We start from the raw sequence: 57,671 nt of genomic DNA, 5'->3' as shown, positions 1-57,671 counted from the left end.
CTTGGTTTAATACCGGTAAATGAGTTAAATCCGCTATATAAAATTCATCTTCTTCTAGTTCCGGTAAACTTGCTCTTAAGCAAAATATTTTATAACCTTTTAAATTTTCAGCTTCATTTCGAGTAGCTATATCATTAAATGTACAAATTAATTCTCCTTTGGCATTTTGGCTAATTAGCTTAATATGTATATTTGCTCCTGACTCATTTACTAAATTTTTTTCAAGTATTTTTGTAGCAGGGTCGGTAAAAGATTTTAACATTACATGACCTTTAATTCCGTGACATGATTTTATTACACCGACTAAAATTAAATTTTCTAAAGAATTCATTAATTTGCCTTTAAATTTTGATAATTATATATAATAATACATTAAAAACTTTTTTACAGACATGATAAAAAAAATAGCTGCCGGCGTCATAATTTGTTTCTCATTATTGTTATTTATAATGTTTGGTGCATTATCGTTTGTTAACTATAATTCGGTTACTAATAATTTTACCAGTCATTTAGGAATTGCGAAAGAAAATATCGGAAAAATAAAGATGAATAAATTTCCTGTGTCCTATTTAGTTATTGAGACGATAAGAGAAGAAGGAAAATTAGATTTAGAGCAGATTAAAATTCATTTTTCGTTGTGGTCGCTTATAAAATTTAATCCTAAAATTAATAAAATAGATATATTAGATGCTAAATTTTATTCACATTCTAATGTACTAAATATTTATAATCATGAAGAGTTAATAAAGAATTTCTTTAAATATAAATTACAAAATATAAATCTAAATGTTACTAATCTAAGTATTATTAATAAACAAGATTATTCTATTTTAAATTTTAATAATTGTATATTAAAAAAAGAAAATGCTTTATCGTCTAATTACATATTTAAAACTACAAGTAACTATATAGGTAAAATTTCAGGTTCAATTAATAAACGTGACGATATAGTAGATTTTAGTCTTAATATTGATAATAATGATTATGGCTTTAAGTTATCGCAAATTTACAAAGATTCTAAGCTTACTAGCGGTAGTGGTGAATATCAGATTAAAAATTTAGCATCGGTAATGTGTAATATATTACCAGATTTAAACCATCTTTTTAATAAATTTAATCACCATGAGGCAGTAAACATTAAATTTAATATTTCAAATAATGAAGATAAAATAGAGCTAAAAGACATAGTAATAGCATCGTCTTTTATTATTGGTAATGGATTTGTTAACATTGCTAAAAATGATAATATTACTACTAATGTAAAACTAGATTTTCCTAAAATAGATTTAAGTCCGTTAATTTCTCCAAATGCAGAGGTAACATTTAATACTTCTTCTTCAAATATTAGATTTATTTTTGCCGATAAATTACTTAAAGCAGACGTGGCAATTAACGAAATAATTTTAAGTAATAATGAAGAACTAGAAAAAATAGTCTTTTCTTCTAACTTATCAAATGGTACTTTAAAGATAAATGAATTTTCAGGTAATATTAAATCAGGTGGAGAATTTAGGCTTACAGGTAATGTAACACAGAATGCCGTTAGAAGTATGTTTGATGGACAGCTATATTTAAAGCACAACGATATAAATTCGTTACTGAATATTTTAGGATTTAACGACATTACTATTAAAGAAGCTATTCCTTTTAGCTTGTCATCGGATTTAAAACTCACTTTAATAGATTTATTTTTTAAAAATTTATTACTCAAAACAGATAATTTAAATTTATCAGGAAATTTTTCTAGTAAATTTATTGCTCAAACACCTCGTTTAGACGCTACGCTTAATATATCTTCGCTTGACTTAAGCAGTAGAACGTATCCAATAATTTCGCCGCTTATCGAATTTACAAAAAATTTAACTAAAGATATGAAAGCTCTAGATTATCCAAGTAAATTCATCCCTATTAGAACAATAGGATATTTAGCTAATTTAGATATTCTGATAGATAGCGTTAAGTATAACGATCATGTATTTGACAAAATGAATTTGCTTGCTAAAATCGTACCGGCTACTATAAAAATTAGTAATTTAGATTTTAAAACTGCTAACAGCTATTTATCAACTAGCTGGAACTTAGATGCATCGAGTGTATTACCGTCTTTGACCGTAGAAATTAAGGACGGTAATCTTACTACTGATTTATTATCACCGGCAGGAATGCTTAATTTAAGAAATAAATTAATAAATGATTATAGTTTAGATAAAGCTACCTTACAAGTTTCCGGTACATTGTCGACATTATTACAAAATGATTTAATATTGAAAAATGTTAAATTTTATGTAGCAAATAATAATAATTTATTACAATTCAATAATATTGAAGCAGAATTATTAGGTGGTAAGCTTCAAGGTAACGGCAATATTTTATTAGAACCTTATGCTATAAATTTCGTATATGCTTTAAATACAATAGATTTAAACAAAGTTTCGGCTCTTATGCCTAAAATATTTACTGTAAGTGGCGGAAAAATAAGTATAAGCGGTAGTTTAGGAACTAACGGTAACACTCTTCAAAGCCAGCTATATAACCTTACTACAAAATCACAATTTGCTATAAACAATATAGATGTTAATAATTTTGCAATTGATTCTTTTATAGAAAAAATTGATACAGTTGATTATAAGGTACAAAATTTAGATAAAGATATAAATAGTGCTATAACCACAGGACAAGAAAATATTAGAGGTATAAGCGGTGATATTGAACTACAAAAAGGTATTGCCCTTTTAAAGAAAGTAAAATTTGCAACACAATATAGTAGCGGTGCTGCCTCTTTTGCAGTGAATATATATAATTTTGATATGGATGTATCTAGTATTTTATCATTTTACGTGCCGGCAAGGCTTGTTAAGTTAAATACCTCAAATACAAGTTCTGATAAAGATAGTTTGGCACATCTTAATATAAAAATGCAAGGGAGTATTTTGGCTCCTAAGAAAACTTTTGATAGTAGTGAGCTAAAAAAATTACTTATACCCCAAACAACTGAAGACACAACTACTACAGATAACCATTAAAAAATAAAAATAAATGACTAATACTAAAACTTTAGAAGCAAATATTAGCTTTGAAGAAGCTTTAAAAGAGCTTGAGGAAATTGTTAAAAAAATAGATAACGGACAAGAGAGTCTAGAGACGGCAGTTAATAGCTTTGAAAGAGGTATTTTACTTAAGAAGCATTGTGAGAAAAAACTAAAAGAAGCTCGGTTAAAAATTGAAAAAATTACTAAACTTGCTGATTCTACAGTGGTCTTAGAAGAGACGGAAGTGTAGTGTTGACATAAAGCATACATTATACTTATATCATAAGATGACAAAGAAATGTAATTATAGCTTTTCTGCTGAAAAAAATTATAACTTAATAAGTGAGCGCAAGGTAAGTTTTGAAGAAATAATATATTTAGTGCCTTTTATTATTGAAGTTGATGGAACAGTTCTTTTAAAGACTATTATTCCACGTCGCAAAGCTACTCAGAAATATCTAAAAATAGGAAAAAGTAATGAGAAATAAAGAGAATATATCAAATATAATACTAGATGCTGAAGAAAACGCATTGCTGGAGTCTTTTGAAAATGATGAATGGCAAAGAATTAAAAATTTTGAACAAGAGAACATATAGCACAAGTGGCAGCAGCTAATTATTTAAAAAAAGATACTCGAATAAATATTCATATTTCTAGTAGTGATTTAATGAGAATAAAACAAAAAGCTGCTTATGAGGGATTACCTTATCAAGCTCTTATTTCTAGTATATTACATAAATATTCAGCAGGGCATGGTTAATAATACCTATAATAAATATTGTTTTGATGAGTTTTTGTGCGGGATGTTTATATTTAACAAAATACATTATTCCTAATAATTTTTAAAAAGGAGAGCTTGGAAGTCTTGGCGGGTTTTTATCGGGTGTGGTCGGTAGTATGTATGCGGTATCAACCGGTTTTGTATTAATTTATTTACTCGGTAATTTTAATAAAGCACAAGAAGGGGTGGCAGCAGAATCTATAGTGTTGATGAGGCTTGCAGATAGTGTAGGTTGGCGTCCCCATGAAATGAGACCTACAATTTATCTAGATATTAAAAATTATACCAAAGATGTAATGCAGCGTGAATGGCAATTAATGAAAGACGGCAAGCAAATCGGTCATGAAGCTCTTAGTTTCCTCCAAGATATTAATGAGACTACAAGCTTATAAAGCAAGCAAATGCAGCTATTGACTAAGCAGGAAATCATTGAGGAGATAAAAGAGCTTTATACAGTAAGGTATAACAGGATTAAAATGTCCTATTTTTCCTTAAATATTCAATATTGGATAGTTGTATGTATAATGACTGCTATTAATTTAATTTTTGTCTGTATGCTTGGCACCAAGCTTTATTTACATAAGATTTCGGTTGGTTTAGTTTGTATCACTTCATCATCAATGCTTTTGTTATTATTTATATTAGACAAACCTTTTCGAGGTCCTTTCGCCGTAAATCAATATGACCTTATTAAGGCTATACATTATATTGAGAGATTAAATTAGTGATATCTGTAACAACATAACGCCATAATTTATCCGTGCCTTTAGTAATACCTATACGAGCAGTAGTAGAGTAGGGTAGCTTTAAGCCAATATCGCCGACAAAAAATTCGTTGTTATTTATAAGATCGCATTTATTATGAGAAATATTAATTCCTAAATATTTGCATAATTTACCCGGACCGTTGAGGTATAGATTTTCAGGCGAAATAACATGTACGCCTCTTATTAAGGTCGCAGCAGGGAAGCCTTTAGCTTCGGTTACGAAATTTAAACAATAATACATTCCGTAAATTAAATAGACATAGCTAAAGCCTGCAAGACCAAACATTATATCCGTTCTTTTTGTCCGTCCTCTTGCTGCATGGCAAGCAGGATCATTCTGTCCTATATAGCTTTCAGTTTCAGTAATGATAGCTGTTTTACCTTGGAAATAAAGAGCTTTACCGATTAACTCAGTGCTTACTACATTAGTATCTCTTGCAAAAAATGCACGAGGTAAAGGGATTAGTTTATTCATGTTTTTGAAAAAAAATATTTAAATTCTTATGTCATTTTGTAGGAGTAAAGTTAGTAATTTCATATTCAGCTATATTATTTATATAAAAAGGATCTTCTCTTAATATATCTTTAAGCTGACTTAGTTTTTCTATATTAGCTAAAATAATACCGCCAATTCTTGGATGTATAGGACCTAATAAAATATCCTTTATCATAACATGTATCTAAAAATTTTCTATGTTCCGTAATAAATTTTTCAACAGAAGGTCTAAGCCTAAGGTATATTTAAGGTTTACAATAAATATAATTTATATTTTTTTATTAAGTGGTTTAGAATTTTTTATAGAGATTGGAACGGTATCATATCCGCCGTCGCAAAATGGTTGGCATTTGATGATTCTTTTAAAGGTAAGCCACAAGCCTTTTATGCTGCCGTGCATTGATATAGCTTCTTTGGCATATTCAGAACAAGTAGGGTGAAACCGGCAATTATTGCCAAGTAGTGGAGAAATGAAATATTGATAAAATCTAAGTAATAATAATAAGATTCTAGTCATTTTGAAGCTTGTCTATTATTTTTTCCATTTTTTCTTGAGTTAGATCTTCATAATAATCGTCATTAATCTGTACGACCGGAGCGTTAACGCATGCTCCCAAACATTCTATCTCGCTTAAAGTAAATTTTTGATCTTCAGTAGTTTCTTTGAGTTTTACACCTAATTTCTTTTCGCAAATTTTCATTATATCATCACTACCACGCAGCCAGCAAGGAGTAGTAGTACATACTTGGATATGATATTTCCCAACTCGCTTTAAGTTAAACATAGTATAAAATGTTGCAACCTCATAAGCCCGTATATAAGGCATTTCTAACATATTTGCGACATATTCGATAGCAGGAACAGGTAGCCAGCCGCCGTTTTGACGTTGTGCTAGATCAAGCAGCGGAAGTATTGCACTTCTTTTTCCATGCGGTGGATATTTTTTTATAATCTCTTCTGCTAGATTTAAATTTTTCTTATCAAATGTAAAATTTGTAATTTTTGTATTCATATATTTTTAGTACGGTATAGTTTTATGTCATTCCTGCGAAAGCAGGAATCCATAGAACTATTCAATTAAATCTTTCCATGCAGGATTAGTTTTTTCTATCAGTTCTATTTTCCAACTACGTTGCCATTTTTTCAAGTTTTTTTACTCTTGTAAGTGCTTCTTGAATATCAGTAAATTCTTCTGTATAAACAAGCTTTATAATATTATTTTTTGTTTATGTTCATAAGCACGACGTATTATATTATTAGTAATACCAATATATAAAGTACCATGCTTATTAGAGCATAATATATATACCCACTACATTTTTTGTTTTTTAGTTTTATTTTATGGGTTCCTGCTTTCGTAGGAATAACAGAGCAACGCAAGTACAAGCCCACGGCATGACAAATATATTACCTATCTATCTCACCAAATACTATATCAAGCGTTGCAATAATAGTAATAACATCTGCCATTAAATGACCTTTAGACATAAAATCTAGTCCTTGCAAATGAGCAAAACCGGGTGCTTTAATACGACATCTATAAGGTCTATTACCTCCTTGCGAGTATAAATATACACCAAATTCGCCTTTAGGGGCTTCTACGGCTTTATAGGTCTCGCCGGCTGGGACGTCATATCCTTCCGTATAGAGCTTAAAATGATGAATCATTGCTTCCATAGATTCTTTCATTTTGGCTCTTGTCGGTGGTGTTAATTTAGGATCATCGGTTTTAACTGCACCTTTCGGCATTTTTTCTATACATTGCTTGATTATCTTGATTGATTCGTACATTTCAAGCATACGAACGAAATATCTGTCGTAACAATCACCGTTTTTGCCGATTGGTACTTTAAAGTCCATTTCATCGTAAACGTCATAAGGGTTTGACTTGCGTAAATCCCAAGCTATACCCGAACCTCTAAGCATTGGTCCTGAAAACCCCCAGTCCATTGCCTCTTTTTGAGACGCAACGCCAATATCTACTAAACGTTGTTTCCATAATCTATTTTCATTTAGTAGATTTTCAATATCGTGAAGTTTAGGAGGAAACTGTTCTATAAACTTATCTATATCCTCAAGTAAACCTTCGGGTAAATCTGCTGCAACCCCGCCCGGTCTAAAGTAGTTTGAATGCATACGAGAGCCGGAAACATGCTCGTAAAATTCCATGATCTTTTCTCGCTCTTCAAAGAGCCATAATAAAGGAGTAGTAGCACCGATATCTAAAGCTTGGCTGCCAATATTCAAAGTATGGTTCAAAATTCTTGTTAGCTCTGAGAATAGTACCCTGATAAACTGAGCTCTTCGTGGGACTTCGCATTCTAATAACGACTCGACAGTTAAAGCAAATGCATGTTCCTGACACATCGGCGAAACATAATCAAGACGATCAAAATATGGTATAGCCTGCAAATATGTTTTATGCTCAATAAGCTTTTCCGTACCACGATGAAGTAACCCAATATGAGGGTCGGCATTATTTACTATTTCCCCGTCCATCTCAAGGATTAACCTTAAAACTCCGTGAGTTGCCGGATGCTGTGGACCAAGGTTTAGAGTTATAGTTTTGGTGTTGTTAGTCATAGTATTTTTCCTACTGTCACCTAGTTCACTTGACCACGGGGTCCAGTCTTTTTTATTTTTTCTGGATCCCGCGATCAAGTCACAGGATGACATTCATTTTATTTCTGGATTCCTGCTTTCGCAGGAATGACATCGGTTGCCTTCTCATCACCTGGCAATACATAACTCGGGCTATGCCAGTGCGAGCTAAAATCAAACTCACGATATTCTATGTCTAAATCGACCGGTTCATAAGCTACTTTCTTTAGCTTCTCATCATATTTAACTTGTGTATAGCCTGTTAACGGGAAATCTTTACGTAATGGATGCCCCTCAAATTCGTAATCGGTTAGTATGCGTCTTTTATCGTCATTGCCCTCGAAATTTACCCCGTACATATCATAAACTTCACGCTCATACCAACAAGCGGCACTAAATATATTCATTGCTGAAGGTATAGTTTCTTTTTCAGATATATATACTTTTATTATAAGACGCTTATTTAATTTTAAGCTTAATAAATTATATACTACTTCAAACCTTTTATAGTCAATTGATTTGGACTCGCCTACATTGTCGTTCATCGCTCTCCTATTAGTTATAGGCTTCGCGCCTTGCCCCTTGTAGCCAAGCCCAACTGAATTGACTACGTTATTCTGAGGAAAATCAGCCCCAAATAAATCAGTAAGTAAAGTGAAGCGTAATTCTTCCGATTCTTTTAAAGCTTTTAAAAACGGCAATAAAAAATTCGGCTCGATTTTATAAGCTAGGTAATCTTTAACCGTGATCGGAGTTATTAAAATGCTAGATTTAGCTGCAAGTCTTTCAATGAGTTTGTCTAGCGTCATACTTAAAACCTGTAGTGCGTTTAATTTTTTTCTGTAACTGCATAAGTCCGTAAATTAATGCTTCGGCGGTAGGAGGGCAGCCAGGGACATATACGTCAACCGGTACGATTCTATCACAGCCACGCACTACCGAATAGGAAAAGTGGTAATAGCCGCCGCCATTGGCACAGCTACCCATTGAAAGCACCCATTTAGGTTCAGCCATCTGATCGTATACTTTACGTAGAGCCGGTGCCATTTTGTTAGTAAGCGTTCCTGCAACTATCATAAGGTCGGACTGTCTTGGACTTGGTCTAAATAACATACCGAAGCGATCCATATCATATCTACTTGCTGCTGCCTGCATCATCTCAATAGCACAACAAGCAAGCCCAAAAGTCATAGGCCATAAGGAATTAGCTCTCGCCCAGCCTATAACGTCATCAACTTTAGTGAGTAAGAATCCTCTATTAGAAAGCTCATTACTTAATAATTCGTCTTCTTGATAAAAATTATTTTTCATATTACTACCAGTCTAAAGCTCCTTTCTTCCATTCATATATGAACCCGATAATAAGTACGAATAAGAAAAATATCATTGAGAAAAAGCCTATTTTACCTATCGTATTAAGACTAATAGCCCAAGGCACTAAAAATGCAATTTCAAGATCAAAGATAATAAATAAAATAGCAACTAAGTAAAAACGTATGTCAAATTTTGATCTTGCATCGCTAAAAGGCTCAAAACCGCACTCATAAGGTTCTAGCTTATCTTTATTATATTTTTTTGTCGATAATAGGTTAGGTAGAATCATTATTAAACCGGAAACCAATACCGCAATACCGAAAAATATAGCAATCGGTAGATATTCGTGTAAAAGTTCTGAGTTTTGTAGCATATGTTTTGTATTATATTTTTCCGTCATTGCGAGAAGAATTGCACAGTAATTCGACGAAGCAATCTCAGGATATTTGATGAGATTGCCACGCAGCCTACGGCGGCTGCTTGCAATGACGTAGATTTAATGACATTTAACTCTATATTTACCTCAAATAGCATCAATTATCAATGACAATATCAGGTTTAACTAGTAGCTTCATTAAAACTAGTACCCAAATACCGCTTGATATCCACCATATTTGCCAAATATTATATGAAATCATGCCGATAATATAGTAATTTATAAAACATGCATAGGAAATTGCCTTGAAATTTTTATTTTTGAGATTACTAATTTGTTTGAGATATTTATAAACTAAGCATAAAAATAATATTAAACCTATTATACCAAGTTCAAGAGTAATTTGTAATATATTATTATGAGGATGAAGCGGCAAAGGATGCCATTTTTCTCCGTTGTAATCGATCATTTCACTATCACCAGCTTCGATATATTTAGAAGAAGCTAAGCCATAGCCTAAAATCGGCTTTTCAATGATTTTGTTTGCGACGAAATGCCAAATAAATAAACGATGAGCAGCGGAAGGTTGTGTAGCTAAATATTTTTCAGATAAATCTCGTGGTTCTATTTGTTTAGCTATCACAGGAAATAGTAATGAGCCGGTAATTAAACTTATTGCGATTAATTTGAAAAATATCGGCTTCATAAATCTTGTTAAAATAAATATTACTCCTCCTATACCGAAGCCTAAAAAACTTGCTAAACTATCGGAAATACTTAGTAAATAAAGCACTAATATATATAGCATTAAGGCATGTCGTTTTTTACCGTTAGAAAGTAAAATTATAATCGCTACCCAAGCGGTAATTGAAAGTAAAGCACAACCACGATCTAGCATATATAAGCCAAAACTAGCTTTGAATATTCTTGTTAAAAATCCATGAGAAGAATATTCGATGAAGAATAATAATATTGCTGTGAGAATTCCGAATATTAAGGCTTTTTTAAGCTGTAAGCGATTTTGAAAAGGAGCAGAATTACTAACTGCAAAGCTAAGAAATAAGAGTATAGAAACTTGAGTAAAAGTAGCTAAGCTATTAATAAGATGAATTGCGAATAAACAAGATATAAAGCACCAAGCGGTGAATAACATTGTCATCCCGTGAGCTTGTAGCGGGATCCAGTCTTTTTTTATTTTTTGGATACCGTGGTCAAGCCACGGTATGACATTGTTACTGGATTGCCACTCTCCTTTCAGTCGCTTGCAATGACGATTAATACCTCGCAGGAATGATATAAGCAAAAAAATTGTAACAGTAGCTGCAGCTGATAAGCCCGTCAGCATTCCAAGGCTTGGAATTAAAAATATTAAACTTGAAATTAAATATTGCATCTAAAAACAATCTTTAGCAAAAATTTCGTAGATTGGGTGTTCAAACGTTGAAAGTGAAATGCTTGAAGAAATCATCCATCCTTGAAAGAGTAAATTAGGATCTTCGTCTATTTTATATTCCGTTATGGTCATCAACAAATAATTATCTTCATTATATGGATCAAGGTTTTTTATACATTTGTGCAATTTGATTTTTATATTACCGAAATATTTTTCTTCCCCGACTTTAAAATCTATCTCTTCAGAAGTAGCAGTAATGTTATTTAGAGCAATAATTTTGCCATTTGTATAATTCTTAAACTCAGAACTATCATTAATATTATCGTTTGGATTTAAAATAGGATGATTTTCATCAAGAGGGATAAATACGTCATTTTCAATATCTTCGGTTGTAGTAACCGACTCTAAATTTTCTGCGAATATAGGAAAATTAATGCATATAGTAATGATAAAAATAATTTTTAGTAATTTCATAGATAAATATATTATTTTTCAAAATTATATACTATAGGGGATTAATGGCAATGATAATTTATGATAAGGTTTTAAGGTCATTGCAAGCGATTTCAAGGAGGGTGGCAATCTCAGGAATCTTGCCTGAGATTGCTTCGTCAAAACTTACAATTTTTCCTCACAATGACGATGTAGGTACAATATGCTCCACTCTAAAGAACTCTTAAATTCTATTTTACGACAGGATTTTCATAGTTTTATGATTAAGGTATTTAATATTATTAATCCTGGAGCGGAGTATTATCCAAGTAAGCATATAAGAATAATTACCGATTATTTAAATGCCGTGCAAAGCGGTGATATTAATCGTTTAATAATTAATATACCGCCAAGGAGCTTACAATCTATTTGTGTTAGCGTTGCTTGGCCTGCTTATTTATTGGGGGTTAATCCTACCAAAAGGATTATGGTTGCCAGCTATTCTCAAATACTTAGCATTAAACACTCACTAGATTGTCGGTTCATTTTAAATTCTGATTGGTATAAAGAACTTTTCCCAAGTACTATCCTTAGTAAACCCCATAATCAAAAAAGTAAGTTTTTAACGACAGCTAATGGCTTTAGATTTGCAACATCGGTTGGAGGATCGGCAACAGGTGAGGGCGGTGATATCTTAATTATCGATGATCCTCATAACCCCACGCAAATTCATTCTTATAAAATACGTAAGAAAGTTATAGATTGGTTTGAGCAAACTTTTGTTAGCAGACTAAATAATCGTAATAAGGGAGCGATAGTTTTAATTATGCAGCGTCTGCATACGGATGATTTATCCAGTTATCTACTTAATAATAGCAATTCATGGCATCATTTAAAAATTCCGGCTATTAGCATTCAAGATTACTCCTTTAAATTAATGAATAAAGAATATCAATATCTTAGTGGTAAAGTATTAGACAGCTATAAAGAACCTCCTGATTGTTTAATGAAATTAGAGCAGGAAATAGGTAGCTATAATGATAATGCTCAATATTTACAAGAACCGATAGCACAAAGGTCATCGTTACTGAATATGGAAGATATTAGCTTTTATGAAAATCTACCTTCAAGATTTGATTATTTTGTGCAAAGCTGGGATACGGCAATTAAGATTTCCGAAGATTCCGATTATAGTGTTTGCACTATATGGGGGATTCTTGAACAGAAATATTATCTAGTATCATTAGTACGGAAAAAAATTAATTATCCTGAGCTTAAGAATTTGACGGAAAAATTAGCTAGAGAATATCAGCCAAAATTTATATTAATCGAAGATAAAGCAAGTGGTCAATAATTGATTCAAGATATAGGATTTTAGGTGGTAATATTAGAGTGATAGGGGTTAAGCCAAGCTTTGATAAAGTTACAAGATTCGCTTCGGTAGTGCCTTTATTTCAATCAGCTAGTGTTCTAATACCTAAACAATCAAGCATAATTTTAAAGGAATTACTGAATTTTCCTCATATTAAAAATGACGATATAGTAGATTCAGTTAGCCAGTTCTTGAATTTTATGAAGGATAAATCGTTTAAATATCCTGCAAGGATTAGGAGTTTAATATAAAAATAGTTGCTTTTTTGTATGGATGTTGGTAGTATTCATATCATTCCCGTGAAAGCGGGAATCCAGTAAAAATACAATTATCCGTTTATGTATTCCTGCTTTCGCAGGAATGACATAGGATTGTGGTATGACACTGATTAGGCTGGGTAGCAAAGTGGTAATGCCGTGGACTGCAAATCCTCTATTCGTCGGTTCGATTCCGACCCTGGCCTCCATTATAGAAATTAAAACATCTTATGGAATTTATTGCGCAATTCCTAGAAATGCTTTTAGCCGAGAGAGCATTGTCAAAAAATTCCATACTTAGCTATAAGCGTGACTTATTCGATTTTCAAAATTATCTTGCTAAACAAAAATTATCCGAATTAAATATTACTACTGAGAATATTAGAGACTGGATTGAGTATCTAGCAAGTAATGATTTGCAAACACGCTCAATCAACAGAAAAAGCTCAACTATAAAAAGTTATTATGAATTTTTAATTAGCGAAAACCATACCGCTTTTAATCCGGTTCTTAACGTAGATTTGCCCAAATATCAAAATAAACTTCCCAAAATATTATCTATAGATCAAATTAAATCGTTACTTGAACATTGCTCTCAAGATAATTCTCCTGAAGGTATCAGGCTTAATGCTATGATGCATTTGCTTTATGCTAGCGGTCTTAGAGTCTCGGAGCTTGTTAGTCTTAAGCTTGCTGATATTCTGACTAATAAAACGTCTAAAGGAGAAGTAAGAAAAATATTTTCGGTACTTGGTAAAGGTAATAAGGAAAGAGTCATAGTAATAAATGAACAGGCAGTTATCAGTATTGCTAAATATCTTGCAATTAGAGATGTTTTTGTGAATAAAGCTAAACCAAGCAATCTAATTTATTTATTTCCCTCATCAGCTTTAGCGGGTTATATGACTAGGCAAAATTTTGCTATTCTGTTAAAATCTGCTGCCCTTTATGCAGGACTTAACCCTGAGTATATTTCTCCGCATATATTACGTCACAGTTTTGCAAGTCATTTGCTTGAGGGCGGAGCAGACTTAAGAGTAATTCAAGAGCTGCTTGGTCACGCTGATATATCTACTACCCAAATATATACTCATCTTCAAACTAATCATCTCAAAAAAGCATTGTTGCATCATCCTCTCAATCATAATTTATCTTAATCTTCTATAAAGTACTTGTTAATATTTCTTAACTAAATATAATATTCCTTTTTAATGTAAGGAATAAATTATATGAAGCTAAAAGACATTATGCTTTCTTGTATTAGTAAACCTAAAGAAATTGAAAAAGAATATTCTGGATTAGCTCAAAAGAAAGAATCAGGATGCAATGTTTATGCCGGGTTAGGATACAAAAATCAAGAAGTAGAATTTGGCAACTATTATGAGTTACTTAAAAAAATTCAACAAGGAGCAATAACTTTAGAAGTTCTAGAAAATTTAAGGAAATTAAAAATAGATGATAAAAAATCTTTTCTAGCAGGTGCAGAAGAGATGATATCTAACAATAGGTTACATGAGCTTAATGCAAAAATAATGAAACATGCTTTAGATTTAGTTGATTCTAAAGATGCAGCTTTTTTACTTCGTAGAACAAAAGAGGATAGTATATTTCGAGATCTAATATATTTAGAAGCAAAAGAAAACAGGTTTACTGTAGAAATTGATAAAAAAGGAACTTTGAAAATTAACTTTCCTAGTAGGGTACTTGAGCTTTACAAGCTATTAATTGATAATTTCTATTTGAAAAAATTTGAGGAGGAGAAATTGCAGAAAAAATTATATCAAGAATTATTACCTGATTTTCAAATTCCTTTTGAAGAACTAGTTGAAAAAAAGGAATTGCAGAAAAAATTATATCAAGAATTATTACCTGATTTCAAAATTCCTTTTGAAGAACTAATTGAAAAAAAGGAATTGCAGAAAAAATTATATCAAGAATTATTACCTGATTTTCAAATTCCTTTTGAAGAACTAAATTTTTTTGAAAATTTTATTGAATGCTTAAAAGAATTTTATATTAAAAATAGTTTAGCACGAAGCATAATGGGTTTATTTGTAAGCAGAGATATTAAAGAACATGCTGTATGTGAAGAATTACTTGAATTAGATACATTTAAAAAATTATTTGAGGCAAAAATGTCATTATATGGAACTTCTGCTGATTCTAAATTATTAGTGGTTGATTATGTATTAAATGATGTACAAGGTGTTTATATTAGCAATTTAGCATCTTCAAATATTTTAGATTTAGTAATGCATAGTCAATCGAATAATGAAACAATAGAATCAATAGAAATTTTGGGTAATAGCTAAGGACTAGTATGACTTGCTAGATACTGTCTTAAAGTTTTGATTATAAATATAGTAAAAACATCTAGAAATTAATTTGATCTATCATTATTATTTAAATAATTATAAGTGAGATTAATACTAAATATGGCTACAAAAAATAAAAAAGGAACAGTGAATATTGAAACAAAAAATTTAGCAAATTTAGTTATCCAAGAAATAGGTAACAGAAATTTTGATTTTGGTGTTTTGCAAAAGATGCAGCAGGCTTTTAGTACTGCAAGTAAGCAAAAACAAAGAGAAGCTTTTATAAGTTTGTTAGATAAAAAGCTTAATAAAGAGCAATTACATAAACTCAATCAAGCAATAATGGAAAATGCAAATGAATTAATGCCGGATAACGATCCTAATTTCGTTTGTCGTACTCCTAATAATAAAGTTTTTCAAGAAATATTATTATTGGAAGCCAAACGCTCAGGTATGAAAGCAAAATTTAATGATAAAGGAGAATTACAATCTCTTGATATAAAAGATATAACACAGGAAATATTAGATCACTATCGTATTTTACAAGAAAAATTTTATCCCAAAAGAGATTCTAAAGATTTGATAGATAGTAGAATAGCTCAAAGTATTAATTTTTTATTATATGCTCCACTTTTCCGAGAATCAGATATATATACAAAATTAGGTTTAAAATCTGCTGAGATAGAGCGAGAAATACAAGATCCTAACGGTAAGTATGCTAAACAATTAGTAGATGCTAAAATAGGAACTAATATAAATTTTAATACCAAAGAAAATTTAGAAAATAAAGCACATGAAGGAAAAGAAACTAAGATATCTTCAATAATTGAAAAAGCAATAACAAAACTCGAGAAAGACAAAAAAGTAAATATTGAAGATAAGAGACAAGGAGAAATAAAAAGGCATTTATCTAAATCCTTAGAAGGAGCTTCTGATTATATATTAACATTCAAAAAAAATGATTTAGTAGATGTAATATATCAAGGATTAGATAAAAGACAAACTTGGTGGTCAAAGATTGTTAATTATATAGGTATAAAATCATATTCCATTTCTAAAGAAAATCTTGAGAAAATAGGCACAATAATAAATAGTGAAATGAACAATTCTCATACTCCTTTAAAGATAGAAGTACAAGAACAGTTAAAACAAATCTCAAAAGAGTTAAATAGATTAAATAATCCGGCATTGCAGTTAGAGGCTAAAAAGGTTCAGGCAAAATCTAAAAAACCGCCTGTTCCTCCAAAACCTGAACACCTCAAAAAAAGAAATCATGGATTGTGATGATTTTGTTGTGTGACTTGAAAAATACAGTTGTCATCCCATGATTTATTCACGGGATCTAGCTTAAAATACTAATAATATTAGTATTTTTTATTGTTTTTATGGACCCCGTGGTCAAGCCACGGGGTGACACAGTAGATTTTATTGGTCCACACAAGCAAGCCTTTTGCGGGAATGACATTAATCCCTACAATAATTTATAATTTATTACTTCCCATAATATTATAACCGCAATCTACATAATGGATTTCACCGGTAACACCTTTAGATAATTCACTAAATAAATATACTGCTGCTCCTCCTACATCTTCTTGGGTAGTATTACGTTTTAACGGTGCGGTTGCAGCGTGAGATTTAAGCATAGTACTAAAATCAGCTATTGCACTAGATGCTAAAGTTTTGATAGGTCCTGCCGAAATAGCATTTACCCTAATATTATTTTCTCCCATATCGTTTGCTAGATATTTTATACTAGCCTCAAGTGCAGCTTTGACTACTCCCATAACGTTATAATTAGGCATAACTTTTTCAGCGCCGTAGTAAGTTAATGTCACAATGCTTCCGCCGTCATGCATTAAGGCTTCTGCGGATCTTGAGAGTTCTAAAAGAGAGTAACATGATATATGTAAAGAATTATGAAAATTTTCTAAGCTAGTATCAACATAACGTCCTTTTAATTCATTTTTATCGGCAAAAGCCATACCGTGAAGTAAGAAATCGAAGCTACCCCATTTCTCTTTTATATCATCAAATAAATTACTAATTGATTTTGGCTTCGTAACATCCAGTTCGCTAACAACATTACAACCTATTTCCTCAGCGAGTGGTTTAACTCGTTTTTCTAGTACTCCCGATTGATAAGTAAACCATAGCTCTGCTCCATGTTTTTTAGCAAGCTGTGCAATCGCCCACGATATTGACATATTATTTGCAATACCTGTAATTAAGCCTTTTTTTCCTTGTAGTAATCCTGTAGTCATTTGTTTACTCATTATATTAAAACTTGCTGAAATGATAGCATGATGTATTATTTTGTAAACAAATAATCGATAAAAATGTATAAACCTAAAATCATATGTTTACTGCTAGGGATATTAAGCGGTTTAGTTTTTGCTCCGACTTTCTTTATACCGGCATTATTAACGTTATCTTACTTATGTTATATAGTTCAAAAATCCGAAAATTGGCAAGAAGCCACAAAATTTGGTTATTTATTCGGTTTTGGGCATTTTTTAAGTGGAATATATTGGATAAGTATCGGTGTTAGCGTTTATATTGCAGATTTTTGGTGGGCAATTCCTTTTGCGTTATTTGGACTACCTATAGTTTTAGCTTGCTTTATATCGGCAAGCTGCACGCTTAGTTTTTTTGCTAAAAATAATAAATATTACCAATTTATATTCTGTTTATGTTGGGTATTATTTGAGTGGGTACGTTCGTGGATTTTTACCGGTCTTCCTTGGAATTTGATCGGTTATGCTTTTTCGTTTTCAGATATTTTAATACAGCCTTTAAGTATAATAGGGATATATGGGCTTAGTTTTATAGTTATATATATTTCTACATCAGCTTATCCTTTATTTAGCAAGCAATTTACTCAGTTAAAAATATTACTAGCTAGTTCAGTCCTAGTATTAACCATAATTGTCATTTACGGAGCAGTAAGGCTAAGTAATAACCATACAAATTTCACTGATATAAAAGTACGATTAGTGCAACCTTCAATACCTCAAACCGAAAAATGGAATGAAGAAGAATTTTGGCATAATTTAATGCTACATATTAATTTATCGGAAAATTTGGAACCTACCGATTTAATTATTTGGTCTGAGGCAGCATTAGTAGTACCTGATGATATACCGCAAGTTAAATCAAAATTATTAAAAATGCTAAATTCTACAAATGCTATTTTGATAACAGGAGGAATTTCGGATAATAAAAAACAAGGTGATGAGTTTGAACTTTACTCAGCTATGTATGCTCTCGATAAAAATAATCATAAATTATTTGAATACCATAAATCACATTTAGTACCTTTCGGTGAGTATATGCCCCTTAAAAAGATACTACCGTTTAAAAAATTAACTCATGGTTTAATTGATTATAAAGAAGGAAACGGAGGGCTTGTTTATCTTGAAAAATATAATCTTAAAATTAAACCTTTGATTTGTTATGAATCTATTTTTCCTGATTTTGTACGGACGAATAATGAAATAGCCGATGTAATAATTAATATTACAAATGATGCATGGTATGGTAAATCAAGCGGTCCATATCAGCATTTTCATATTAGTAGAAGTAGAGCCGTAGAGAACGGTTTACCTATGATTAGAGTAGCGAATAACGGTATTTCAGCTATAGTAGATCCTTTTGGCAGAACAATAAAAAAACTAAATCTAAATGAAATAAATTATACTCAAGGTTTAATTCCTAAAAAACTAATCTCTTCCACTATATTCTCGCAATTCGGTAATTTTACTATTCTATTACTCATCGTTTTTATACTTTTAATTAATTATTTATTAGCCTTGATTCTTGATAACCAAAGGGTTTTAGCATTATTATATTTAATTTTTAATAATTAAAGCTTATTGTTAAAATGAATGATTCAATAAAACATCCAGACAAACTCGCAAGTGAACGTTTAAAAGAACGACGTCTTGCTGTAGGTATTAGCCAAAAAGAATTAGGGCAAGCTTTTTAGATATTAGTGCTCTCCAAGTTAAAAGCTGACGATGAAAATACTCCTAATAATAAAATTGAATATCTATTCAAAGAAATAGAAAGTGATTTCTTAAATAATATTGCTGAAGAAGAAGGGCAATATGAACATGACATCTCTTTTGATTATAAAGAATTATCAAGGATTATGGAAAGAGCACTTTTATCGTTAACTAGAGCATTTACTAGAGTACAAAATCCAAATATTAGAAAAATGATCATTGAACTTGTCAGATCAGTATCGATACCTTGTGAATAATATTTAAATTTTCATTGACTTAGCATTACCAAAGTATTAACCCTTGTTAAGGTTTAGTAAATTCTGAACCGTCAACAATTATTAAGTATATTGGAGGAAGTTTATGAGTAAAAGTAAGGCTATCGAAAATAACGGTATTAGTAATACCAATAGTCCAAACGGTAAATATATGGCTCCAAGACCGGAAGGAGTAAAACCTAACTGTGTAGTAATTACTTATTCTGTAAGCAAGGATATTAAGGCTGTTCGTGAAGTATTGGATGAGCGAGGTGCAAGTGTTCATTAAATAATTGATAAGGATGGGACTCAAAAAGAATATCATAATGATTTAACAGATCAAGCTTTTTATGCAGGCAAGAGTAGTTGGAAAGGAGAAGTAGGTGTTAATTAAGTTTGGTATTGGAGTCATGCTTATTAATGATGCAAAAAGTGATTTTCCTGAAGAGCAAATAGGGAAATTAAAAGAATTTCTTAAGGATGTAGCAGAAAGATATCCAAATTTAGATTTAAAACATGATTTAGTCGGTCTTAGTGAAGTAACTGTAAACCGAGAAGGAAATGCTCATATAGCTCCTGGATCAAAATTTCCTTGGAAAGAATTAGCTGAAGCTGGTTTTGGTATATATTTTGAGACTACGCAAGAGCAAAAGAGTGAATTATTATTAAGTCTTGATAGTACTGGAGAAAAAGTTAATACTTTACAGGAAAATTTAAAAGAATATGGCTATGGAGTAGAATCCACAAGTACATTTGATCAATTTACTCAGCAAGCAGTTAGAGTATTTAATGATCGTTATGGTACAGGTTTACCAAACGAAGAGCTACCTGTAAGTTGGACTAAAGCAGGTCAAGATGTTCTATCGCAATTACTAGGGCAAACGGTATTAGAACAAACAGAAAATGCATAGTTTAAGAAATGAATTCCTTTTTCATTTTGTAAGCCTTGCTGCATGGGTACTGAATCGTCATTAAGAGGATGAATGGCCTGTTTAGGTCATTCCTGCGTGGATCGATTCCACCCCTGTCATCCCGCGACTTGATCGCGGGATCCAATTTAAAATACTAAAAATTTAGTATTTTTAATTTACTTTTATGGATACCGTGGTCAAGCCACGGTATGACACCAAATACATTTTTCGATCCATGCAACAATGTTATACGGGGATGACATCGAGTAGGTTTTTTGTAGCCGTGCAACAACTTTATGCAATAATAACGTTTCGCAAAAGCGGTCATGACATCGAAGTATAGGCTATCTCAAGTAATTCTTTTAGGCAATACTATTTATTGGTTATTGTCATAATCTTAAAATGGTGCTAAACATTAAAATTAAGAGGCTATCTGTAAATAAGTTTTAATTACCAATTAAAACTTATTTACAGATAGCCTCTAAGGTAGAGCTTTCTTGACTATTTAGCTTCTAGTCAAAGAAAGATAAGTTTTTTATCTTTACTTTATATTTCTACAGTTAAAAATATTTATGATATCTTTAAAGGTTAATAGTTTAATACAAAATTAGCGTTGGCGTAGATAATTTTTTGTGTTTATGTGTTTGCTATATGCAAATTTAAATTTTGATTATTAAATTATAACTTATAATGGGATATTAAAATGTTTATCTCTAATATTTTTCAAAAATTCTTTTCTTTTTGTTTTATTCATCACAGCTGCAGTTTATGCGGATCAAAAAAAAGTAGCAGTCATTGTTCCACTTGAACATGCCGTAATGACTAAGATTATATCAGGAATTAAAGAGTCGCTAAAAGATATAGATGCAGAAATTATAGTTAAAAATGCTTATGCTGATTCTAATATTTTACTTGCCATTATAAAGCAAATAACAGATCAGGATATTGATGTAATAATTCCAATAGGCACGACAGCCAGCCAAACTGTTATTTCTCATATAACAAATAAACCGATTGTTTGTGCTGCTGCTATGATTAATAGTAAAAACCTACCTTTAGTTACCGGTGTTAACGATGAGATAAAAATCACTGACACCATTAGTAAATTACCTTTTTTACAGAATATCACTTTAATTTATAGCAGTGGCGAGAAAGTTATACCTGAAGTAGAAATGTTAAAATTATATGCTGGAAAAAACAATATTTCTCTGCACACGGTAATGATACAAAATTTCAATGATATGCCTGTGGCTGTAAAAAATGCTCCTGAAAATACGCAGAGTTTTATAATTTTGAAAGATCATTTAATAGTCAGTGGGATTAATATTTTAAAGCAAGAAGCATTTAAACGCCGTATTCCGATAATTGCTTCCGATGAAGGTTCGGTAATTAGCGGGGCAACTATTGCGGTAGGAGTACAAGAGAAGCAAATAGGCGTAGAAGCAGGTTTAATGGCAAAAAAAATCTTACAAGGAATAGAACCGAAAGATATTCCATTTGGGGATATGAAAGACTTAACTTTATTTATTAACCTTAAATCATTTGTTAAACAAGATATTCTTACTAAAGAAAATTTATCCGTACTTCCTTTCACGCGTAAAGAACTTGAAGAGTAGTAACATGAACATTTTAGTTACTGCTCTTGAGCAATCCTTAATAATGCTGCCGCTTATTTTAGGGATGTATATAAGTTATCGGATTCTCAAAATTACCGATCTTACCGTAGACGGTACTTATGTACTTGGTGCGGCAGTGTTTGCCCGCAGCCTTTCATTTGGGTTATTTCCTGCATTAATATTTGCCGTAATAGCAGAGGCGGAATTATAGGCAGTATAGTTTAGTTTTATGCAGAAGAATAACCGCATTAACGGGCTTATAGCCGGAATACTTACAAGTTTTATGTTTTATTCGGTTAACTTACAAATTATGCAGCGTCCTAATATATCGGTTCTTGGTATTCTATTATCTATATTAGATCTCGAAAATTGGTTAATACCTTTAGTAATAATCAATTGTCTTATTATATGTTCAGTTATAATTTTATTAAAAGGTAAGCTCGGTTTATTTCTTCGTGCTTTTGGTTTTAATAAAGATTTATTGATTAATTTAGGAAAACCTGCCGAGCTTTACCGTACTATCGGTTTTAGCATAAGTAATTGTTTGGCTGCTTTAACCGGTACTTTATCTGCACAAGTAAATGGTTTTGCCGATATTAATATGGGTTTCGGGGTGGCACTAGTCGGTATCGGTGTAATTGTTATAGGACGTCATATTTTAATCCATGCTAATAATTTTAATGCGTTTAAAGAGATATTTTCTTGTTTGATAGGTAGATTATTTTACTTTATTGCTCTGGACTTTTTACTCCGAATTGGCATCGATCCCATAAATCTTAAGCTTATTTTAGGGATGGTATTGTTTATTTCGTTGAGTTCTATAAAAAGAGAGGCTATTTACCGAGCTAACCCTTGAAGAAAATATCATTTTGTAGGAAAGTAGATTCTCTAGTAATGAACGGTTAACAAGTAGCGAGTTGTTAGAGCTTACAGGTTTGCCTAAACGCTTTTTGCCTTTACTTTCACAGCCATTAGGTAAATTTTCCGGTGGAGAAAAGCAGATTATACTGCTGGCACTTAGCATAGCTCATCCACCTAAAATATTATTTCTAGACGAACATACGGCAAATTTAGATCCGAAAGCTTCTTTGGAAGTGATGAAAAAGACAGCAGAGATTATAGAGAAACATAAGATAACTTCCGTTATGATCACGCATAATTTAGAAGATGCCGTAAATTACAGCAAAAGGCTTATAGTCTTAGATAGTGGTAAGGTAGTACTAGACTACCTAAAACCACCGGGTTTTTCTTTAAAAGAACTTAAAGAGATTTTAAATTAAAATTGAATATCTGCACCTATCTGTTCGGTTAATTCAGTACCGAAAGAATATTCACAAATCTAATCTATTAACTCACTTTTTACATTCTCGTTAGTAGTCTGATAAAGAAGCACGAAATTAATAATATCATCCTTATTTTCCCTATTGTAAAGGCGTGTCTTCACTTCAGCCGATAACTTTTCTGCTGTTGAAGTTGATGGAGCCGGTACTACTATAGGGGTTGCTACAGGAGTAACTAATGCTGGAGCTGCTACAGGATTATTATCATTAACATTATAATTTAAAACTTTTTCTATTAACTCTGCTCTTGTATCTTCATTAATACTAATCTCAATTAATGTATTAATAATGCCATCTTTATCTTCACCGTTTTTAAGACGTTGCATAACATCTTTTAATAATTTTTCGTGTGTATTTTTTGCAAACCCTTCTTCATCCGGTAAATCATAATTATAATCATTAACATCCATGTCTTTATAATTGTTGGCTGATTTTGCACCCAAGTATTTTTGTATGGTGTTAATTTTTAATTGCTCATTAATATGAGAATTATATTTTTTAATGCATAAACTATCTTTTCTTTATCAACACCTATCTTTACAAGTTCTGCTATACTGTGATCGAATGGATTACACAATAGAACGCCTTGTCCTATATCAGCACCTTTAGATATTAACTTCTTAAGTAACCATTTATCTCTCGATGTTAGTGCGTGATTAAAAATTGACTCACCACACGCATTAATGTTAAGATTAACGTTATTATTTAAAAAGAAGTCCAGTAACGTTTTATTTTGACCTGATTCATGCTTTAGTAGCAAATAGAAAAAAGGTGTGCCGCCATAATTGTCTACTGTATCAATTTCACTGCCGGGTTGTAATAAAATTTGAGTTATTTCGTGCTGTTTAGAATAAGTCGCATAATGTATAGGTATACGTCCCTTTCCATCTTTAGTATTAACATCCACATTTTTTTCAAGTAAAAAGTAAAAAGCTTCTTATTTCCTATTGTTGCCGCATAATGTATAGGTGAGTATAGATATTCATGCTCAACTTCAGAACTTGTCCCTTCGTCTAATAAAATTTTAACTATTTCTTTAGTGCTTGCATAAAATAATGCCGTATTTCCTTTTTCATCCTTAGCATTGACATCATGACCTTGCTCAATTAATTTTTGAACAATATTTGCATTTTCGGCTGAGGCTGCTATACTAAACGGTGTACGGTTGTCTTCAGCTTCAATTAAGGTGTCGTATATTTCAGGGTTTGGTGCACGTACATTGTCCTCTGCTGCTATTTCTGTAGAAGTAGTGGTTTTGTTACTGGTGCCGGTGCCGGTGCTGGTGCTGCTACCGGAGCTATTACTGGAGTATTATCGTTAATATTATAATTAAAAAGTTTTTCTATTAATTTCTCTTTTGTAACATCATCTATATCAGAATAAAATTCAGGATTCATAATTAATCCGTTGATAATTTTATTTTTATCATCCTCATTCTTAATATTTTTCTTCATCTCAGCAAGCTTTTGTTCTGCTTTGAATTCAGGCAGTGCTGAGCGTGCATTAGCGGAATCAGTTAGTATTTCTTTAATTTCTGGTTTAGATGCATAATCTATAGGTTTTTTCCTTTAGCATCTAAAGCATTAACATCGGCACCTTGTGAAAGTAAAAGTCTAACATTATTTACATTCCCTATACGTGCTGCATTATGTAAAACCGTACTACCGTACTACCGTCTGGAAGTCTGTAATTAGCATTATTTGTTGGTTGATTCATCATATAAATATTCCTTTATGTTTAAATATTATTTTGTCGTGCGAGCATTATACATAATATTTGAATTTCTGCAAGCTAACAATTAATTTTTTAATTATTAATTAATAAAATTTAATATTTGTAGTGATGTTATTCTTGCGGAAGCGGGAATCTAGAAAAAAAGCGAAATTATTTGAGTTTTTAATTTTAAAAATTTAGTATGTTTATACTTTTTAGTGACTGAATTCCCGCTTCCGTGCATGGGTGTCAAATTAAGAGCAGTCTTACTCAATGTCATACCCACGAAAGCGGGTATCCATAAAATGACTGTCACCCCGTGGCTTGGCCACGGGGTCCAGAAAAAAATTAAAAAAGACTGGATCCCGCGATCAAGTCGCGGGATGATATTAGAGGTTAATGGATTCCTGCTTTCGCAGGAATGACATAGATTCTTAGTTGACACTCATGCGTTTCCACAGGAATGGTATAAGAATTAAGCAATATCGCCTGTTAGTTCAGTTTCAAAAAGATTAGCTGAATCATAAATTATTTGCTCTGCAGTTTCAGTCCAATAAGAGGTTGTTTCGGTACTTTTCATATCAAATGTGATATTTAGTTTTTCCTCTGTTTCTTTACTTGTTGCTACTTCCTTTAATATAATATCACTACCCATGATTTTAAAACTAGGATGTAAAGATAAAAGTGTCTTGAATGCTTTATATTCTAAGGATTGTGTATCGTTGTTAAAAAATGTGGCAATACTTTCAAGCTTTTTTGTAAAAGTAGGATCTTCAAATATTCTTAATGAAGTAATTGGGGAGTGAAAATATGGAAGGTTATTATCCATGTGATATTTATATTCATCATAATTCTTTTTTAAAAAACCTTTGTATTTGTTGTAACTGTCTAGGAAATTTTTATTTCCTGTTTTATTATCTGAGTTAACTATCGCATCTTTAAGAAAGTTATTTACTACTTTATGATGAATATCATTTGAATATTTGAGTTCAAATATGGCTTTAGGTCTTATCTCATCAATATTAACATTATTAATAGTTGAAAAATTATTAGAGATATTATTAAAGGTTAGTGGTTTATTATAAGTTAATAAAGATTTAAGTATAATCTCTTGATTTACATTTAAATGCTCAAATGTCCAAACTCTTTCAGGAGGGTTATTGTTATCTACTATTATTTCTGCACCATGTTGAAGTAAAATCTCAATTAATCCTTGCTTTTCAATTGGTGTGATGGTTTGACTTTGCATTATGCTTGTTAAAGGAGTGAAACCAAAATTAGCATCAGCACCATTTTTAAGTGAAAGCTTGGCAGTCTTAATATTTTCATCAAATACTGAAGAATATAAAGGAGTAAAGCCGTAATGATTTTTTATTTCTAAATCAATATTAGTAGCATTTTGAAGTAAAAATTCCATTTTATCTATAGAATTAAATTATATGAGTTTATGTAAAATCGTTTGTCCGTAATTATCCTTAATATTAGGACTAGCATTATGTTCAAGTAATAATTTAGTTCTGTCCATATATCCTGTAAATAATGTATGGTGTAATGCTGTTTCTCCACGTGCATTTTTGTGTTCGTCAAGATTAATGCCTTTTTTTAATAAAGCTTGAACTTCGCTAAGCTCACCAAAAGCGAGTGTTGCGAATAGATTGTTTTCATGATCATTCATCATAGTTTTTTCTCTTTTTTAAATTAGTTGAAATTATTATTTTTATACAATTCCTAACTAATTCTTAAAAAATTGAAATATATATAAAAATATTGGAATTGTCATTATACACAATATTTTTAATTTTTGCATTTAATTTTTGCAAGTTAATAGTTAATTTTTAACTATTTATTAGATTTTGGATAAAACCAAACGAGGAGTAAACAGATTAGAAGACCGATATTTAAGAGTAGATTATACTCTGTCATAGAAATACCAAAGATTTTGATGGCGGGTTTCGTGCAGGACGTGGTTGGCTGCGAGTAGAACATTTGTTTGATATATTGTATAGACAAGCCTTTCGGGATACGAATCATTGATGAACAAAGAGCACTTGGTTGTACTATGCCTCTTTCTACGAAGCTATGATAGGTTGATAATATGCAAGAGCTAAGGATAGTTAGGAAAATGAATATTAAAGTATACTTACTTAACTGTCGGATGATTAAAGCAGTTAAGCAAATTTTGATTAGGGTTAAATAGGGAAATCGTTCGTAAACGCATAAAGGACAGGGTGTATAATGGCATATATATTCAGCAATATAAGCGGTAGCAAGTGCTATTATAGAAATTGCAATCAGTCCTAAATGTAGAACTTTATAGCTATCTTTTCTGATGTAATTTATAATAGTATTAAATGGCATGGTTTTTGGCATGGTTTTTTTGTTCTTAATGTCATTGCAAGCGACTGCCAGGAGCGTGGCAATCTCAGGAAGTTTGATGAGATTGCCACGTCGCTTCGTCCCTCGCAATGATGGCGTTTAATTTGATATTTTACAAATAAATAAATTTAGTATATTGTCACTGATTATTAATTAAAGTGCAAGAAAAATCAATGTCAGAAATTTGGGAAGATGCTATTAAGTCAAACGCGTGGCCTTTTGTTGAGGCTAAGAAGATATTAGACAGCTTAAACGGTAAAATTCCTGAGAAGGGGTATGTATTATTTGAAACGGGTTACGGTCCTTCAGGTTTACCTCATATCGGTACTTTTGGTGAAAATGCCCGTATGGTGATGGTACAGAAAGCATTTGAGCAATTATCCGATATTCCGACTAAACTAATTTGCTTTTCCGATGATATGGACGGGCTTCGTAAAGTACCTAGCAATATCCCAAATCCTGAAATGGTGGCACAGTATATGGATATGCCGCTTACTTCTATCCCTGATACATTCGGTGCATGTGAAAGTTATGGGCATTATATGAATGCAAAGCTTCGCTCATTCCTTGATAAATGCGGCTTTGAGTATGAATTTTATAGCAGTACTAACTGTTATAAAGCTGGTATGTTTGATGAGATGCTGATAATGGTGCTTGAGAAATATGACGAGATAATGGAGCTAATGCTACCGACTTTTAGAGAAGAGCGCAAGGCTACCTATTCACCTTTCATGCCTATATGTCCGAAAACAGGTAAGGTACTGCAAGTACCTATAGAGAAATGGGATGCTAAAGCAGGCACTGTAACGTATAAAGACAAAGCCGGTAATTATATAGAAGTACCAGTAACGGGAGGGCATTGCAAATTACAGTGGAAGCCGGATTTTGGTATGCGTTGGGCTGCGCTTAAAGTCGATTATGAGATGTACGGCAAAGACCATTTGGCAAATGCTCGTCTTTATTCGGAAATTTGTCGAGTCCTAGGAGGAAAGCCGCCGGTGCAGTTATGTTATGAGTTATTCTTAGATGAAAACGGTGAGAAAATATCAAAATCAAAAGGTAATAGTATTAGCGTTGATGATTGGCTTAAATATGCTCCTGTTGAAAGTATGGCATTATTTATGTATCAAAATCCGACTAGAGCTAAGCGTTTGTTTTTTGATGTAATTCCTAAAAATGTTGATGAGTATATTACTTTTAACCAGAAGTATCATTTAGAAGAGGATAGGGTAAAGCGTTTTGCAAATCCCGTTTATCACATCCATCACGGAAATGTACCGAAAATTGAGACTTTTGAAATTACCTATTCGTTGCTTTTAAATCTTACTTCTGTGTGTAATCCTTCGGATAAATCGGTGCTTTGGGGATTTATTAGCAAATATGAGCCAAAAGCAACTCCAAATACTAACCCTTATCTTGACCATTTAGCAGAGTTTGCTATAAGATATTATAATGACTTTATTAAAGCACATAAATCATATTTATCTCCTTCTGAAAAGCATAAGGTTATTTTGCAGGATATATTAAATATGTTATCTGATATAGCTGATCAAACCGAAGCTGAAGCAATTCAGAAAGCAATATATGATATAGGAATGAAAGCAGGATATGAAAATCTGCGTGATTACTTCAAAGATTTATATCAAATATTGCTTGGACAGAATGAAGGTCCAAGACTTGGGACTTTTATAAAGCTTTACGGGGTGCAGGAAATGAAAAAGCTGGTTGAAGGGCAGTTGTAGCCTATATATCATTCCCGCATGGGTATCTAAGCGTCATTGCGAGGAGCGAAGCGACGTGGCAATCTCAGGAAGTTTGACGAGATTGCCACGTCGCTTCGCTCCTCGCAATGACGTTAAAATAAAAACTATTAACAAATGAATGAAATTTTTTGTAGTACGTTACCTATTTTTTTAATTACACTGCTTGGTAGTATTATCAAAAATAAATGGTTAACTTCAGAAGAATTTTGGCGTGGTATTGAGAAATTATCGTATTTTGTACTATTTCCTGCCATGCTGTTTAATTACGTATCGACTGCCGATTTAAGCGTTGCATCCATAATTAAATTATTAGTGGCTCTTATTATATCCACTATTCTTGTATCAATCGGTCTTATAATTTACCAAAAAAAATACAACATAGATAAAGTCCAATTTACTTCCATTTTTCAAGGATCGATTCGTTATAATAGCTACATTTTTTTTGGGGTAAGTAGCCCCTTGCTTGGTTCTAGCGGGCTTTCAATCGTTGCCGTTATTTCTTCTTATATGATTATTTTTACCAATATTTTATCGGTAATGATTTTCGCTTATTATATCCCTAATAAATCCGTTACTAATACTATTAGCACTAGTTTTGTTTTAATGATGAAATTAATTGTGCGTAATCCGTTAATTATCGCAAGTTTAGTAGGATTCGTTTTTAATTACTCAAATCTTGAATTACATTTAGGGCTTAAGAAAACGTTAGATAGCCTTTCTAATGCCGCTTTAGCTATCGGTATGCTAAATGTTGGGGCAGGGCTTAATTTTACTATTAGACAAGAGCTTTTACATAATGTAATGTTTACAAGCTTTGTTAAATTAGTTGCATTTCCTCTAGTTAGTGTAGTAGTACTATGGTTAATGTCTATTGACGGATTAGATAGATCGGTAGGAATATTATATAGCTGCCTTCCATGTGCGAGTACGGCTTATGTTTTATCTCGTCAACTTGACGGTGATCCTGATTCTATGGCGTCGATTATAACATTTACTACTTTTTTCTCGGTAGTCACTATATCAATTATTATGTATATAATGGGGTGAATTTACCACGTCATTGCAAGCGACTGAAAGGAGCGTGGCAATCTCAGGAATGTTGCCTGAGATTGCTTCGTCGATGCCTATTGCGTCTGCTCGCAATGACAAAAAACCAAAATAAACAAATAAAACAGGAATTTCTAAAATGGATGAAATGAATAAAATAAATTATGCTGAGGCCCTTGCATATCATGAAAAAGATAAGCCTGGTAAGATCGCTATCTCTGCAACAAAGTCTTTAGTTACTCAGCAAGATTTATCACTTGCTTATTCCCCAGGGGTTGCGGCTCCTTGCCTTGAAATTGCTAAAAATTTAGAGGATGTATATAAATATACTGCTCGCGGTAATTTAGTTGCCGTAATCTCTAACGGTACTGCCGTACTTGGGCTTGGTAATTTAGGAGCTGCCGCTTCAAAGCCGGTGATGGAAGGTAAAGCGGTACTATTCAAAAAATTTGCTGATATTGATGCAATTGACTTGGAAGTGAATACGGAAGACCCTGAAGAATTTATTAATGCTGTGAAGTATCTCAGTTATAGTTTTGGGGGTATTAATCTTGAAGATATTAAAGCTCCGGAATGTTTTATTATAGAAGAAAAATTAAAATCTTTAATGGATATACCGGTCTTTCATGACGATCAGCATGGAACAGCGATTATTACCGCCGCAGGGCTAATAAATGCTGCGTATCTTACTAATCGCAAGCTTGAAGATTTAAAAATCGTAGTTAACGGAGCAGGTGCAGCAGCTGTTGCTTGCATTGATTTATTAATTGCTCTTGGAGCCGATAAATCAAAGATTATTGTATGTGATACTAAAGGTGTTGTTTACAAAGGACGCCTAGAAGGTATGAATAAATGGAAAGAGCTATATGCAAGTGATACCAAGTTTAGAACTTTAGCGGAAAGCTTAAATAACGCTGATGTATTTATAGGGTTATCGGTAAAAGGGGCAGTAACTAAAGATATGGTGAGTAGAATGGCAAGTAATCCGATTATTTTTGCTATGGCTAACCCTGATCCGGAAATTACTCCGGAAGATATAAAACTTGTGCGCGATGATGCGATTATAGCAACAGGGCGATCTGATTATAATAATCAGATTAATAATGTTATGGGATTTCCTTATATTTTTAGAGGAGCATTAGATGTAAGAGCTAAGACTATTAATACGGAAATGAAAATAGCTGCAGCAAAAGCCATTGCAGATTTAGCCCGTAGACCTGTACCGGAAGAGGTGTATAAAGCTTACTCAGGGCGTAAGATGGTTTTTGGTAAGGAATATATCATTCCTGTACCGTTTGATCCTCGTTTAATTACCGTAGTAGCAGCGGCAGTTGCCGTTGCTGCAATAGAAAGCGGCGTTGCTAGGGTTAAAGATTTTAGTATAGGTAAATATAAGAAAGAATTAGGTAGCAGATTAAATCCTACTGCTAACTATATGAATTTCTTAGCTGAAAAAATTCATAATGCACCGCTTAAACGGATTGTTTTTGCTGAAGGTGAAGAAGAAGAAGTAATTTCTGCCGCTCTTATGATGCGAGACAAGAAATACGGTCATCCGATTATAATTGGTCGTGTTGAACGAATTGAGGCTATGTTAAAAAAGATAGGTCAAGATATTAGCTTAGACGGAATTCAAATAATGAATGCGGCCTTAAGCGATAGTTTAAAGAAATATACTGATTATTTATATAAAAGACTTCAGAGAAAAGGTTATTTATACCGTGATTGTGCAAAGCTTGTTAAAACTGATAAGAATATTTTCGCTGCTTGTATGTTAGCATGCGGTGACGGTGATGCTCTTTTAACCGGTGTTACGAAAAGTTATATCGATAGTTTAGAAGATATCATGAAAGTCATTTCACCAAAAACTAATCGTAGCATCCTTGGCTATTCAATTATGATTGCTAAAGATAATAATATTATTATTGCCGATAATTGTATTACAGAATATCCAAACAGCTGGGAACTTGCACAAATAGCAACCCAAACTGCGGAAATTGCTAAAAATATGGGCATCACGCCTCGTGTTGCACTTCTTTCTTTTTCAACATTCGGTAATTCTTCTAAGGCAAAAACAGCTCGTATTCGTGAAGCAGTAAATATACTAGATAATTTTAGCAAAGACAAAGAAGAGCTGAGTGGCATGAAGGTAGATTTTGAATATGACGGAGAGATGTCGGTTAAAGTGGCTTTAGATGGTGATTTACGTAAATTATATAAATTTTGTAGATTATCAGGATCTGCAAATGTATTAATTATGCCTGGTTTAAATTCAGCTGCTATTTCTACTGAGTTGTTACAAGAATTTTCGTCAAACAGCTTTATAGGTCCTATAACAAACGGTTTTGAAAAACCCGTTCAAATACTTCAAGCTACAGCAACAGCTAATGAAATACTAAAAATAGCAATTTTTGCTTGCGTTGAAGCTATAAAAGAGGTTTAATTACTATATCTTTAAAATCAATTAACTTGTGAGAGGTAAAGTGGCGTCGATTACAGAATTTCATAAAAATATACAAGAAATTACAAAAGATTTACGAAAACATGATCCTCAAATACCTGATACCAGTAAAAAACCGTTAGCTTCTAGAGAAAATTCTGAAGATCTAATACATTCTGATTTAGGAAAGCCTGTACGAAATAAACCGTTTTCTTTTGATGAAGAGTTAAAGAAAAAAGTTCAAAGCAGACAAGTAAAGGATTCTTTCGGGCAGCAAACAAAGAGTACAGAAGAAAAAATAGATAATCATGCAAAACGTATAGAAGAATTAAAGCAAAAACAGAAAGAACTAGAAGAGAGGAAAAAGGGGCTTGAAGAAAAAAAAGCTAATTCTAATATTACTAGAGAAGAAAGATGGAAAATCGCTGCAGAATTAGAAGCTATTAATAATCAATTTAAGGCTATAGAAAAAGAACATAATACTACTAAGAGTGCTTCCGATAGAGAAAAAAAGTTTGATTATAAAAATAAACACTTAACTTCTACAAAAAGAGAGCCGACAGCTGCAGATTTACAGCAACAAGGAGCATTAGCAGCTATAAAACGTATGAAAGAAGAGAAGATAAAGCAGCAGCAAGCAGAAGCTGTTAATCAATCTTCAAAAAATACTCCAACTATGCCTAGCGGTACTATACCGATGCCGCCTCCAATGCCTGGAAGCAGTATTCCTATTCCCACATCGCCTCCGCCACCACCTATATCAATTCCAAAAACTATAAAAAAAGAGGCAAAGGATATTGGTAAACAAATGCCTCAAGGAGGAGATAAGCACAAAGAAGAACTAGCAAAAGCTATGAAAGCACGAAGAGAAAAAATAGGAAAGCAAAACTCAGGCAGAAGAAGGTAATTATTATAGTATTATAATGGCTCTTTTCTCAAGTTTTATCATAAAATGAGCTGTTAGTCTCTAAGAAGATTTAATTTTGGTTATTTTTTGCTGCAAATTATAAGGTTTCTTTGAAATAGAAGTAGCTATTCTTTCAAAAATCTTATTAATTTTCGCTAAAAAATACCTCAAAATAGCAAATCAATTAGAACTCTTCATAGAGCCTAGCGAATTAGAACGATTTTACAATTTAATTGCAGTTTAGCCCAAATTTTATCTGCAGTATATATAGGATAGCCTGTAATTAATCCTAGGCTAATGCAAGCTCTGTCACCAAGAGATAAGCCAAATTGTTCTGTTTCTTTCTTTAAGCGTCCAATTTCTATAGCTTGATCAAAATCTAAGGCTACAATTTTATTTATTGAAGTTGAGATCATTTCTTTACTTTGAATAAAAGATATGTTCAATTTTTTATCTAGTTCAGCTACTACTTCTGCTATATTTACTGTAGACATAATAGATAATGGTAATAATTCTTCGACCTTATCACTACCAGTTTCTGAGTTAAATAATGCAAGTAAAGTAGATGAATCTAAAATATATTTATTCATTATTAAATTCCTTTCTTCTTGATTCAATTAAAGAGTCAGCTAATGATATGTTATCTTTATTTCTAGATTTTACTAATGCTTGAAATTCTTTAATTTTATTTTTTAGAGGAATCAATGTTAATTCTTTATCAAGTATTAGCATTAACTGATCTCCTGAGGCAAGATGTAATTGATCACGAATTTTTGCAGGAATATTTATTCTGCCATTTTCAGATATAGTAACTTTATACTCTAAGTGCATATTTTTAAAACGGTTAAAAATTGAATATATACTAAATATAAAATATTATAATTAAAACTACAATAGTAAAATAAATATAAAAGATTTCTATATTGAAATTATGCTGTAGTTGTTCCTATTTCAAAAAAATCTTATAATTTGTAGACACAAAGAGTAAAAATAGATTAAATTAATTTTCTTTCACACAGCCTAAATAGTTGGTATCATATGATGTTGCCACAAAAAGAAAATATTATATGTCTAATTCAGCTTTTTTAGTTGCATTTTTTACAACGATTATCCGTTATTATGATTATGCTCTATTCGGTTTATCGGCTAGTATTCTTGCACAAAATTTCTTGCCTAATATAGAGCAGGATAAACAACTACTCGGTTTTTTTGCTATTCTTAGTGCAGCCGTTATAGTACGACCTTTAGGGTCCTTAATTTTTGGATTTATCGGAGATAAATACGGGCGTACTAAATCTATCAAGATATCAATGTGCATGAGTAGCATTTCTACCGGATTAATTGCTATTACTCCTTCCTTTGAGATAATAGGTATTTTTGCTACGGTAATACTAACATTATGTCGCATGGTTTTTTTAGCAAGTCTTGCCGGAGAAGTTGACGGAATAAAGGTTTATGTAGCTGAAAAAACAGGAGATAATCGGAAAAATTTAAATATAGGAATAGTTTCATGCTGTAGTCAAATAGGTGCATTACTTGCGGCTATAACTTATTATTACGCTAGTAATTCCGATATCCAATATTTATGGCGTTTTAATTTCTTTATTGGTGCAATATTTGGTTTATTTGCTATTTTGATGAGAAATTTTTTTAAAGAAAGTAGCAAATTTTTAAGAACGTCATCAAAAAGTACCTTGCGGCAAATTATATGGAATAATAAACTATCCGTTATAATAGCATTACTAATAAACGGTGCTATTGGAGGAGTGTATCACTTTTTAGTAATTTTCTTAGGAGTTTTTTTAACAAAAATAGCTTTTATAAATCATCCTGAAATAAGATTTATGAATATAGCTCTTACTACTACCTATGGAATATCAGCTGTTTTTGCAGGACTGTTTGCCGATAAAATAAACCCTTTAAGACAGATTACATGGGCTTTATTTGCCAGCATTATTGTTGCTTTAGGAATGCAAATAATGTTATACAAACAAATATTTAATATTCTCTGTCCCGTTATATTAATAGGACTTGCAGCATTTTATGCAGTACCGCTACAAATTATTGTTCAATCCTTATTTAAGACTAATGTTAAAATGAGGCTTTATAGTCTATCACATTCTTTTGGAGGTATTATTCTATCCTCAACTACTCCTTTCTTTAGTATGTTGTTATGGCAAAATTTTAAGTCACTATCTCTAACTTTAAGCTTTTTCATATTTTTGCTTATAATATTAATGAGTACAGTGTTGGTTTTACGTAGGATGTCATCCTCACAAAAGTAAAGCCTTGTTGCATGGCTTGAAAAACCTACTCAATGTCATCCCCGCGAAAGCGGGGATCTAGAAAAATAACTTCAAAAGACAAAATAAACACATAAAAAACAAGTTTTTTATGTGTTTTACTGGAGTCCCGCCTCCGCGGGAATGACATAAACGAGCCATGCAACAAGACCCAAAAACAAGAATAACATCAATTGCCTTAGATATTTCTTCCGCCTTTACTGCAACCTGTAGGTTTTATGCTAGGACTACTTGAAGATTTGGAGCTTTGCTATGCTTGTGTCCCAATTTGCTTCGCTTCTTTTGCTAAGTTTTCAAATGTGTCTTTTAAGTTTTTTGTATTGCCTTTTAGCTTTAAATCGTGAGTTATTTCGTTAATATTCAATTTTTCAGGAGTTGGATGATATATGGGTTCTTTAGATTGAGTATGTTTAGAATGTTCTATTGCAAATTTTGTACGAGGTCTTATTAGTTTATTCTCTTTTCCTGTACCTTGCTGTTTTTCTTCCTCCCATTTATCCCATTCCGCCGGTGATGTCCAGTATCTTGTTATTTTACTATCAAAGCCTTTTTCAAATTTGTTGATTAAATTTTTGGTGCTATTCTCTTTAATTTCTTTACCTCGATTTTCAAACTCAAAATTTTTCTGAGGAGTTATATAGTCAGATTGAGTATTTTCATGTTGTTTTTCTACAGTCTGTTTCTTTTCTTCTGTCCAGTATTTTTTGATTTTGCTGTCAGAGTCCGCTTCAAATTTTGCTATTCTATCTTTTATACCGGTAACTGCTCCTGTAGATATTTTAGGTTGATCTTGGGTTGATTGCTTAATATGTTTCGGAGATGTATTTTTAGATAATTCATAAGTCAAAGATTCTAAATTAGATAAATTCTTTTGAACTTTTTCTATATTGGAATTTAAATATTCTATTTCGGGTCCTTATATATTCTATTATATTTTTTAATGTGGTATTAATTTCTACAAAAGATTCTTTAATCTCTTTATTAAATTTATCATCATTATTACTTATCTTACTACAATTAGTAGAAATTTTTTGAAGTTTATCTAATATATCATTAATTCTCTCATCTTGTTGAGAAGTCGATACCATACTTGCTAAAAATTCACTTCTTCCTAAATTTCTATTAACATTACTTCAATATAGAGGTATGGTAGAGGCTTTAGTATAATCTTGTGGAAATTTATCGATCTCTTCTTTAAACCTCTTTAAGAACTTTATTGTATCATCGAATATAGGATGAGTATTCCAGGAAAGAGCAGGAGGAGCCATTATTGCTTCCTGCATTGGATGAGTTATTGCCTCAACTTGTTTCGGGTATGTATCTTTAGATAGCTTTTCATTTTGTAGCTCAGATATATAATAAATCTACTGCTTCTTTTAATTTATCTGAAACGGCACTATTTTGGGCAGGAGGCAGCATTCCGGTGTCATCCCACTCTAAATCAGTATCAGTAGTTAGCATTCCAGTATCATCCCCGCTCTAAAGCGATATTATCGCTTCTACGCTCCTCACGAGGATCAGTTAGCTTATAGTAATTTTTATTTACTGATATACTTTTGCTGAGTATATTTTTAGAAGCTTCTATAAGTTCTTTTTCCCCTGTCTCTTCTTTATTTTTTAACTTCTCAAATAAATTTTGTAAACCATCTGAAAAATCCCCGGCATTATCAAGGTATAAAAATTTACTTCTTATAATCTCCTGTGCTTTTTGATTGGAAGCTTGTTGCACTTTTTGTTTCTCTTGCATTACTCCTAGAATGATATTTTTATCTAATGAATTAATCACATCATAAAAATTTTTCATTTCATCTAATTTTTCTCTGGGCTCTTTTGTTTTTTGTAATCTCTCTTTTAATTCTTGAAATTTATCCCATTCATGTTGTTCAAGAAAAAATCCCTCTATTTTTGTATTTTTAGTATTAGGGCTTTCTCCGCTACTCAGGATTTTATTTCTAGCTGCCTGTAATCTAGATGGTTGATGAGAATTGATATTATTAATCAAACCTAAAATTTCTTTTGATGTCTTATTAAATTCTTCATTATTAGTTGGATTTTTGATTGTTTCTTGAACTGCTTCCCTTAACTTGATTATTTCTTCTTTAAGGCTAGGCTCTACTTTTTGTTGACCGTGTGTTATAGCTTGTTCGTTTTTTTGTGAGGTAAGTACTTTTTTATCTTGCTGTATATTTAAGCTCTTTTTCCCTATTTTCTGAACAACTTCTTCCATCAATTGCAATAGATTAATATTGCCCTTTATTTCTAGTTCTTTCTCATTAGTGATCGGTAATGAATTACTTAGTCTTAATAATGCTGAAAAATCTGAAGGGGATATTAGGATATCAAGTTGAGCCTTTGTTTTTCTACCTTTTCCGTCTTCCTTAAAGCCTTCAACTTTACCAATACTAATAGGTAGATTTTTTAAATAAATTTCTTTACTAGCATCCTGTATATTTTTATCATTTGCTACTTTGAAGTTAGCTTGTTGCTGAGAAACATACGGTTCCGGCGTTCTAGGGTCTATTTTGTTTATTAGAGCTTCTATAAAATTAGTTGTACGTGTTATAGCTAGTTTATCTGTTTCTAAAATATTATTTAAATTAGTATTTTTTATTAAATAAAGATTTCTTATTAGCCGGTCTAATTCATTCTTATGTTTCATAATTTCCCTCTATTCGTAAAAATAAACCAAAATGTAATACCATTTATGTTCAATTAACAATACTAATAATTAGTATTAATTCAATATTTTAAATCTTGTTGCATTTGTGCTTCAATAATATGATTTTATCATTTATTTTATCGTCTCAATGAGTTTTTTCACTCCCTCGACTGATTTATCAAATAGTGCTTTTTCCTCTGCGGTTAACTGTAGTTCTATTACTTTTAGAACACCTTCTTTACCGATCATAACAGGCACTCCGACATATAAATCATGTACGCCGTACTCACCTTGTAAATGAGCGGCACAAGTTAGAATCTGACGTTTATCTTTTAAATATGACTCAAGCATTTCTATTGCTGAGGCTGCGGGAGCATAATAAGCAGAACCTGTTTTAAGTAATGCAACAATCTCACCGCCGCCGTTTCTAGTACGATCGATTATTTTTGCAATATTTTCATTACTTGATAAGCCCATTTTTATCAAGTCAGGTATCGGTACGCCTGATATTGTAGAATATCTTGCAAGAGGTACCATAGCATCGCCGTGACCGCCGAGAACCGTGCTATTAACATTGCTAACCGATACTTTAAACTCTTCAGCAAGAAAAAGATTAAATCTTGATGAGTCAAGTACTCCTGCCATACCGATTACTTTATTGTGAGGCAATCCGCTTTCTTTAAGCATGACATATACCATAACATCAAGTGGATTGGTAATTACTATTACAAAGGCATCAGGAGCGTATTTTTTAACATTTGCTGCAACCGTTTTCATAATACCGGTGTTAATGCTAATTAAATTGTCTCTACTCATCCCTGGTTTTCTTGGTAAACCGGCAGTAATAATTATGGCATCAGATCCTTCAATATCTTTATAGTCGTTTGTGCCTTTTATTTTGATATCAGACCCGGCTATTGTACCGGCTTGCATGAGATCCAATGCTTTTCCTTGCGGTACTCCTTCAGTCACATCAAATAACACGATATCGCCGAGTTCTCTAAGGCTAATTAAGTGAGCAAGCGTACCACCTATGTTACCGCTACCTATTAATGAGATTTTTGGATTTTGTTTCATTACTCCCTCTACAAATATTAAATATGCCTATTACTATATTACAAATAGATTCAAGAAAAAAGAATTTTTAAATTATATTGTTAATTGGTTAATTCATAAAAATTAACCACTCACATTGACTTTATTAAAATAGATTAATATAACGCCGAGTCGAAAATACCATGAAACATGGAATTTTAATAAAATAACTAAAAAAAATAATTATGCCTAAACTTTCTAAGTTAATAAATATTTTTAAATCTTGTATAGGAAAGGGGAGTAATGCAAAAGAATGTAAAACCGCTTCAGAAATGTTTCATGATTTACGCATTAGTATTAACAATAGTCTTAATAGTAAAACAGTAAAGATGTTAGTTTTGATACGGTAGATAGCCCAGAAAACAAAAGTACCCTACATTATGTAACTGACTTAGCAGACCTTAAAGAGTTACTGCAAAAAGGTATTGATCTTAATATACAAGATGAGAATGGTGATACTGCTTTAGAGGTTACAGGTAATTTTAAAAAAGCCAAAATGTTACTTGAATATGGTGCTATGGTGAATGACTATAAACAGATGGGTGAAGTATTCATTACTGTGGTCGTAACTCAGTAGAAAACAAAATTATTCTTTCACTATTAATGCATAACAATGCTAATACTAATTTTACAAAAGCAAATTTAGTAAGACAATGTAAAGAACCGCATGAAGAGGCAGAGCGGTTAATAAAACAAATTGAAAAAATAGAGGGCTTAATATATCAAAGTAAAGAAGTAGAGACGTTAAGAGTATATGTTGACAGATTACAGAGCTTAAAAAATAAATATGAAAAAGCAAAGGATAGTAGCCAAGCTGTTTTAAAAATAATATTAGATTATATTAAAAATCAATAGAGTGATGGTTTAAAAGCTCAACTTGTTATTACTTGTCAAAATCTAGGGTTAATCGAAGATTATTCGGAAGTAGCTCAAGAAAATGCAGTATATAAGTGCTTGGATGAGGCTTTTGATTTGCTTGATCCAAGGATTAATAGGAGAGGATGTTCAAAATACAATAGTTTGATTCATAGCATCAAGCAATTTTTGAAAAGCACTGGTCATTCCTGCTCAGCATTGTATGCATGGATCGTTTTATGTCATTCCGCGTAGGCGGAAATCTAGTAAAACCTATAAAAAATTTGTTTTTTTAGGTTTATTTTTTTAATAAATAACTTCTCTATATCGATGTTTGAAGTTATTGTGCTAGATCCACGCTTTCGGGTCTTGTTGCGTGGATCAGTTTTCCCGATGTCATCCCCGCGACTTGATCACAGGATCCAGTTAAAAATACTAAAATTATTAGTATTTTTTATTGTTTTTATGGATCCCGTGGTCAAGCCACGGGATGACACAGGGGATTTTACCAGTCCACGTAACAATGCTGAGCTAGGAATGACATCGTACGCCTTTCCTGAGTCATGCAACAACGCCTACGTAGCTCATGAAGATTAGGTATCAACGCAAGCAAGCCTTCGCAGGAATGGATATCCTTATCAAGGTTGTATCATCTTATTATAATATTTCGATAAAACTTTCACGCCATATAGCCATAATAGACATACGATAATAAAACTAAACATCAATAAACCGGCTATGTCGTTATGTACGGCGTTCGGGAAAATACTAAAGGATATGAATTGAATAATAGTACCTATTGATTTACCGATTTTAGTACCCATAACATCAACTGCAGCTTTACCTTTGGTCTTCATTTCACTATCGAGCGGAATATATACCATTTCTTTAGTAGCATCAAAAAGTGAATATTTTACGGATTTAGAAAGTACATGCCAAAGTCCGCCGATAAAAACTATAACGACAAGCGGTGCACTATAGCCGAGAGTATTTACGATATTTCCTAGGTGATTTTCAAAAACCGTGAATGAAAAGAACATAACACCTGCTCCAAACATCATAATCGGTGTTATAATAGCGCCACAAAACCAGCCGCATATTCTAATTAAACTACTGCCTAAAAACGCACTAACTAACGTGAGTACTCCCGTCCAAAAAAACACTTTACCGTGATAGGCTATAAAATCCTTTGTAGCGGGATAGAGTTGCTTTACTTTGGACATCCATAATCCTTCTATTAGGCTAATACTCATAGAATAAGACATTACAAGAAGACAAATAAAACCGAGATATCTAGAAGTTAATATTACTTTTGCACTTTCAACCAAGCTTAATTTTAATATATCCATTCTTTGGTTTTTAAATTTAATATTTTTGTCAGCTTCTACGACTGATTTATCAATAAGTTTATGAAGAGCTAGACAAATTAATCCGGATATTAAAATAACCGTAATAAATGATTTTAAAAGAATTTCATTTGTATCGTTTAGATGAGAAAATAAAGGTAATAAGACATGCTCACTCTTAGCAAAATAAATAATTACGGTTCCTGAGATGAGTAAATTAGTTTGTCCGAATAAAGTAAAAAATGAGTAAAATCTTGGTGCTTCTTCGACTTTAGTAATTTTATTTGCAAGCTGCCAATATAAAAGAGTAAAGACTATAACCGGCCATAACTCTCCCATAATATAAAATAATACCAAACTCCACTGTCCCCAAATTATTAAAAACCATTTTAAGTGAGGAAGAACAGTGATATAGTGCTTAATTAATTCGGGATCGGGATGAAAAAACTCTCTGTACGGAAATAAAATAAAACCAAAAATTGCGAAAAAAAATAAAAAAGTACCGGTAATTATCCTAAAAACTTGCTCTGTTGTTATAACATTACAGAGTTTAGAATAAAAAATAACAAATAAAATTCCCATCGGCATTTCGCCCCAAAGTTTGATAAAACTCAATACTTCCGAGCTAATTAAGGTGACAACAAAACTATCTTTAATACTACGAACTAAGTTTTGATTAAGTAGAATAAAAAACATTAGTAAAGCCATCGGGATGAACTTGGTTAATTCATACGATCTAATCGGCCATACTATATGCCTAAATTTACTGTTTCTGGCTTTATTCCAAATTGTGAAATTAGAATCCACGCTATTCATTGATTTACTGAGCTTATTTTTTTAGTACCGGATAGTTTTTAAAAATGTTATATTTTTGTAAGGCTTAGAGCTTTATAGGTCATTCCCGCATATGCAGAAATGATCTCAAATGCTTTTCAGAAACTGTCCGGCTATATTATTTTTTATGCACCCTAGACTATAATAAAAACTATGTCAAGATTTTTTAAAATAGTCTCATATATTGTTGTTAATTACATTTGTTATACTCAATCGCTGCTTTAATAAACTGAATAAATAACGGGTGAGCTTCAAAAGGTTTAGATTTAAATTCCGGATGAAATTGTACTCCTACGAACCAACGCAGTAGCGGTAGTTCAATGATTTCTACAATCTCTTCATCTTTTGAAAAACCGCTAAATACTATTCCGTGTTTTTCAAAAATATTTTGAAATTCATTATTAAATTTATATCTATGACGATGTCTCTCATTTATTTCAAGGCTTTTATAAGCATTAGCTGCAATGGTACTTGCGACCAAACTACAAGGATAAGAGCCGAGCCTCATAGTCTTTTTTACATTTTCAATTGTTATTTTTGAGTCTTCACAGTTTTTATTTATTTTCTCAATAATTTTTGTACCGTCTACTTTAAATTCTTCCGTTACTGCATCTTTAATACCGATTAAATTCTGAGCTATTTCGATCATCGCAAGTTGCATACCGAAACATATTCCAAAAAAAGGTATGTTATTAGTACGGGCATATTTTATTGCTATAATTTTTCCTTTAGTTGCCCGTTCTCCAAATCCGCCTGGCACTAAAATCCCATCTATATCTAATAATTTTTTATTAATATTCTCTTCAGTTAGATTTTCAGCATTTACCCATACTAAATCAATTTTGTATTTGTAATAAATACCTGCATGATCAAGTGCCTCGATTACTGATTTATAAGCATCTTTTAATTTATGATATTTAGCTATTATAGCGATTCTTACTTTTGAATTAGAATCTTTTAGCCTATTAATTATATCATGCCATTTATCTAATTTAGACGGCATGACATTAATATTAAAAAATTTTAATACTTTATTGTCAAGACCTGAATTATGATATGCAATCGGTACTAAATATATATTTTTTTGATCTATTGCCGGAACAACATACTCAGATTCTATATTACACAATAAAGCTATTTTATCTATTTCGCCTTTTGAAATGTTACGTTCTGCACGACACACTAGTATATTAGGTGAAATACCTATAGCGCGTAATGCTTTAACTGAGTGTTGGGTAGGTTTTATTTTTAATTCACGGGCGGTTTTAACATAAGGTAATAATGTTAAATGAATAAATAAACAATTTTCGCTTTTTAATTTGTTACCAATTTGCCTTATAGCTTCAAAAAACGGTAGACCTTCAATATCACCGACTGTACCGCCTATTTCACAAATAATAAAATCAAAACCCTTGGTGTTTGAAAGTATAAAATCTTTTATTATATTTGTAACATGCGGGATGACTTGAACAGTAACGCCGGCGTAATTTCCTAAACGTTCATCTTTAAGTAATTTTGAGTATATCGCACCTGTTGTGATGCTATCAAATTTGCATGCGGAAACTCCGGTAAAACGTTCATAATGTCCAAGATCTAGATCGGTTTCTGCTCCGTCATCGGTTACATATACCTCACCATGTTCGTGAGGATTCATAGTTCCCGGGTCAATGTTAAGATAAGGGTCTAGTTTTCGTACACTTACTCTAAAACCTTTCGCTTGCAATAGCATGGCAAGAGATGCTGCCGTTAGACCTTTACCGAGTGATGAAATAACGCCGCCGGTAACAAAAATGAAATGTACCATTATTATAAACCTAGTTTACTAATATTTTCGTAAAATTTTACTGCTTTTTTTAAGTCTTCCTCCGTATCTACGGAAATAGGAACATTCTCAACTAAATATGTACCTATAGTCATGCCGTTTTCAAGGACACGTAATTGTTCTAAACGTTCTGTTTTTTCTAAAAAAGTTGGCTTAAGAGATACAAATTTTTCTAAAGCGTTTTTGCGAAAACCATACATGCCTACATGATATAAAAATTCTTCTGCACCGTTTGGAATAAGACTACGCGAAAAATACAATGCTGTCCCCGCCGAGTCAACGGCTACGGTAACATTACTACTAGCTTCCACTGATTTCCTATCTACTTTTACTATCGGTGTAACAATATCGTATTCGCTGTTTTTTAAATATTCTATAATTTTCAAAATAGAGCTAGGTTCAATGAAAGGCATATCTCCCTGTACATTAACTATGTAATTAATGTTTTGATTATTTGGAATTAATTTAAAAGCTTCATAAGTACGATCAGTACCGGTTGGGATAGCACTATCCGTGAATATTACTTTTCCTCCGACTTTTGTAATAATGCTTGCTATCTCTTCCGAGTCGGTCGCAACATATGTATGCTCAAGGCCCGCTTGATTTACTTGTTTGAATACCCGCTCGATTAAAGTTATAGAGCCGATAAGCTGCAGCGGTTTTTGTTTAAGCCTAGTTGAACTTAGCCTTGAGGGGATAATTATAGCCACGTCCTGATGCTGCATAAACTTCCTACATTTAAATTAAAAAATAATTGTTGACAGATTAGCCTTTTTCGGCGATAAAGTAAAACATAATTTTTGAATATATGCAATATATTTAAGAGCTCGTAGCTCAGTCGGTAGAGCATTTGACTTTTAATCAAAGGGTCCCGGGTTCGAATCCCGGCGAGCTCACCATACTTCTACACTGTGGGTTTGTAGCTCAGCTGGTTAGAGCACACGCCTGATAAGCGTGAGGTCGGAAGTTCAAGTCTTCTCAAACCCACCATTCAATCCGTTACAACAATAAAATCTGTATTATCATAATTATAAATCAAGGTGATCATTTATTAAAATTGCTAAGTTAGGATGATATTGTCAAGCTAAGGTTTAGATTATGCAAAAATACAAATTTACTGAAAAAGAACAAGAAATACTAGATTATTTTGAACAAGATGAGCTTTTAGAGTTACTAAAAAAGAACTAGAGAGCCAAAAAAATATAGCTAAAATTGCCGCAGCTAATTTTTTTAAAAAATCGGAAAGAATTAATATTAGATTGCCGTTATACGATTTAAATCATATAAAAAGAATTGCAGCACAAGAAAGAATGTTTTATCAAACTCTTATTGCTAGTGTTTTACACAAATACGCGTCCGGATATTTAAAATTAGATAAACTTAGTTAATCAATACTTTTTTTATATAAATAACATTTTTTCTCAATGAGTCTTTTTAGAGGTAGCAAAAGGTTAGAGAGTAAATTATCAAGAGCAAACCACTACCAGCTTTCTACTTTATGAGGCTCAAGATTCTGTAATTCATGCTCATTTAAACAATGAGCTTTAAGGAAAATCAAGACGTAATGCTTTTGTTCTTTTTCAAAAATATCGTTAGTCACCGCTATCAATTGTGGGTTTTCAATGATCAGATTTGTTTCTTCTAAAACTTCACGGATAGCACATTCTTCAAATGTTTCTCCAAATTCTAAATGTCCACCGACAGGAGCATAACTAGACTCACCATGGGAACTAATACGTTTACCTAATAAAATTTCATTCCTATTATTTAAGATTAAAATACCGATACCGATGCGTAGGTGGTTAGTCATATCTAACTATTAACTCTGGATTGACTTATTAATATCGTATGTTAGCTTCTAAAGCAAATAAAAAAATATTGCTTATTTAAATACCGTGGGCTATTTGTATATATTTAATATTTACCTGTAGTTATGAATTCTACCAATCAATTACAAAATAATAGCTTAACTAATTCTTGGCTTAAGCTTGGTATTTTGTCCTTGGGATTTGCGGGTTTATATTCAATTATTTTGGTGGTACTACGTACCCCGCAATTATCAAGCTTTTTCCCAAATCCGCATATTTTCAAATCTGCTTTAATTATTCATGTTAATTTATCGGTATTGATTTGGTTATTGTCCGTTACGGCTAGTGTTTGGGGGGGTAAAACGTCATTGCGAGGAGAGGCAAAGCCTCGACGCGGCAATCTCATGAAACAATACAAAATTCCTGAGATTGCCACGCTCTCTACGTTCGCTCGCAATGACGTGTTTCGCCTTTACCCCAAACTTGCTTTTCTAGCTACTCTTCTAATCGCCATCTCCCCAATAGCCGGGCATAATCCGGTGATGAATAATTATATACCGATGCTTGAAAATATCGTATTTATTTTGGGGTTAAGCTTATTTGGTGTTACGTTGCTATTGTACGCTATAAATATTTTATATTTCTTCGATTGGACGAACTTAAATAGTCTAGTTAATTTTACCGTATTATCGACTATTATAATGTTTATTTTAAGTTTTGTTTGTTTTGGATGGTCTTATAATGGCTTGCAAAACATCATTCAAATTATTCCAATCGAGATAGAATTTTATTATGAATTACTTTTTTGGAGCGGAGGTCATTTACTGCAATTTATATATACTCAAATATTAATATTTATTTGGGTTAGTTTATTTAGAGAGTTAATAGCTAGAGAATTGAAATTTCAAACATTCTATCTTTTCTTACTTTATTTAAATTTTATTTTCGGAGTTCTTACACTTTTCGGTCATATATTTTATGATATTATCGATGGAGCCTTCAAAGTATTCTATACAAATCATATGAAATATCTAGGCGGTATTGCTCCTGTTTTATGTTTAATAGGTATGGGGGTTGAGTTGGTGTGGGTATTTGTCATCCTGCGGCTTGACCACGAGATCCAAACAAAATATCAGAATAATGTTATAGATCTCACGGTCAAGCCGCAGGATGACACGGTTACAATAAATGACAGAGTAATCAAAACCATCCTACTTTGCTCTATTACTTTATTCTTACTTGGCGGGTTTATAGCAATGAATATCACAGGTATAAATGTAGCAATTCCTGCTCATTATCACGGGTCTATAGTAGGGATTAGCATTGCTTGTATGGGGTGTAGTTATTTGGGTATTGGGAGGTATCAACATCATTGTGAACGACTAAAAAGAGCATGGCAATCTCATGAGGTAATACAAAAACTCCCTAGATTGCCGCGTCGGCACTTCGTGCCTTCTCGCAATGACAATATTATTAATTTTACATTTTACCTCCTAACATTCGGGCAGATTCTGCACATACTAGGTCTAGCATTCGCCGGTGGTTACGGTGTTATGCGGAAAGACCCAAATAGTGTAATGCCGATGTCAGCTAAGCTGTTAATGGGCATGATGGGCGGAGGAGGGTTTATTGCTATAGTAGGCGGCTTGATGTTTGTATATTTTTGTGTTAAAGTAATGTTTTTTAAAAGTATAAAACTAGCACATGAGTAAACCAACTAGAGAAGAAGCTAAAGAGGCAGTAAGAACGTTACTAAAATTCATTGGTGAAGATCCAAGCAGAGAAGGGCTGCTTAAAACGCCTGATAGAGTAATTAATAGCTACGCAGAAATATTTTCCGGTTATGGGAAGGATGTAGCAGGAATATTAAATACCAAGTTTTATGAAACTTGTAATTTTCAAGATTTTATCTTACTGAATATAAAATTTACCTCTTTCTGTGAACATCATATATTACCTTTTAACGGTACAGTAGATATAGCTTATGTTCCTGATAATTGTATTGTCGGCATAAGTAAGCTAGCACGAATAGTAAATATTTTTGCTAGAAGACTACAAATTCAAGAAAAAATGACGGTACAGATAGCAGAAAGCGTGCAGGAGAATTTAAAGCCGCTTGGCGTTGCCGTTAAGATTTCTGCCGTACATAGCTGTATGTCAATGCGTGGCGTAATGCAAGATAATAGCGTTATGAATACCATGCATTATACGGGTATATTTGTCGAACAGCAGAAATATCGTCATGAGTTTTTAAACCTTACTGCTAAAAGGTGATACGTTGTTAATGTCATTTCTGCGGAAGCGGGAATCCAGTAATTTTGTCATACCGTGACTTGATCGCGGTATCCAGAAAAAAATTTAAAAAAACTGGATCCCGTGGTCAAGCCATGGGATGACAAAATTACTGATTATAAATATAGCAAGAAAGTAAATAAAATATGTTATTATCAAAATATTTTTTACCTGTGTTAAAGGAAGAGCCAAGTGAAGCTCAAGTAACTTCGCATAAATTAATGCTTAGAAGCGGAATGATTAGGCAGCAAGCAGCAGGGATTTATACTTGGCTTCCGCTTGGCTTAAAAGTATTGAAGAATATCAAGAATATAGTACGCTTAAATATGAATAAAGCGGGAGCTTTGGAAGTTCTAATGCCTTGCATTCAGCCGGCACATTTATGGATGGAATCGGGACGTTTTGATAATTACGGTAAAGAAATGCTGAAATTTCAAGATCGCCACGATAATACTTTACTATTCGGTCCTACTAACGAAGATATGATTACGGATATTTTTCGTCATAATATTAAGTCACATAAGGATTTGCCGAAAAATCTTTATCATATCCAATGGAAATTTCGTGATGAGATTAGACCTCGTTTTGGTGTTATGAGAGGACGAGAGTTTTTAATGAAAGATGCTTATTCTTTTGATATAAATGAAGAAAATGCCGTTAAAACCTATAATCAAATGTATAAGGCTTATATCAATGCTTTCAGGGATTTAGGCGTGTTTGCTATCCCTGTTATTGCCGATAACGGTCCGATCGGTGGCAATTTAAGCCATGAGTTTCATATAATCGCTGAAACTGGTGAAAGTACTATTTATTACGATAAAAAATTTAAGACATTAAAAGAGAATCCTGATATCGATGTAGAGGAAATTAAAAGTTGGTACGCGGCAGCTGAAGAAAAACATGAAGTAAATAAATTACCTATATCTGAACAAGAAATAACCAGCAGTAAAGGAATAGAAGTCGGGCATATTTTTTATATAGGCTCAAAATATTCGGTTAATATGAATGCACTTATTAATGATGAGCATGGTAAACTAACTCCTATAGAAATGAGTTCTTATGGCATAGGTATTTCAAGGTTAGTTGCGGCTATCATAGAAGCAAATTGCGATGAAAAAGGTATCATATGGCCTTCTAGCGTTGCTCCTTTCAAAGTTTCTCTAATTAATTTAAATATTCATGATAGTAAATGCGTAGAGCTTGCGGAAATGGCTTATAAAGAGCTATCAGATAAAAATATAGAAGTGTTATATGACGATACCGAAGCACGTCCAGGCAGTAAATTTGCAACGCATGATCTTATAGGTTCACCTCATCAAATTATAATTGGTCCTAAAAAAGCCGCAAATAATATTGTTGAATTAAAAGATCGTAAAAGTGGTGTTATAGAAGATATTGAGGTAGGTAGTATAATGAGTGTATTGTAAAATAAAGAGATATACGTCATTACGAGGAAATTGCATAGCAATTGATGAGGCAATCTCAGGAGTTTGTTATTATTTCATGAGATTGCCACGCGCAGTCTATGGCTGTTCGCAATGACGATTTTGGAGTCATGCAATAAGGCTAATACCCTATGGGAATGATATAGCAAAAATATTCTTCGTAGACAATGATAGTATCATATGATACTATCATATAATGAATAGTAAACCGTCTTTTCAAATAACTAATAAAATCTTGGAGTTATCACAAGATATTTCTTATGAGCTTGGTATTTTAGCCGATAGCAAGTTTTACTCTCAACCTATAAAACTTAGAAAAAATAATCAAATTAAAACCATCCATTCTTCTTTAGCAATTGAAGGAAATAGTTTAAGCGTAGAGCAGATAACCGATATAATAAACGGCAAGCGTGTACTCGCACCTGAAAAAGATATTGTAGAAGTAAAAAATGCTATAAAACTATACAATAATCTGACTATATTTAATCCCTTCAAAATTGAATCATTATTAAAAGCACATGAGATATTAATGCAAGGATTAGTAGAAGATAACGGAAAGTGGCGTAAAGGTAATGCCGCTATATTTAAAGGCACAGAGATTATACATTTTGCCCCTACGGCAAGGCGTGTATCTTTATTAATGCAGGATTTATTTGAGTTTATAGCACAAGATAAGCAAATTTCTGGAATAGTTAAAGCTTGTATATTTCATTATGAGTTTGAATTCATCCATCCTTTTTCAGACGGTAACGGACGAATCGGTAGATTATGGCAACAATTATTACTAATGCAAGCTAATAAAATTTTTGAGTATATTTCCATTGAAAGTTTAATAAGGAATAATCAAAGTGAATATTATAGTGTTTTAAGTAAGTGTGATAAGCTTGGTGAATCGACCTTATTTATCGAGTTTATGCTTGATAAAATAGTTGTAGCATTAAGATTATATAGTAATAATATTACATATGAGGCAAATACGCCTTCATCTAGAATGGAATTTGCTAAGGTTAATTTAATAGATCAATGGTTTTCTAGAAAAGAGTATATTACTGTACATAAAAATATTTCTACGGCAACGGCTAGTAGAGATTTGTTATATGGTTTAGAGCATAAACTTTTAATAAGTAAAGGGGATAAGAATCAAACTTATTATAAGTTTGTGTAGTTTTTAATGTCATTCCCGTTTTCGTGTATGAGTGTTAACTTAAGAGAAGAAAAAACCTCTGATGCCATTCCCGCGAAAGCGGGAATCCAGTACTTTAAAGCTTTTTAAAAGCTCGATTTATCTTGCTTTACCCCTAGATTTCTGCTTTCGCAGGAATAACATCATATTACTGATTCAAAAAGAGATTAACATGAAAAATTTTATAAAATATTTGTTTTTTACCGGTCTATATATAGTAGTGACGATAATAGTTGCTTATATGGTTTTGGCTCAAACTATTCCTAATGATGGGCAGTGTCATATGATGGATAGACCGCTTGTTATTCATTACATCTTAGCAGCAATTATTACCGCTTTACCGACACTAATTTTAATATATAGTAAAAAGAAAAAGTAAATATATGATCGGTAAATTAAGCGGTAAAGTTGATTCCCAAGGCGATGATTACGTTATAATGGACGTAAACGGGGTAGGGTACTTAGTCTATGCTTCAGGTAAAACTTTAGGTAAACTTGCTGAAGGGGAGTTTTATAAACTATTTATCGAAACCCATGTTAGAGAGGAACATATTCATCTTTACGGTTTTTTGACTCTAGAAGAGAAGAATTTTTTTAATTTGCTACAATCAGTAAATGGTATAGGTACAAGAATGGCTTTATCTATCTTATCAAGCCTTACGTCTTCGGATATTCAAATTGCTGTAAATAATGAAGATAAAAATATGTTTAAAGCAATATCCGGAGTAGGGGCTAAACTTGCTGAACGTATAGTGCTAGAGCTGAAAGGTAAAGTAGCGAAAATATCAAGCGGTTCAGCTATTATTAAAGAAAGCTTAAATATTAAAAATATCACACCCGTTGCAAGTAATGAAGTAATAAAAGCTCTAGTAAATCTAGGATTTTCTAGATTTGAAGCTCAAAACGCTGTTCAAGGCATCATTACCCAAAATCCTGAAATCTCTATTGATGAATTAATCAAAACAGCCCTGAAAAATCGAAATTCTAATTTTTAGTTGATAAATTGGCAGTTATTTTATATTAATTTTAATTACTAAAATTAATAGGTAAAATATATGTCCAAGTTAATAGAATATTTAGGAAAAATACAGGCTGAAGAAATATTAAAAGAGCTAGAGAAAGACCCTGCTACTTTAAGTATTACCGAGGTTAATTTTGTACCACAATCACCGGTATTTGTAGCTGTTGGATACTCTAAAATCCCTGAAGATGCTTTTAAATGGGTTATTTAATGCTTTACAAGGAGATGCTACTATAAAGTACTTAAGCACTGATAGTTTTTCGTGGAGTTTAAAATCAATAAAGTTATTTGCTGAATTTTTTAAAGATCCGCTATGCCGAGTTACCGACATTAGTTTTATAAATGCTTTGAATAATCTTAATAAGATAGATGTTCTTTTAGATACCTTAAGAGTAAACAGAACTATAGAAAATATTAAACTAGCTCATAATTATTTAAGAGATAAGGGATTAGATAGATTAATAAATAATTTATTTAAGAAATCTATAAAAACTTTAGAAGTGCAAAATACAAATATAAGATTAGACAATGGAATAATAAATAATTTTATTAAATTTCTTAAAGAATCTAATATTGAAGCTCTTGATATTTCATCAAATCCTATAACACAAGAAAATTTAATAAAATTACTCGAAGATATAAACGAAACAAAAATAAGCGATTTAGATATAAGTGGGATATTTTTTGATAATAATAATGTTCCTGCCTGATCCTCATTTGTTAAAAATACTAAACTTGCCGGATTGAATTTTTCATTAAGTACAGAAGTAAGCGAGGAATCAAAGAAAGCCTTATCGGATGCTATAAAAGAGAATAAAAGCTTAATTGGATGTAATATTTTAGGTTATAAGATAGGAATGAAATCTCAAGATAGACAAGAATTGGACGCACAAATTACAGAAATAACTGATGAAAATAACCTTACTCTAAAAGATGTAGCGGAAGTTTTGAAAAATTATTATGAAAATCCTAATATAATATTATCAAATGAGATATTTGGTCATTATTTCAAGTTATATAAAGGATTAAATAAAAATTACCTTAAAGAAGAATTACAAAACTTAGGCGTCACTGATACAGAAAAATTTTTTGAAACCGTAGATAAACTTAGAGAAGGGGTAACTAGTTTCTGTGAAGAGGGCTAATATAAAAGTCTAAAATAATTTATAGCATAAAACTATTTTTTAGCTATTATTAGTCATAATATTCGATTTAAAATAATGACTAATATATTATCACCTGAAAAAAGTGAAAATGATCAAGAATTGCCGATAAGGCCGTCATATTTGCAAGAATTTGTCGGTCAACAGCAGATTAAAGAAAATCTTTCGGTATTTATTAAGGCTGCAAAATCTCGAAATGAGCATCTTGATCATACTTTATTTTACGGTCCGCCCGGGCTTGGTAAAACTACGCTTGCTAAAATTATCTCTAACGAAATCGGCGGTAATTTTAAATCCACCTCCGGTCCTGCTATACTTAAGGTAGCTGATCTTGCTGCTATTCTTACCAATCTTGAAAAGAACGATGTATTATTTATTGATGAAATCCACCGCTTAAATACTGCGGTTGAAGAGGTTTTATATCCTGCTATGGAAGATTTTGAGCTTGATATAATTATCGGTGAAGGATCTGCCGCAAGGTCAGTGAAAATAACCTTGCCGAAATTTACCTTAATCGGTGCTACCACACGCCTCGGGCTGCTTAGTAATCCTTTGCGTGATAGGTTCGGTATTCCTATGCGGCTAAATTTTTATAATACTGAGGAATTGAAGAAAGTTCTAAATAGAGCAAGTAAACTACTTGATATTGATTTGACTGATTCGGGTTCTGAAGAAATAGCTAAAAGAAGTAGAGGAACGCCAAGAATTGCATTAAGATTGCTTCGTCGTATAAGAGATTTTGCAGCAGTTGACGGTAAATCAAGAGTAGATAAGGAAATCTCTGATTTTGGGTTAAATCGTTTGGAAGTTGATCGTATAGGACTTGATAGCAATGATTATCGTTATCTAAAATTCATAGCGGATAATTATAACGGCGGTCCTGTCGGAATTGAAACGATTGCAGCTGCCTTGTCTGAACAACGTGACGCACTTGAAGAAACCATAGAGCCTTATCTTATACAGATAGGTTTACTACAAAGAACTCCTAGAGGTAGGGTAATCACGATTGCCGCTTTTGAGCATTTGAAAATGTCTGTACCAAATCAATCACATCATCAATTTAATATTTTTAACGAGAATGAATAACAATAATTTAAATGATAACTACACAGCCGTAGATGTTATAAAAAGGCTGATAAAAGATCATGTTAAACCTTACGCAAATAAAATATATTTTTCGATATTTTGTATGGTTATTGCAGCACTTTGTACGGCAGTGATCGTACATGCGGCTAGACCTATTATTGATAAGGTTTTTTTAACGCATGATAAGAAAATGCTTATAATAATGCCTATAGTGCTTACTGTAACTTTTGTTATAAAAGGAATTTCAGAGTATTATCAGAATTATCTAATAAAATTTGTTGGGCAGAGGGTACTAAACGATTTACAGATAAAAATGTATGAGCATTTGTTATTTGCCGATATTTCTTTTATTCAAAACCAATCTTCAGGACGTTTAATATCTCGTTTTACTAATGATATTTCTTTGATGCGTGGAGCTGTTTCTAACTTATTTGTCGGATGTGCTAAACATTTCCTAACTGTAGTATGTTTAATAGCAACAATGTTTCATTTAGAACCGCTATTATCTTGCGTAGTTTTTCTTGTTTTTCCTTTAGCTGTTTATCCGGTGCAAAGGATGGGTAGAAAGATAAGAAGAATATTTGCACAGTCACAAGAAGAGCTTGGGCATTATACCTCTCGGCTTGATGAAACATTTCAGTCAATTAAGATTATTAAATCTTTTGTAGGCGAAAAAATAGAAAGTAATAGAGCATCGTTGATTATTAATAATATTTTAGAGTTCTACAAAAAAACATCTAAGTTAGATGCGATGGTTTCACCGATTATGGAGGGTTTAAGCGGTCTTGCAGTTGGAGGGATGGTATGGTATGGAGGTAATCTAGTCCTGGAGGGGAAAAGTACGCCAGGGGCTCTTTTTGCTTTTTTGGCTTCTTTTGCAGCGGCTTATAGACCGTTTAAAAGTTTGGTATCGTTAAATATTAATTTGCAAGAAGGAATAGCAGCAGCTAAGAGGGTATTTAGTATTTTGGATACCGAGCCTCTTATTAAAGATCATGAAGATGCTAAAGACGTAGATTTATATAATCCACAAATTACTTTTGAAAAACTAGCTTTAAGGTTTGAGAGTAAAATAGCTATAAAATATATAGATTTAAGGCTAGAGTCTCATAAAATTATTGCGTTTGTCGGGCGTTCAGGTAGTGCTAAGACTTCGCTTAGTAATTTATTAGTGCGTTTTTATGATCCAAATGAAGGAAGAATTTTAATTAATAATCATGATATTAAAGATATTAAGCTTACTTCACTTAGAGGTCAGATTTCCTTAGTTACTCAAGATACTCATTTATTTGATACAAGCGTTGCAGAAAATATAGCATACGGTCAGGAAAACGCTACAAGAGAAGAAATAATTAGAGCAGCAAAATATGCCGATGCTCATGAGTTTATTATGCATCTGCCGAACGGTTATGACACGCAGATAGGGGGGCAGGGGACAACTCTTTCAGGCGGTCAGCGTCAGCGTTTATCTATTGCTAGAGCTTTCTTAAAAGATGCTCCTATTTTAATTTGGGATGAAGCAACAAGCAGCTTAGACCAAGCTTCCGAACAGAAAATTCTAGAATCGTTAAAGAAATTACGCCAAGGAAAAACCACTTTAATTATTACGCATCGTTTAAGCAGTATTACCGATCTTGATAATATTATCGTCATGAAAAACGGTGAGATTTGTGAACAAGGAACTCATACACAATTGCTTAAAAATAAAGATGAATATTATAGGTTGTATAATAAGGAGTTAAGAGAAAATGGTTGATTTATAAAGTAAATAGCTTATATTTCTTAATTTTATTAATTATTATTGCAACACTAATATTTTCGTTATTGCGAGGAAATTATGTAAGTAATTGACTAAGCAATCTCAGGATGCTTGACAAGATTGTCACGTTGGGACTATGCCCTTCCTCGCAATGACGATTTAATGAAATATCACAATGCGCATTACCAAGATTTTTAAAGACTATCGATTATTTGAAATATTTATTTTAGGAATAGTTAGCGGTATGCCGCTGGTTATAATTTTTTCTACTCTTGCGGTATGGTTAAAAGAATCCGGTATAGATATCGCCGTTATTACTACTTTTGCGGTTGCAAGGTTATCATATTCGTTAAAAGTATTTTGGTCGCCTCTAGTCGACAATTTTAAAATACCTTTTTTAAGTAGGTGGGGACATCGCAAAAGCTGGCTTATATTATGTAGCTCTTTAATGGCTTTAGTACTAATTGCTATGAGCAAGGAAAATCCTGAAGTTTCTTTAACTTCTTTCTATTTTTTGACTATATTATTAGGCTTTTTATCTAGCACGTTTGATATTGCCGTTGATGCGTTGCGTATAGATAAGTTTGATCAAGAAACACAAAGCATAGCTAGTGCAACCGCCGTATTCGGTTATCGAATCGGTATGCTTATTACAGGGGCAGGTGCTTTATACCTTGCAGAAATAACTGGAAATAATTGGCAACTAACTTTCTGTGTTATAGCTATAATATTTGGCATTGCAACGATATTTATAATAACCGTAAACGAAAAAGAATTAGTAAGAGAAAAAATTAATATTATTTCTATTACTTCATGGATTTCTACAGTAATTAATCCTTTCAAGGATTTTTTCAAAAGAGAATTTGCCGCAACTATTTTACTTGCGGTAATATTTTTAAAATTAGGTGATGCTATGCTTGGAGCGGTTGCCTCACCTTTTTATATAGAGCTTGGTTATACAAAAGGCGAAATAGCAATAATAGCGAAACTTTATGGATTGATTGCAACCTTAGTCGGCGGTTTTGTCGGTGGTATTGTAATGTATAGGGTGGGGAATTTTAAAGGTTTGATTATTACCAGTATTGCCCAAAGCTTAACGCATTTTGCATTTATTTGGCTTAATCATCAGCCTCCTTCTTTTGAAGCTTTATTAATTGCTATTACTATAGAGAATTTTGCTGCCGCTATGGGTGCTACTGCTTTAGTCGGATATATAGGTAATTTATGTAATAAAAAATATTCCGCAACACAATATGCTTTACTTAGTAGTGCTAGTAGTTTATGTAACAATACTGTCACTATTTATGTTGGAAAACTCGTAAATATGATGGGTTGGGACGGTTTTTTCCTCTTTACTATAATTTTAGCCTTGCCTGCTTTGTTTATATTAATGTATCTTAATAAAAAGGTTAATGTGTAGTAAGTATTATTTTCATCGTCATTGCGAGCGATTGTAGGAAGCGTGACAATCTAGGAAAATAATAAAAAAAT

The 57,671-nt window shown here is 32.3% G+C and carries 59 protein-coding genes, 3 tRNA genes and 10 pseudogenes (1 of these 72 running past the window's edge); 39 read left to right on the top strand and 33 right to left on the bottom strand.

Features of this window, described 5'->3' with window-relative positions:
* Window positions 1-331, bottom strand: the 5' portion of a protein-coding gene (gene rimM, locus O6R16_RS03520; RefSeq protein ID WP_499680025.1) for a ribosome maturation factor RimM. 167 nt of this gene lie to the left of the window's left edge; the window shows 331 of its 498 coding nt (coding positions 1-331); the start codon lies at window positions 329-331; its stop codon lies beyond the left edge, outside the window.
* A gap of 61 nt (window positions 332-392) precedes the next feature.
* Here rimM and O6R16_RS03515 point away from each other — a divergent pair, with 61 nt between their 5' ends.
* The 5 genes and pseudogenes from O6R16_RS03515 to O6R16_RS03495 form a co-directional block, all read left to right on the top strand.
* Window positions 393-3,023: an exodeoxyribonuclease 7 small subunit gene (locus O6R16_RS03515; protein ID WP_499680024.1), complete on the top strand. Its 2,631-nt coding sequence runs from the start codon at window positions 393-395 to the stop codon at window positions 3,021-3,023.
* A 13-nt stretch (window positions 3,024-3,036) separates the two neighbouring features.
* The gene (locus tag O6R16_RS03510) at window positions 3,037-3,279 is read left to right on the top strand and encodes an exodeoxyribonuclease VII small subunit (protein WP_499680023.1); all 243 of its coding nucleotides are present in this window, start codon (window positions 3,037-3,039) and stop codon (window positions 3,277-3,279) included.
* A gap of 37 nt (window positions 3,280-3,316) precedes the next feature.
* On the top strand, window positions 3,317-3,517 hold the full coding sequence (locus O6R16_RS03505; protein ID WP_499680022.1) for a hypothetical protein: 201 nt from the start codon (window positions 3,317-3,319) through the stop codon (window positions 3,515-3,517).
* A 114-nt stretch (window positions 3,518-3,631) separates the two neighbouring features.
* Window positions 3,632-3,790, top strand: a complete 159-nt coding sequence (locus O6R16_RS03500; RefSeq protein ID WP_499680021.1) for a hypothetical protein — start codon at window positions 3,632-3,634, stop codon at window positions 3,788-3,790.
* A gap of 116 nt (window positions 3,791-3,906) precedes the next feature.
* A pseudogene (locus tag O6R16_RS03495) lies at window positions 3,907-4,536 on the top strand (bestrophin-like domain); the annotation flags it as partial.
* On the opposite strand, the gene O6R16_RS03490 reads toward O6R16_RS03495, so the two are convergent.
* From O6R16_RS03490 to O6R16_RS03440, 11 genes and pseudogenes are all read right to left on the bottom strand, one after another.
* Entirely contained in the window at window positions 4,508-5,053 is a 546-nt protein-coding gene (locus O6R16_RS03490; RefSeq protein WP_499680020.1) for a DNA-3-methyladenine glycosylase, read from the bottom strand. The pseudogene O6R16_RS03495 and the gene O6R16_RS03490 overlap by 29 nt on opposite strands.
* Before the next feature lie 31 nt (window positions 5,054-5,084).
* Window positions 5,085-5,249, bottom strand: a complete 165-nt coding sequence (locus tag O6R16_RS03485; protein WP_410956049.1) for a YciI family protein — start codon at window positions 5,247-5,249, stop codon at window positions 5,085-5,087.
* A 93-nt stretch (window positions 5,250-5,342) separates the two neighbouring features.
* The gene (yidD, locus tag O6R16_RS03480) at window positions 5,343-5,591 is read right to left on the bottom strand and encodes a membrane protein insertion efficiency factor YidD (RefSeq protein ID WP_014392116.1); all 249 of its coding nucleotides are present in this window, start codon (window positions 5,589-5,591) and stop codon (window positions 5,343-5,345) included.
* On the bottom strand, window positions 5,584-6,087 hold the full coding sequence (gene nuoE, locus O6R16_RS03475; RefSeq protein WP_266234464.1) for an NADH-quinone oxidoreductase subunit NuoE: 504 nt from the start codon (window positions 6,085-6,087) through the stop codon (window positions 5,584-5,586). The genes yidD and nuoE overlap by 8 nt, the downstream gene beginning before the upstream one ends.
* Before the next feature lie 57 nt (window positions 6,088-6,144).
* Window positions 6,145-6,378: pseudogene (locus tag O6R16_RS03470) on the bottom strand (GIY-YIG nuclease family protein).
* A gap of 104 nt (window positions 6,379-6,482) precedes the next feature.
* Window positions 6,483-7,658 (bottom strand): NADH dehydrogenase (quinone) subunit D, encoded by a 1,176-nt coding sequence (nuoD, locus tag O6R16_RS03465; protein ID WP_499680086.1) that lies wholly within the window; start codon window positions 7,656-7,658, stop codon window positions 6,483-6,485.
* A 98-nt stretch (window positions 7,659-7,756) separates the two neighbouring features.
* Complete coding sequence (locus O6R16_RS03460; RefSeq protein ID WP_499680019.1) at window positions 7,757-8,485, bottom strand: NADH-quinone oxidoreductase subunit C; 729 nt, start codon at window positions 8,483-8,485, stop codon at window positions 7,757-7,759.
* Entirely contained in the window at window positions 8,463-8,987 is a 525-nt protein-coding gene (locus tag O6R16_RS03455; protein WP_419086949.1) for a NuoB/complex I 20 kDa subunit family protein, read from the bottom strand. Before O6R16_RS03455 ends, O6R16_RS03460 begins: the two co-directional genes overlap by 23 nt.
* 4 nt (window positions 8,988-8,991) lie before the next feature.
* Window positions 8,992-9,363 (bottom strand): NADH-quinone oxidoreductase subunit A, encoded by a 372-nt coding sequence (locus tag O6R16_RS03450; protein ID WP_499680018.1) that lies wholly within the window; start codon window positions 9,361-9,363, stop codon window positions 8,992-8,994.
* Between the two features lie 160 nt (window positions 9,364-9,523).
* On the bottom strand, window positions 9,524-10,759 hold the full coding sequence (locus O6R16_RS03445) for an O-antigen ligase family protein (protein ID WP_499680017.1): 1,236 nt from the start codon (window positions 10,757-10,759) through the stop codon (window positions 9,524-9,526).
* Window positions 10,760-11,233, bottom strand: a complete 474-nt coding sequence (locus tag O6R16_RS03440; protein WP_004995979.1) for a DUF2155 domain-containing protein — start codon at window positions 11,231-11,233, stop codon at window positions 10,760-10,762.
* A gap of 238 nt (window positions 11,234-11,471) precedes the next feature.
* On the opposite strand from O6R16_RS03440, the gene O6R16_RS03435 reads away from it, so the two are divergent.
* The 6 genes from O6R16_RS03435 to O6R16_RS03410 all read left to right on the top strand — a co-directional run bounded on the left by O6R16_RS03435 (window position 11,472) and on the right by O6R16_RS03410 (window position 16,419).
* Window positions 11,472-12,545 (top strand): phage terminase large subunit, encoded by a 1,074-nt coding sequence (locus O6R16_RS03435; protein ID WP_499680016.1) that lies wholly within the window; start codon window positions 11,472-11,474, stop codon window positions 12,543-12,545.
* Between the two features lie 38 nt (window positions 12,546-12,583).
* Window positions 12,584-12,814 carry a hypothetical protein gene (locus tag O6R16_RS03430; protein WP_499680015.1) on the top strand — a complete coding sequence of 77 codons (231 nt, stop codon included), beginning with the start codon at window positions 12,584-12,586 and terminating at the stop codon, window positions 12,812-12,814.
* 140 nt (window positions 12,815-12,954) lie between these two features.
* A tRNA-Cys gene (locus O6R16_RS03425) sits at window positions 12,955-13,029 on the top strand.
* A 21-nt stretch (window positions 13,030-13,050) separates the two neighbouring features.
* Window positions 13,051-13,977, top strand: coding sequence for a site-specific tyrosine recombinase XerD (locus tag O6R16_RS03420; protein ID WP_499680014.1), 927 nt, complete (start codon window positions 13,051-13,053; stop codon window positions 13,975-13,977).
* A 72-nt stretch (window positions 13,978-14,049) separates the two neighbouring features.
* Window positions 14,050-15,132: a DUF5410 family protein gene (locus tag O6R16_RS03415; RefSeq protein ID WP_499680013.1), complete on the top strand. Its 1,083-nt coding sequence runs from the start codon at window positions 14,050-14,052 to the stop codon at window positions 15,130-15,132.
* A 123-nt stretch (window positions 15,133-15,255) separates the two neighbouring features.
* Window positions 15,256-16,419 carry a DUF5410 family protein gene (locus O6R16_RS03410; RefSeq protein ID WP_499680012.1) on the top strand — a complete coding sequence of 388 codons (1,164 nt, stop codon included), beginning with the start codon at window positions 15,256-15,258 and terminating at the stop codon, window positions 16,417-16,419.
* 197 nt (window positions 16,420-16,616) lie between these two features.
* Here O6R16_RS03410 and fabI read toward each other — a convergent pair whose 3' ends face one another.
* Complete coding sequence (gene fabI / locus O6R16_RS03405; RefSeq protein WP_499680085.1) at window positions 16,617-17,399, bottom strand: enoyl-ACP reductase FabI; 783 nt, start codon at window positions 17,397-17,399, stop codon at window positions 16,617-16,619.
* A 75-nt stretch (window positions 17,400-17,474) separates the two neighbouring features.
* Here fabI and lnt point away from each other — a divergent pair, with 75 nt between their 5' ends.
* The 6 genes and pseudogenes from lnt to O6R16_RS03375 all read left to right on the top strand — a co-directional run.
* Entirely contained in the window at window positions 17,475-19,004 is a 1,530-nt protein-coding gene (gene lnt, locus O6R16_RS03400) for an apolipoprotein N-acyltransferase (RefSeq protein WP_499680011.1), read from the top strand.
* A gap of 125 nt (window positions 19,005-19,129) precedes the next feature.
* A complete protein-coding gene (locus tag O6R16_RS03395) occupies window positions 19,130-19,399 on the top strand; it encodes a hypothetical protein (RefSeq protein ID WP_499680010.1) in 270 nt (89 codons plus the stop codon).
* A 103-nt stretch (window positions 19,400-19,502) separates the two neighbouring features.
* Window positions 19,503-20,307 (top strand): annotated as a pseudogene (locus O6R16_RS03390) (N-acetylmuramoyl-L-alanine amidase).
* Between the two features lie 703 nt (window positions 20,308-21,010).
* A pseudogene (locus O6R16_RS03385) lies at window positions 21,011-21,923 on the top strand (ABC transporter substrate binding protein).
* Window positions 21,924-21,927: 4 nt separating this feature from the next.
* Window positions 21,928-22,779 (top strand): annotated as a pseudogene (locus O6R16_RS03380) (ABC transporter permease).
* Window positions 22,748-23,203, top strand: a pseudogene (locus O6R16_RS03375) (ATP-binding cassette domain-containing protein); the annotation flags it as partial. The pseudogenes O6R16_RS03380 and O6R16_RS03375, both read left to right, overlap by 32 nt.
* A 79-nt stretch (window positions 23,204-23,282) precedes the next feature.
* Here O6R16_RS03375 and O6R16_RS03370 read toward each other — a convergent pair.
* The 8 genes and pseudogenes from O6R16_RS03370 to O6R16_RS03335 form a co-directional block, all read right to left on the bottom strand.
* A pseudogene (locus tag O6R16_RS03370) lies at window positions 23,283-23,706 on the bottom strand (hypothetical protein).
* Window positions 23,707-23,729: 23 nt separating this feature from the next.
* A complete protein-coding gene (locus O6R16_RS03365; protein WP_499680009.1) occupies window positions 23,730-24,170 on the bottom strand; it encodes an ankyrin repeat domain-containing protein in 441 nt (146 codons plus the stop codon).
* Complete coding sequence (locus O6R16_RS03360; protein ID WP_499680084.1) at window positions 24,095-24,412, bottom strand: ankyrin repeat domain-containing protein; 318 nt, start codon at window positions 24,410-24,412, stop codon at window positions 24,095-24,097. The genes O6R16_RS03365 and O6R16_RS03360 overlap by 76 nt, the downstream gene beginning before the upstream one ends.
* Before the next feature lie 83 nt (window positions 24,413-24,495).
* Window positions 24,496-24,717 carry a hypothetical protein gene (locus tag O6R16_RS03355; RefSeq protein WP_499680095.1) on the bottom strand — a complete coding sequence of 74 codons (222 nt, stop codon included), beginning with the start codon at window positions 24,715-24,717 and terminating at the stop codon, window positions 24,496-24,498.
* Between the two features lie 98 nt (window positions 24,718-24,815).
* Entirely contained in the window at window positions 24,816-24,899 is an 84-nt protein-coding gene (locus tag O6R16_RS03350) for a hypothetical protein (RefSeq protein WP_499680083.1), read from the bottom strand.
* 552 nt (window positions 24,900-25,451) lie between these two features.
* The gene (locus tag O6R16_RS03345; RefSeq protein WP_499680008.1) at window positions 25,452-26,393 is read right to left on the bottom strand and encodes an ankyrin repeat domain-containing protein; all 942 of its coding nucleotides are present in this window, start codon (window positions 26,391-26,393) and stop codon (window positions 25,452-25,454) included.
* An 18-nt stretch (window positions 26,394-26,411) separates the two neighbouring features.
* Complete coding sequence (locus O6R16_RS03340) at window positions 26,412-26,654, bottom strand: ankyrin repeat domain-containing protein (RefSeq protein ID WP_499680007.1); 243 nt, start codon at window positions 26,652-26,654, stop codon at window positions 26,412-26,414.
* Window positions 26,655-26,815: 161 nt separating this feature from the next.
* The gene (locus O6R16_RS03335; protein WP_499680082.1) at window positions 26,816-27,334 is read right to left on the bottom strand and encodes a disulfide bond formation protein B; all 519 of its coding nucleotides are present in this window, start codon (window positions 27,332-27,334) and stop codon (window positions 26,816-26,818) included.
* Between the two features lie 191 nt (window positions 27,335-27,525).
* Between O6R16_RS03335 and O6R16_RS03330 the strand changes: the two genes are divergently transcribed.
* The 4 genes from O6R16_RS03330 to O6R16_RS03315 all read left to right on the top strand — a co-directional run bounded on the left by O6R16_RS03330 (window position 27,526) and on the right by O6R16_RS03315 (window position 33,509).
* Window positions 27,526-29,094: a lysine--tRNA ligase gene (locus tag O6R16_RS03330; protein ID WP_499680006.1), complete on the top strand. Its 1,569-nt coding sequence runs from the start codon at window positions 27,526-27,528 to the stop codon at window positions 29,092-29,094.
* 135 nt (window positions 29,095-29,229) lie between these two features.
* A complete protein-coding gene (locus O6R16_RS03325; RefSeq protein ID WP_499680005.1) occupies window positions 29,230-30,162 on the top strand; it encodes an AEC family transporter in 933 nt (310 codons plus the stop codon).
* Between the two features lie 139 nt (window positions 30,163-30,301).
* A complete protein-coding gene (locus tag O6R16_RS03320; RefSeq protein ID WP_499680004.1) occupies window positions 30,302-32,605 on the top strand; it encodes an NADP-dependent malic enzyme in 2,304 nt (767 codons plus the stop codon).
* Between the two features lie 40 nt (window positions 32,606-32,645).
* Entirely contained in the window at window positions 32,646-33,509 is an 864-nt protein-coding gene (locus O6R16_RS03315) for a hypothetical protein (RefSeq protein ID WP_499680003.1), read from the top strand.
* A 203-nt stretch (window positions 33,510-33,712) separates the two neighbouring features.
* On the opposite strand, the gene O6R16_RS03310 is transcribed toward O6R16_RS03315, so the two are convergent.
* Both O6R16_RS03310 and O6R16_RS03305 read right to left on the bottom strand, forming a co-directional pair.
* Entirely contained in the window at window positions 33,713-34,099 is a 387-nt protein-coding gene (locus O6R16_RS03310) for a type II toxin-antitoxin system VapC family toxin (protein WP_499680081.1), read from the bottom strand.
* Window positions 34,092-34,340 (bottom strand): AbrB/MazE/SpoVT family DNA-binding domain-containing protein, encoded by a 249-nt coding sequence (locus tag O6R16_RS03305; RefSeq protein WP_499680002.1) that lies wholly within the window; start codon window positions 34,338-34,340, stop codon window positions 34,092-34,094. The genes O6R16_RS03310 and O6R16_RS03305 overlap by 8 nt, the downstream gene beginning before the upstream one ends.
* A 236-nt stretch (window positions 34,341-34,576) precedes the next feature.
* Between O6R16_RS03305 and O6R16_RS03300 the strand changes: the two genes are divergently transcribed.
* Entirely contained in the window at window positions 34,577-35,794 is a 1,218-nt protein-coding gene (locus O6R16_RS03300) for an MFS transporter (protein WP_499680001.1), read from the top strand.
* Window positions 35,795-35,990: 196 nt separating this feature from the next.
* Here O6R16_RS03300 and O6R16_RS03295 read toward each other — a convergent pair.
* The 6 genes and pseudogenes from O6R16_RS03295 to mdh form a co-directional block, all read right to left on the bottom strand.
* Window positions 35,991-36,176, bottom strand: a pseudogene (locus O6R16_RS03295) (hypothetical protein).
* 141 nt (window positions 36,177-36,317) lie between these two features.
* Window positions 36,318-36,659, bottom strand: a pseudogene (locus O6R16_RS03290) (hypothetical protein); the annotation flags it as partial.
* A gap of 27 nt (window positions 36,660-36,686) precedes the next feature.
* Window positions 36,687-36,900: pseudogene (locus O6R16_RS03285) on the bottom strand (hypothetical protein); the annotation flags it as partial.
* A gap of 45 nt (window positions 36,901-36,945) precedes the next feature.
* A complete protein-coding gene (locus O6R16_RS03280; RefSeq protein WP_499680000.1) occupies window positions 36,946-37,095 on the bottom strand; it encodes a hypothetical protein in 150 nt (49 codons plus the stop codon).
* 185 nt (window positions 37,096-37,280) lie between these two features.
* Window positions 37,281-38,471: a hypothetical protein gene (locus tag O6R16_RS03275; protein ID WP_499679999.1), complete on the bottom strand. Its 1,191-nt coding sequence runs from the start codon at window positions 38,469-38,471 to the stop codon at window positions 37,281-37,283.
* Between the two features lie 132 nt (window positions 38,472-38,603).
* A complete protein-coding gene (gene mdh, locus O6R16_RS03270) occupies window positions 38,604-39,548 on the bottom strand; it encodes a malate dehydrogenase (protein WP_499679998.1) in 945 nt (314 codons plus the stop codon).
* Between the two features lie 203 nt (window positions 39,549-39,751).
* Here mdh and O6R16_RS03265 point away from each other — a divergent pair, with 203 nt between their 5' ends.
* Entirely contained in the window at window positions 39,752-39,916 is a 165-nt protein-coding gene (locus O6R16_RS03265) for an ankryin (protein ID WP_499679997.1), read from the top strand.
* A gap of 253 nt (window positions 39,917-40,169) precedes the next feature.
* On the top strand, window positions 40,170-40,421 hold the full coding sequence (locus O6R16_RS03260) for an ankyrin (RefSeq protein ID WP_499679996.1): 252 nt from the start codon (window positions 40,170-40,172) through the stop codon (window positions 40,419-40,421).
* Window positions 40,422-41,059: 638 nt separating this feature from the next.
* Here O6R16_RS03260 and tlc2 read toward each other — a convergent pair.
* From tlc2 to O6R16_RS03245, 3 genes are all read right to left on the bottom strand, one after another.
* Complete coding sequence (gene tlc2, locus O6R16_RS03255; RefSeq protein WP_499679995.1) at window positions 41,060-42,583, bottom strand: nucleotide exchange transporter Tlc2; 1,524 nt, start codon at window positions 42,581-42,583, stop codon at window positions 41,060-41,062.
* A 208-nt stretch (window positions 42,584-42,791) separates the two neighbouring features.
* On the bottom strand, window positions 42,792-44,405 hold the full coding sequence (gene pyrG, locus O6R16_RS03250) for a CTP synthase (RefSeq protein ID WP_499679994.1): 1,614 nt from the start codon (window positions 44,403-44,405) through the stop codon (window positions 42,792-42,794).
* Window positions 44,406-44,407: 2 nt separating this feature from the next.
* A complete protein-coding gene (locus O6R16_RS03245) occupies window positions 44,408-45,148 on the bottom strand; it encodes a 3-deoxy-manno-octulosonate cytidylyltransferase (RefSeq protein WP_499679993.1) in 741 nt (246 codons plus the stop codon).
* 98 nt (window positions 45,149-45,246) lie between these two features.
* On the opposite strand from O6R16_RS03245, the gene O6R16_RS03240 reads away from it, so the two are divergent.
* The 3 genes from O6R16_RS03240 to O6R16_RS03230 all read left to right on the top strand — a co-directional run bounded on the left by O6R16_RS03240 (window position 45,247) and on the right by O6R16_RS03230 (window position 45,811).
* Window positions 45,247-45,322: transfer RNA gene (locus O6R16_RS03240), tRNA-Lys, on the top strand.
* Window positions 45,323-45,336: 14 nt separating this feature from the next.
* Window positions 45,337-45,413, top strand: a tRNA-Ile gene (locus O6R16_RS03235).
* A gap of 269 nt (window positions 45,414-45,682) precedes the next feature.
* Window positions 45,683-45,811: a hypothetical protein gene (locus O6R16_RS03230; protein WP_499679992.1), complete on the top strand. Its 129-nt coding sequence runs from the start codon at window positions 45,683-45,685 to the stop codon at window positions 45,809-45,811.
* A 92-nt stretch (window positions 45,812-45,903) separates the two neighbouring features.
* On the opposite strand, the gene O6R16_RS03225 is transcribed toward O6R16_RS03230, so the two are convergent.
* The gene (locus O6R16_RS03225; protein WP_499679991.1) at window positions 45,904-46,233 is read right to left on the bottom strand and encodes a nucleotide triphosphate diphosphatase NUDT15; all 330 of its coding nucleotides are present in this window, start codon (window positions 46,231-46,233) and stop codon (window positions 45,904-45,906) included.
* A 123-nt stretch (window positions 46,234-46,356) separates the two neighbouring features.
* Between O6R16_RS03225 and O6R16_RS03220 the strand changes: the two genes are divergently transcribed.
* The 12 genes from O6R16_RS03220 to O6R16_RS03165 all read left to right on the top strand — a co-directional run bounded on the left by O6R16_RS03220 (window position 46,357) and on the right by O6R16_RS03165 (window position 57,600).
* Window positions 46,357-47,943, top strand: a complete 1,587-nt coding sequence (locus tag O6R16_RS03220; protein ID WP_499679990.1) for a hypothetical protein — start codon at window positions 46,357-46,359, stop codon at window positions 47,941-47,943.
* The gene (folE, locus tag O6R16_RS03215; RefSeq protein ID WP_499679989.1) at window positions 47,936-48,505 is read left to right on the top strand and encodes a GTP cyclohydrolase I FolE; all 570 of its coding nucleotides are present in this window, start codon (window positions 47,936-47,938) and stop codon (window positions 48,503-48,505) included. The genes O6R16_RS03220 and folE overlap by 8 nt, the downstream gene beginning before the upstream one ends.
* Before the next feature lie 164 nt (window positions 48,506-48,669).
* On the top strand, window positions 48,670-49,950 hold the full coding sequence (proS, locus tag O6R16_RS03210; RefSeq protein ID WP_499679988.1) for a proline--tRNA ligase: 1,281 nt from the start codon (window positions 48,670-48,672) through the stop codon (window positions 49,948-49,950).
* A gap of 214 nt (window positions 49,951-50,164) precedes the next feature.
* The gene (locus tag O6R16_RS03205) at window positions 50,165-51,133 is read left to right on the top strand and encodes a Fic family protein (protein WP_499679987.1); all 969 of its coding nucleotides are present in this window, start codon (window positions 50,165-50,167) and stop codon (window positions 51,131-51,133) included.
* A gap of 190 nt (window positions 51,134-51,323) precedes the next feature.
* A complete protein-coding gene (locus O6R16_RS03200) occupies window positions 51,324-51,530 on the top strand; it encodes a hypothetical protein (RefSeq protein ID WP_014408529.1) in 207 nt (68 codons plus the stop codon).
* Window positions 51,531-51,534: 4 nt separating this feature from the next.
* On the top strand, window positions 51,535-52,146 hold the full coding sequence (gene ruvA / locus O6R16_RS03195) for a Holliday junction branch migration protein RuvA (protein ID WP_499679986.1): 612 nt from the start codon (window positions 51,535-51,537) through the stop codon (window positions 52,144-52,146).
* 60 nt (window positions 52,147-52,206) lie between these two features.
* Window positions 52,207-52,383 (top strand): hypothetical protein, encoded by a 177-nt coding sequence (locus O6R16_RS03190; protein ID WP_499679985.1) that lies wholly within the window; start codon window positions 52,207-52,209, stop codon window positions 52,381-52,383.
* Complete coding sequence (locus tag O6R16_RS03185; protein WP_499679984.1) at window positions 52,361-52,882, top strand: hypothetical protein; 522 nt, start codon at window positions 52,361-52,363, stop codon at window positions 52,880-52,882. The genes O6R16_RS03190 and O6R16_RS03185 overlap by 23 nt, the downstream gene beginning before the upstream one ends.
* Before the next feature lie 147 nt (window positions 52,883-53,029).
* The gene (locus tag O6R16_RS03180; RefSeq protein WP_499680080.1) at window positions 53,030-53,317 is read left to right on the top strand and encodes a hypothetical protein; all 288 of its coding nucleotides are present in this window, start codon (window positions 53,030-53,032) and stop codon (window positions 53,315-53,317) included.
* A gap of 75 nt (window positions 53,318-53,392) precedes the next feature.
* Window positions 53,393-54,421 carry a Holliday junction branch migration DNA helicase RuvB gene (gene ruvB / locus O6R16_RS03175; protein ID WP_499679983.1) on the top strand — a complete coding sequence of 343 codons (1,029 nt, stop codon included), beginning with the start codon at window positions 53,393-53,395 and terminating at the stop codon, window positions 54,419-54,421.
* Complete coding sequence (locus tag O6R16_RS03170; RefSeq protein WP_499679982.1) at window positions 54,414-56,177, top strand: ABC transporter ATP-binding protein; 1,764 nt, start codon at window positions 54,414-54,416, stop codon at window positions 56,175-56,177. Before ruvB ends, O6R16_RS03170 begins: the two co-directional genes overlap by 8 nt.
* A 178-nt stretch (window positions 56,178-56,355) precedes the next feature.
* Window positions 56,356-57,600, top strand: coding sequence for an AmpG family muropeptide MFS transporter (locus O6R16_RS03165; RefSeq protein ID WP_499679981.1), 1,245 nt, complete (start codon window positions 56,356-56,358; stop codon window positions 57,598-57,600).
* The last annotated feature ends 71 nt before the right edge of the window (window positions 57,601-57,671 follow it).

It is taken from the genome of Candidatus Rickettsia tasmaniensis (assembly GCF_036857515.1).
In the GTDB taxonomy this organism is placed as follows: domain Bacteria; phylum Pseudomonadota; class Alphaproteobacteria; order Rickettsiales; family Rickettsiaceae; genus Rickettsia; species Rickettsia rickettsii.
Note: the sequence above shows the minus strand (reverse complement) of the source record. Positions and strands in the feature narration are given on the sequence as shown.

Coding starts and splice junctions, on each gene's coding strand:
- O6R16_RS03515 (WP_499680024.1), top strand. CDS start 393: ATGATAAAAAAAATAGCTGCCGGCGTCATAATTTGTTTCTCATTATTG.
- O6R16_RS03510 (WP_499680023.1), top strand. CDS start 3,037: ATGACTAATACTAAAACTTTAGAAGCAAATATTAGCTTTGAAGAAGCT.
- O6R16_RS03505 (WP_499680022.1), top strand. CDS start 3,317: ATGACAAAGAAATGTAATTATAGCTTTTCTGCTGAAAAAAATTATAAC.
- O6R16_RS03490 (WP_499680020.1), bottom strand. CDS start 5,053: ATGAATAAACTAATCCCTTTACCTCGTGCATTTTTTGCAAGAGATACT.
- O6R16_RS03485 (WP_410956049.1), bottom strand. CDS start 5,249: ATGATAAAGGATATTTTATTAGGTCCTATACATCCAAGAATTGGCGGT.
- yidD (WP_014392116.1), bottom strand. CDS start 5,591: ATGACTAGAATCTTATTATTATTACTTAGATTTTATCAATATTTCATT.
- nuoE (WP_266234464.1), bottom strand. CDS start 6,087: ATGAATACAAAAATTACAAATTTTACATTTGATAAGAAAAATTTAAAT.
- nuoD (WP_499680086.1), bottom strand. CDS start 7,658: ATGACTAACAACACCAAAACTATAACTCTAAACCTTGGTCCACAGCAT.
- O6R16_RS03460 (WP_499680019.1), bottom strand. CDS start 8,485: ATGACGCTAGACAAACTCATTGAAAGACTTGCAGCTAAATCTAGCATT.
- O6R16_RS03455 (WP_419086949.1), bottom strand. CDS start 8,987: ATGAAAAATAATTTTTATCAAGAAGACGAATTATTAAGTAATGAGCTT.
- O6R16_RS03450 (WP_499680018.1), bottom strand. CDS start 9,363: ATGCTACAAAACTCAGAACTTTTACACGAATATCTACCGATTGCTATA.
- O6R16_RS03445 (WP_499680017.1), bottom strand. CDS start 10,759: ATGCAATATTTAATTTCAAGTTTAATATTTTTAATTCCAAGCCTTGGA.
- O6R16_RS03440 (WP_004995979.1), bottom strand. CDS start 11,233: ATGAAATTACTAAAAATTATTTTTATCATTACTATATGCATTAATTTT.
- O6R16_RS03435 (WP_499680016.1), top strand. CDS start 11,472: ATGATTAAGGTATTTAATATTATTAATCCTGGAGCGGAGTATTATCCA.
- O6R16_RS03420 (WP_499680014.1), top strand. CDS start 13,051: ATGGAATTTATTGCGCAATTCCTAGAAATGCTTTTAGCCGAGAGAGCA.
- O6R16_RS03415 (WP_499680013.1), top strand. CDS start 14,050: ATGAAGCTAAAAGACATTATGCTTTCTTGTATTAGTAAACCTAAAGAA.
- O6R16_RS03410 (WP_499680012.1), top strand. CDS start 15,256: ATGGCTACAAAAAATAAAAAAGGAACAGTGAATATTGAAACAAAAAAT.
- fabI (WP_499680085.1), bottom strand. CDS start 17,399: ATGACTACAGGATTACTACAAGGAAAAAAAGGCTTAATTACAGGTATT.
- lnt (WP_499680011.1), top strand. CDS start 17,475: ATGTATAAACCTAAAATCATATGTTTACTGCTAGGGATATTAAGCGGT.
- O6R16_RS03355 (WP_499680095.1), bottom strand. CDS start 24,717: ATGAAGAAAAATATTAAGAATGAGGATGATAAAAATAAAATTATCAAC.
- O6R16_RS03345 (WP_499680008.1), bottom strand. CDS start 26,393: ATGGAATTTTTACTTCAAAATGCTACTAATATTGATTTAGAAATAAAA.
- O6R16_RS03340 (WP_499680007.1), bottom strand. CDS start 26,654: ATGATGAATGATCATGAAAACAATCTATTCGCAACACTCGCTTTTGGT.
- O6R16_RS03335 (WP_499680082.1), bottom strand. CDS start 27,334: ATGCCATTTAATACTATTATAAATTACATCAGAAAAGATAGCTATAAA.
- O6R16_RS03330 (WP_499680006.1), top strand. CDS start 27,526: ATGTCAGAAATTTGGGAAGATGCTATTAAGTCAAACGCGTGGCCTTTT.
- O6R16_RS03325 (WP_499680005.1), top strand. CDS start 29,230: ATGAATGAAATTTTTTGTAGTACGTTACCTATTTTTTTAATTACACTG.
- O6R16_RS03320 (WP_499680004.1), top strand. CDS start 30,302: ATGGATGAAATGAATAAAATAAATTATGCTGAGGCCCTTGCATATCAT.
- O6R16_RS03310 (WP_499680081.1), bottom strand. CDS start 34,099: ATGAATAAATATATTTTAGATTCATCTACTTTACTTGCATTATTTAAC.
- O6R16_RS03305 (WP_499680002.1), bottom strand. CDS start 34,340: ATGCACTTAGAGTATAAAGTTACTATATCTGAAAATGGCAGAATAAAT.
- O6R16_RS03300 (WP_499680001.1), top strand. CDS start 34,577: ATGTCTAATTCAGCTTTTTTAGTTGCATTTTTTACAACGATTATCCGT.
- O6R16_RS03280 (WP_499680000.1), bottom strand. CDS start 37,095: ATGCAGGAAGCAATAATGGCTCCTCCTGCTCTTTCCTGGAATACTCAT.
- O6R16_RS03275 (WP_499679999.1), bottom strand. CDS start 38,471: ATGAAACATAAGAATGAATTAGACCGGCTAATAAGAAATCTTTATTTA.
- mdh (WP_499679998.1), bottom strand. CDS start 39,548: ATGAAACAAAATCCAAAAATCTCATTAATAGGTAGCGGTAACATAGGT.
- O6R16_RS03265 (WP_499679997.1), top strand. CDS start 39,752: ATGCCTAAACTTTCTAAGTTAATAAATATTTTTAAATCTTGTATAGGA.
- O6R16_RS03260 (WP_499679996.1), top strand. CDS start 40,170: ATGCATAACAATGCTAATACTAATTTTACAAAAGCAAATTTAGTAAGA.
- tlc2 (WP_499679995.1), bottom strand. CDS start 42,583: ATGAATAGCGTGGATTCTAATTTCACAATTTGGAATAAAGCCAGAAAC.
- pyrG (WP_499679994.1), bottom strand. CDS start 44,405: ATGGTACATTTCATTTTTGTTACCGGCGGCGTTATTTCATCACTCGGT.
- O6R16_RS03245 (WP_499679993.1), bottom strand. CDS start 45,148: ATGCAGCATCAGGACGTGGCTATAATTATCCCCTCAAGGCTAAGTTCA.
- O6R16_RS03225 (WP_499679991.1), bottom strand. CDS start 46,233: ATGACTAACCACCTACGCATCGGTATCGGTATTTTAATCTTAAATAAT.
- O6R16_RS03220 (WP_499679990.1), top strand. CDS start 46,357: ATGAATTCTACCAATCAATTACAAAATAATAGCTTAACTAATTCTTGG.
- folE (WP_499679989.1), top strand. CDS start 47,936: ATGAGTAAACCAACTAGAGAAGAAGCTAAAGAGGCAGTAAGAACGTTA.
- proS (WP_499679988.1), top strand. CDS start 48,670: ATGTTATTATCAAAATATTTTTTACCTGTGTTAAAGGAAGAGCCAAGT.
- O6R16_RS03205 (WP_499679987.1), top strand. CDS start 50,165: ATGAATAGTAAACCGTCTTTTCAAATAACTAATAAAATCTTGGAGTTA.
- O6R16_RS03200 (WP_014408529.1), top strand. CDS start 51,324: ATGAAAAATTTTATAAAATATTTGTTTTTTACCGGTCTATATATAGTA.
- ruvA (WP_499679986.1), top strand. CDS start 51,535: ATGATCGGTAAATTAAGCGGTAAAGTTGATTCCCAAGGCGATGATTAC.
- O6R16_RS03190 (WP_499679985.1), top strand. CDS start 52,207: ATGTCCAAGTTAATAGAATATTTAGGAAAAATACAGGCTGAAGAAATA.
- O6R16_RS03185 (WP_499679984.1), top strand. CDS start 52,361: ATGCTTTTAAATGGGTTATTTAATGCTTTACAAGGAGATGCTACTATA.
- O6R16_RS03180 (WP_499680080.1), top strand. CDS start 53,030: ATGAAATCTCAAGATAGACAAGAATTGGACGCACAAATTACAGAAATA.
- ruvB (WP_499679983.1), top strand. CDS start 53,393: ATGACTAATATATTATCACCTGAAAAAAGTGAAAATGATCAAGAATTG.
- O6R16_RS03170 (WP_499679982.1), top strand. CDS start 54,414: ATGAATAACAATAATTTAAATGATAACTACACAGCCGTAGATGTTATA.
- O6R16_RS03165 (WP_499679981.1), top strand. CDS start 56,356: ATGCGCATTACCAAGATTTTTAAAGACTATCGATTATTTGAAATATTT.